This is a genomic window from Trichocoleus sp. DQ-U1 (assembly GCF_039961925.1).
Classification (GTDB): Bacteria; Cyanobacteriota; Cyanobacteriia; order Cyanobacteriales; family FACHB-T130; genus FACHB-T130.
Genome location: NZ_JAMPKB010000025.1, coordinates 1 through 57,671 on the forward strand (window position 1 = coordinate 1; position 57,671 = coordinate 57,671).

Annotated in this window: 41 protein-coding genes, 1 tRNA gene and 1 pseudogene (1 of these 43 running past the window's edge); 16 read left to right on the plus strand and 27 right to left on the minus strand. The window is 46.8% G+C overall.

The annotated features are described in order from the left end of the window. The 4 genes and pseudogenes from NDI34_RS12555 to NDI34_RS12570 all read right to left on the minus strand — a co-directional run. A pseudogene (locus NDI34_RS12555) lies at positions 1-177 on the minus strand (SAM-dependent methyltransferase); the annotation flags it as partial. 189 nt (positions 178-366) lie between these two features. Beyond that, positions 367-2,097 (minus strand): M48 family metalloprotease, encoded by a 1,731-nt coding sequence (locus NDI34_RS12560; protein WP_348232813.1) that lies wholly within the window; start codon positions 2,095-2,097, stop codon positions 367-369. A gap of 283 nt (positions 2,098-2,380) precedes the next feature. Further along, positions 2,381-3,229: an AAR2 pre-mRNA splicing protein gene (locus tag NDI34_RS12565; protein ID WP_348232814.1), complete on the minus strand. Its 849-nt coding sequence runs from the start codon at positions 3,227-3,229 to the stop codon at positions 2,381-2,383. Next, positions 3,229-5,847 (minus strand): DUF4157 domain-containing protein, encoded by a 2,619-nt coding sequence (locus NDI34_RS12570; RefSeq protein ID WP_348232815.1) that lies wholly within the window; start codon positions 5,845-5,847, stop codon positions 3,229-3,231. The genes NDI34_RS12565 and NDI34_RS12570 overlap by 1 nt, the downstream gene beginning before the upstream one ends. 680 nt (positions 5,848-6,527) lie before the next feature. Here NDI34_RS12570 and NDI34_RS12575 point away from each other — a divergent pair. Beyond that, the gene (locus NDI34_RS12575; protein ID WP_348232816.1) at positions 6,528-8,534 is read left to right on the plus strand and encodes an AAA family ATPase; all 2,007 of its coding nucleotides are present in this window, start codon (positions 6,528-6,530) and stop codon (positions 8,532-8,534) included. Between the two features lie 102 nt (positions 8,535-8,636). On the opposite strand, the gene ruvA is transcribed toward NDI34_RS12575, so the two are convergent. The 3 genes from ruvA to NDI34_RS12590 form a co-directional block, all read right to left on the minus strand. Beyond that, complete coding sequence (ruvA, locus tag NDI34_RS12580; RefSeq protein WP_190434499.1) at positions 8,637-9,260, minus strand: Holliday junction branch migration protein RuvA; 624 nt, start codon at positions 9,258-9,260, stop codon at positions 8,637-8,639. Between the two features lie 28 nt (positions 9,261-9,288). After that, positions 9,289-10,038, minus strand: a complete 750-nt coding sequence (locus NDI34_RS12585; protein WP_190415900.1) for a sucrose-phosphate phosphatase — start codon at positions 10,036-10,038, stop codon at positions 9,289-9,291. Positions 10,039-10,228: 190 nt separating this feature from the next. Beyond that, positions 10,229-10,408 (minus strand): chlorophyll a/b-binding protein, encoded by a 180-nt coding sequence (locus NDI34_RS12590; protein WP_190415851.1) that lies wholly within the window; start codon positions 10,406-10,408, stop codon positions 10,229-10,231. A gap of 300 nt (positions 10,409-10,708) precedes the next feature. Between NDI34_RS12590 and NDI34_RS12595 the strand changes: the two genes are divergently transcribed. Next, positions 10,709-11,977 carry an MFS transporter gene (locus NDI34_RS12595; RefSeq protein WP_348232817.1) on the plus strand — a complete coding sequence of 423 codons (1,269 nt, stop codon included), beginning with the start codon at positions 10,709-10,711 and terminating at the stop codon, positions 11,975-11,977. A gap of 37 nt (positions 11,978-12,014) precedes the next feature. On the opposite strand, the gene hisIE is transcribed toward NDI34_RS12595, so the two are convergent. Continuing rightward, entirely contained in the window at positions 12,015-12,665 is a 651-nt protein-coding gene (hisIE, locus tag NDI34_RS12600; protein WP_190415845.1) for a bifunctional phosphoribosyl-AMP cyclohydrolase/phosphoribosyl-ATP diphosphatase HisIE, read from the minus strand. A gap of 486 nt (positions 12,666-13,151) precedes the next feature. Between hisIE and hemL the strand changes: the two genes are divergently transcribed. Then, positions 13,152-14,450, plus strand: coding sequence for a glutamate-1-semialdehyde 2,1-aminomutase (gene hemL / locus NDI34_RS12605; RefSeq protein ID WP_348232843.1), 1,299 nt, complete (start codon positions 13,152-13,154; stop codon positions 14,448-14,450). Positions 14,451-14,764: 314 nt separating this feature from the next. Here hemL and NDI34_RS12610 read toward each other — a convergent pair whose 3' ends face one another. The 10 genes from NDI34_RS12610 to NDI34_RS12655 all read right to left on the minus strand — a co-directional run bounded on the left by NDI34_RS12610 (position 14,765) and on the right by NDI34_RS12655 (position 27,126). Beyond that, the gene (locus NDI34_RS12610) at positions 14,765-15,214 is read right to left on the minus strand and encodes a chemotaxis protein CheW (protein ID WP_348232818.1); all 450 of its coding nucleotides are present in this window, start codon (positions 15,212-15,214) and stop codon (positions 14,765-14,767) included. A 7-nt stretch (positions 15,215-15,221) separates the two neighbouring features. Continuing rightward, positions 15,222-18,290: a hybrid sensor histidine kinase/response regulator gene (locus NDI34_RS12615; protein ID WP_348232819.1), complete on the minus strand. Its 3,069-nt coding sequence runs from the start codon at positions 18,288-18,290 to the stop codon at positions 15,222-15,224. A 287-nt stretch (positions 18,291-18,577) separates the two neighbouring features. Then, positions 18,578-22,897, minus strand: coding sequence for a PAS domain S-box protein (locus tag NDI34_RS12620; RefSeq protein ID WP_348232820.1), 4,320 nt, complete (start codon positions 22,895-22,897; stop codon positions 18,578-18,580). Positions 22,898-22,921: 24 nt separating this feature from the next. After that, a complete protein-coding gene (locus tag NDI34_RS12625) occupies positions 22,922-23,380 on the minus strand; it encodes a chemotaxis protein CheW (RefSeq protein ID WP_190415837.1) in 459 nt (152 codons plus the stop codon). 68 nt (positions 23,381-23,448) lie between these two features. Further along, positions 23,449-23,808: a response regulator gene (locus NDI34_RS12630; RefSeq protein WP_190415835.1), complete on the minus strand. Its 360-nt coding sequence runs from the start codon at positions 23,806-23,808 to the stop codon at positions 23,449-23,451. 579 nt (positions 23,809-24,387) lie between these two features. Further along, positions 24,388-24,876 (minus strand): DUF202 domain-containing protein, encoded by a 489-nt coding sequence (locus NDI34_RS12635; RefSeq protein WP_190678850.1) that lies wholly within the window; start codon positions 24,874-24,876, stop codon positions 24,388-24,390. 96 nt (positions 24,877-24,972) lie between these two features. Continuing rightward, complete coding sequence (locus NDI34_RS12640) at positions 24,973-25,452, minus strand: paraslipin (protein ID WP_190434478.1); 480 nt, start codon at positions 25,450-25,452, stop codon at positions 24,973-24,975. 173 nt (positions 25,453-25,625) lie between these two features. After that, positions 25,626-26,117 (minus strand): YajQ family cyclic di-GMP-binding protein, encoded by a 492-nt coding sequence (locus NDI34_RS12645; protein ID WP_190415832.1) that lies wholly within the window; start codon positions 26,115-26,117, stop codon positions 25,626-25,628. A 43-nt stretch (positions 26,118-26,160) separates the two neighbouring features. Next, a complete protein-coding gene (locus NDI34_RS12650; protein ID WP_348232821.1) occupies positions 26,161-26,571 on the minus strand; it encodes an MAPEG family protein in 411 nt (136 codons plus the stop codon). Positions 26,572-26,622: 51 nt separating this feature from the next. After that, complete coding sequence (locus NDI34_RS12655; RefSeq protein ID WP_190415828.1) at positions 26,623-27,126, minus strand: DNA recombination-mediator protein A; 504 nt, start codon at positions 27,124-27,126, stop codon at positions 26,623-26,625. 159 nt (positions 27,127-27,285) lie between these two features. Between NDI34_RS12655 and NDI34_RS12660 the strand changes: the two genes are divergently transcribed. After that, positions 27,286-27,359, plus strand: a tRNA-Val gene (locus NDI34_RS12660). A 211-nt stretch (positions 27,360-27,570) separates the two neighbouring features. Here NDI34_RS12660 and NDI34_RS12665 read toward each other — a convergent pair. Next, positions 27,571-29,286: an NAD(P)H-quinone oxidoreductase subunit 4 gene (locus tag NDI34_RS12665; protein WP_190678619.1), complete on the minus strand. Its 1,716-nt coding sequence runs from the start codon at positions 29,284-29,286 to the stop codon at positions 27,571-27,573. Positions 29,287-29,569: 283 nt separating this feature from the next. Between NDI34_RS12665 and NDI34_RS12670 the strand changes: the two genes are divergently transcribed. Beyond that, a complete protein-coding gene (locus NDI34_RS12670; protein WP_348232822.1) occupies positions 29,570-30,388 on the plus strand; it encodes a DUF1963 domain-containing protein in 819 nt (272 codons plus the stop codon). A gap of 430 nt (positions 30,389-30,818) precedes the next feature. Here NDI34_RS12670 and NDI34_RS12675 read toward each other — a convergent pair whose 3' ends face one another. Next, positions 30,819-31,331, minus strand: coding sequence for a DUF393 domain-containing protein (locus tag NDI34_RS12675; RefSeq protein WP_190434414.1), 513 nt, complete (start codon positions 31,329-31,331; stop codon positions 30,819-30,821). Positions 31,332-31,406: 75 nt separating this feature from the next. Here NDI34_RS12675 and NDI34_RS12680 point away from each other — a divergent pair, with 75 nt between their 5' ends. Continuing rightward, positions 31,407-32,285: a DUF72 domain-containing protein gene (locus NDI34_RS12680; protein WP_348232823.1), complete on the plus strand. Its 879-nt coding sequence runs from the start codon at positions 31,407-31,409 to the stop codon at positions 32,283-32,285. A gap of 11 nt (positions 32,286-32,296) precedes the next feature. Here the strand turns inward: NDI34_RS12680 and NDI34_RS12685 are convergent, their stop codons facing one another. From NDI34_RS12685 to NDI34_RS12695, 3 genes are read right to left on the minus strand one after another with little or no spacing between them, the layout of a single operon-like run. Then, a complete protein-coding gene (locus NDI34_RS12685; protein ID WP_348232824.1) occupies positions 32,297-32,689 on the minus strand; it encodes a hypothetical protein in 393 nt (130 codons plus the stop codon). Between the two features lie 11 nt (positions 32,690-32,700). Next, complete coding sequence (locus NDI34_RS12690) at positions 32,701-32,988, minus strand: Ycf66 family protein (protein WP_190528656.1); 288 nt, start codon at positions 32,986-32,988, stop codon at positions 32,701-32,703. 46 nt (positions 32,989-33,034) lie between these two features. Next, the gene (locus NDI34_RS12695; protein ID WP_348232844.1) at positions 33,035-35,980 is read right to left on the minus strand and encodes a glycerol-3-phosphate acyltransferase; all 2,946 of its coding nucleotides are present in this window, start codon (positions 35,978-35,980) and stop codon (positions 33,035-33,037) included. A 150-nt stretch (positions 35,981-36,130) separates the two neighbouring features. Here NDI34_RS12695 and cofG point away from each other — a divergent pair, with 150 nt between their 5' ends. From cofG to NDI34_RS12715, 4 genes are all read left to right on the plus strand, one after another. Beyond that, positions 36,131-37,108: a 7,8-didemethyl-8-hydroxy-5-deazariboflavin synthase subunit CofG gene (cofG, locus tag NDI34_RS12700; RefSeq protein ID WP_348232825.1), complete on the plus strand. Its 978-nt coding sequence runs from the start codon at positions 36,131-36,133 to the stop codon at positions 37,106-37,108. 836 nt (positions 37,109-37,944) lie between these two features. Further along, entirely contained in the window at positions 37,945-38,367 is a 423-nt protein-coding gene (locus NDI34_RS12705; RefSeq protein ID WP_190535814.1) for a tetratricopeptide repeat protein, read from the plus strand. Between the two features lie 125 nt (positions 38,368-38,492). After that, positions 38,493-40,181: a GTPase HflX gene (hflX, locus tag NDI34_RS12710; RefSeq protein ID WP_190415895.1), complete on the plus strand. Its 1,689-nt coding sequence runs from the start codon at positions 38,493-38,495 to the stop codon at positions 40,179-40,181. 254 nt (positions 40,182-40,435) lie between these two features. After that, complete coding sequence (locus NDI34_RS12715; RefSeq protein WP_190528669.1) at positions 40,436-41,341, plus strand: cistern family PEP-CTERM protein; 906 nt, start codon at positions 40,436-40,438, stop codon at positions 41,339-41,341. Between the two features lie 163 nt (positions 41,342-41,504). Here NDI34_RS12715 and surE read toward each other — a convergent pair whose 3' ends face one another. After that, complete coding sequence (gene surE, locus NDI34_RS12720) at positions 41,505-42,305, minus strand: 5'/3'-nucleotidase SurE (protein ID WP_190415809.1); 801 nt, start codon at positions 42,303-42,305, stop codon at positions 41,505-41,507. 152 nt (positions 42,306-42,457) lie between these two features. Here surE and pheS point away from each other — a divergent pair, with 152 nt between their 5' ends. The 4 genes from pheS to NDI34_RS12740 all read left to right on the plus strand — a co-directional run bounded on the left by pheS (position 42,458) and on the right by NDI34_RS12740 (position 47,033). Continuing rightward, a complete protein-coding gene (gene pheS / locus NDI34_RS12725) occupies positions 42,458-43,453 on the plus strand; it encodes a phenylalanine--tRNA ligase subunit alpha (RefSeq protein ID WP_190415893.1) in 996 nt (331 codons plus the stop codon). Positions 43,454-43,832: 379 nt separating this feature from the next. Beyond that, positions 43,833-44,882 (plus strand): molybdopterin-dependent oxidoreductase, encoded by a 1,050-nt coding sequence (locus NDI34_RS12730; protein ID WP_348232826.1) that lies wholly within the window; start codon positions 43,833-43,835, stop codon positions 44,880-44,882. A 67-nt stretch (positions 44,883-44,949) separates the two neighbouring features. Then, complete coding sequence (locus NDI34_RS12735) at positions 44,950-45,432, plus strand: hypothetical protein (protein ID WP_190415806.1); 483 nt, start codon at positions 44,950-44,952, stop codon at positions 45,430-45,432. Positions 45,433-45,578: 146 nt separating this feature from the next. Continuing rightward, complete coding sequence (locus NDI34_RS12740; protein WP_348232827.1) at positions 45,579-47,033, plus strand: adenylate/guanylate cyclase domain-containing protein; 1,455 nt, start codon at positions 45,579-45,581, stop codon at positions 47,031-47,033. A gap of 108 nt (positions 47,034-47,141) precedes the next feature. Here NDI34_RS12740 and NDI34_RS12745 read toward each other — a convergent pair whose 3' ends face one another. Both NDI34_RS12745 and NDI34_RS12750 read right to left on the minus strand, forming a co-directional pair. Continuing rightward, a complete protein-coding gene (locus NDI34_RS12745; RefSeq protein ID WP_348232828.1) occupies positions 47,142-49,907 on the minus strand; it encodes a protein kinase in 2,766 nt (921 codons plus the stop codon). A gap of 261 nt (positions 49,908-50,168) precedes the next feature. Next, positions 50,169-52,247 (minus strand): NACHT domain-containing protein, encoded by a 2,079-nt coding sequence (locus NDI34_RS12750; RefSeq protein ID WP_348232829.1) that lies wholly within the window; start codon positions 52,245-52,247, stop codon positions 50,169-50,171. Between the two features lie 223 nt (positions 52,248-52,470). On the opposite strand from NDI34_RS12750, the gene smc reads away from it, so the two are divergent. Beyond that, entirely contained in the window at positions 52,471-56,157 is a 3,687-nt protein-coding gene (gene smc, locus NDI34_RS12755) for a chromosome segregation protein SMC (RefSeq protein WP_348232830.1), read from the plus strand. A gap of 52 nt (positions 56,158-56,209) precedes the next feature. Continuing rightward, on the plus strand, positions 56,210-57,199 hold the full coding sequence (locus NDI34_RS12760; protein WP_348232831.1) for a PRC-barrel domain-containing protein: 990 nt from the start codon (positions 56,210-56,212) through the stop codon (positions 57,197-57,199). Positions 57,200-57,454: 255 nt separating this feature from the next. Here the strand turns inward: NDI34_RS12760 and NDI34_RS12765 are convergent, their stop codons facing one another. Beyond that, positions 57,455-57,671 carry the 3' end of a hypothetical protein gene (locus NDI34_RS12765; RefSeq protein WP_348232832.1) on the minus strand. It continues 467 nt past the right edge of the window, so only the last 217 of its 684 coding nucleotides appear in the window; its start codon lies off the right edge, out of view; the stop codon is at positions 57,455-57,457.

The window sequence follows — 57,671 nt, forward strand, 5'->3', positions numbered from 1 at the left end:
AATTAAAATAGGAATTCGAGCGGTTCCGGTTCCGGCATCTAGAACAGTTGCATTTGTTGCTCCTATCTCAATTGCCCGTTGAGCAAATGCCCCATTTATTTCTGTAAAGTCCATCGAGTCATATTCAACAGCTTCTTCCAAACTGTCCATGACTTCGGGTTCTAATACTCTTTGCATGGCTTAATGGCTAAGTAGATGGATCTCGTATTTGTCGGATAGATCGAGCAGATGCGGAGGCGCGTTCATGCCATAAGGCTTCAGCCTTCTAGGGATAGTACTCCATCAAAGCGTTGTCAATGTTGGGTTTCGTTCCTGAATCTAAGCTACATCAGATGTTTAGGTTGATCGTGTCCACTCGCTGAATTGCTAATTGCGATCGCGCTTTCGTTTGCGTTCTTTTTCCTTCTTCTTTGCCTCGTCGAGAATTTTCTTCACTTTTGCCTTAATTTCGTTGTGTCGCGCTACTCCTTCATAGGCATAGCGGTTGTAGCCGTTAGTCTGAATTAAACTTTCTAAATACCGAGTCCGCTCATCGGTGATCGGGTGCGTGGAAAGCCAACTGAAGATCGGGCGATCGCGATCTTGCTTGCTTAGCGTCACCATCAGATTCCGCATCCCATCCGCCGCATAGCCGGTAGCACTGAGAATGCGAGTTCCGAGAATATCCGCCTGTCGTTCCATGTCACGGCTGTAGTCAAAAACAATCAGATTGGTGACGGTATTCCCAGCATAAGGAATAAATCCGGTCACGCTAGCCGTCAGATTTCCTTGCGTGACTAATTGAAACCCATGAGAGAGGACGGCATGAGATAATTCATGGGCTAATAAACCGGCTAATTCTGCCTCAGAATGAGTGCGAGCGATCGCACCCGCATTGACAAAAACCTTGCCTCCTGGTAGCGCAAAAGCATTGAGATCGTCATCTAGAACCACAAAAAATTCATACTCAAAATCCTGGCGTCCCGCTACCGTTGCTAATTTATTTCCTATCTCCCGAACGTAATTCAACACCTCTTCATTTTCAACCAGTGGCAGTTCGCGTTTGGCTTGTTTTGCCACCGATCGACCAATCGCAGATTCTCCCCGCAGCATCAGTGCGGCGCTTTCAACGGCAGTCAGAGGGCCAAACAAACTGCCAGTGACAGCATAGGTTAAAGCACCCGTGATCGCATTAGCGATCGCATTCCCTCTCAACTCCGCGCGTAAATGCGATTGATAACGTTTTAGATTCTCTTCCGCTAGCGTTGCAAACTCCGTCGCCTCTGGATGATTCGGGTTAAGCAACGCAAATTGACGTGCTGACAGCGAAGCTTCCAACCATTTTTTATTTTGACCGTATGCTGCAATTTTTGCTTTGAGCAACATCGGTTCGGCGGGATAAAGAGTGCTTGCCCGTTCCAAAACTTGTAAAGATTTTTCTACCTGATTGTAATCCCGCAGCGCTTTTGCATACTCTACCTGACCGGGAATAAATTCAGGATACTGCTCTACTAAAAATTGCAGGGGAACAAAAATTTTGCTTTCCAGTTTTTGTTGTATACCCGCTTGAGCCTCGCGCCAATAAACTCTCCCCACTGGTGCTAACTTATCCGCGTCAGTAATGGCTTCTTTTCGCTCAGTTTTCTCGGTTGCATTAGCAAAAGGAGCTTTCGCTTCGCGGTAAAGCTTATCAGCAGCGGCAAATTGTCCCCCCAGATACAGCTTGTCCGCTTCAATTAATTTCTCTTGTTGAGCAATTTCTTCTGGAGTTAGTTTCTCCTCCTCAGCTTTTTCGTCTGTATCGGATTCTGGTTTTGTTTCCGGCTTTTCGCTTGCTTCCGGACTGGGTTCTGGTTTTGTTTCCTCAGCAGAGGGTTTGACTTCGGGGGTGCTGGTTTCTTCCGTCTTTGGCGTTGTCGGAACTGGAGTAACGATTACCGCCGGAGGTGAATCCTTTTGCGTGTTGGTATCCTCTGGTTGAGGCGTTAGGGTTTCAGTTTTCTTGGGAACTGGAGTCACAATCACCGTAGGAGGCGATGTCGGTTCCGCTAGCACTGCTGTGGGGGAAGCGGACAATAGCACAAGCGCAAAAGCCAGGGAATTCCAGACAGGTTTCATGGCAGAAGAAAATGGAAACTCTAGTTTTCTATATTATGTTTAGAGTTTACCCGACCTATCTCGCTGGGACTACACGAACGCAGAGGCGAGATTGTGCCAATTTACGCAAACTTATTTTAGAGACGCGATCGCATTTCCTGTATTTGTGTTTTCGTTAGCGCGATCGCATCCTAAAACAGTTCTGAGGAAATTTCGGTCATTGAGGCATAAAGTTCGTTTATCTAATTAATCTGCCGAGTTTGCGATCGCCTTGGTGCTGGCTATCTCTTGATAGAATGCCATGCTACCCATTCGTCCTCCGTTTTTCCAAATAAGCCGCAAATTCTCGACCTTTCGCCCCCAATTCCTCGATATCCGTATCCAGCATATCTTCAACCAGATAACTAGCATCGTGGTTAACAAAGCTATTTGGTTCAAACATACTATCGGGCAAGCATTCAAACTGTGCTATCAGGGTATCGATTACAGCCACAAAACAATTAGAATTTTGAGAGATTATTCTTTCACCTGCATTATACATGGATAGAAGTAAGTGCTGCCAGCGGTTAAAAGCTTCTGCATCTTCATTATTTTCGGAATTAACCAGCCAGCGCACAAAAGAAAACTGAAGTTCCCCCAAAAACGCTTCTCGATCGCCTTTATGGGTATCAAATAGAGCTAGTTCAAAGCGAGATTTGTGATGGTGTTCCATCCAATCAGATAATTCTGGTATTGGCAGATTGACTGGTGGTTCGCTAACTATCTCTTGATAAAGTTGCGGAGGAAAATCGCTGGGATTAATATATTGGGTCAATTTCCACCACTTTTCCCACTGTTCTTGCGGATAAGGAAAGAGTGCTGTTCCCATAGAACCGCTGATGGCTAATTGTTGATAGGTAGTAACAGATTCGGAATTGTCATCCACAAACTGTTGTAAAGTATAGTCAAAAACTTTAACAACTACCTCATCTGGATGCAGATAGCACCAAAATCCTGGATGTGTTTCCTCAGCCTGAACGCTTACATAATGAACTCCAGGCGGAACCAAAGAAAACCCCCGAAAACCTCCTTTAAGCGGATATTTAAATAAGTCAATCTGAGCAGATAACTTCGGCACATCGCGCAAGACAATTGCAGTGAAAAGAATAGCCATTACATCCCCCACATCTGACGAGCTAGTTCGACCAAACCAGCAAATTTGTCTTCTGCTTGTTCAATATTTTGTTGCATTTCCACCCCTACAAGATTACTGCTATCTACTTTTGGTCGTTGAGTTTTATCAAGATTAGGTTGTTCCTCGACTTTATTCTTCTCGGCTGCTTTTTTCGCTTCCTGGTGATTTTGATAGGTTTTTTCAACATCTACCCCAAACTGAAGGATCAGATTGCGGAAACCGGATACGCTATCTGCCATTACTCCAGCAACCGGATTGAGCCTACTCTGTTGCGTTTCACTATTTGCGCCTTCATCCTTGAGTGCGATCGCGATGCTACCTACCTCTGACAAATCATTAAACCGTGCCACTTGAGACGAACCTACTAAAGGAGCAGCAGATTTGAGCATACGGTCTATATATTTACCAGCTTTATATGCAGCTTTCCAAATTTCTGCTTCACTGTACTCGTGCAATACCTTAAGCGTGTCTCCTACTTGTTCTCGGAAGGAATGGAGATATTCTTCGTCAGATAATTGAAGTTCGACCTTATCAAATCCTTTATCTTTTTTAATGCTGTTGCCAATCTGCTGACCAATTACGGAGAAGTGAACTGCACCCTGAGTAAAATAGGCTTCATTGGCATAAACAATCGAGTGTGAGAGTGCTGTTTTAAGACGCACGGAGTATTGATCAATTTCTTTCTGAAGAGCTATAGTATTTTTGCTTTTGCTAGAATCTTTAAGGTCTTGCAAATACAGACGAATTGCTGCAACTTCATCCAGTTGTTCCTGGTAAATTAGGTTAGCTGCTGCCATCTTCTTCGTATCAGCAGCTTGATGCTTGGAGAGATACTGTTTACCAGCTTCGAGATTCTTCCGCAGGGTGACATAAACCTCATCAGTGCTGGTGTTGATTTGGAGAATCTTCTCCTGAAGTAAACACTGATACTCGTTGTAGTAACCTTCAGCTTCTGCAAAGCGTATACGGAGTTTTTGTTGCTTATGGTATGTTTCTACGTCCATCCCTTCTTGGTACTGAGCGCCTTCGTCGTATGGCTTTAAGCTATCTCCTACAATAGAGGTTTGATATTGTTCCCATTCTTCTTGTGTCATGTGGATTCGCATCTTTAAGATCGACCACATATCTTGATCGGCAGCAAACTTAGTAAAGACATCACCTTTTAGCTCGACTTCCTGTTGCGGAATAATTTTTGCGGTATTCTCGTTTTCGTTCTTATCAAGCGTGAATGGCTTCTTTTCCATGAAGTCTTGAGCATAGACGTTGACATCAAAGACTGTGCCAGGTTCGTTAGGCCATTTGAGTTCTGTCTTGAACAGTTGATTGAACAGCGTGACGGCTGTGATTGAGCCTGCACCTTTGAGATTGACATCAATGTCAGAAGTTAGTGTCTCGCTACCCGCACTCGACCACTTCAGGCGATCTTCCGGTTCTAAGTTCTCGAATTCACCAGTTGCGAGTTCATTATCTCGTATATGTGTTAGAAGCTTGTCAGTCTCCGTCTGACGCAGTTTGATGAAACTCTCTCGCATTAGCTTTTTGAACCAAGGCTGCTTTCTCTCAATCTCTGCTTGCTCCTTGCCTTTCCATTTACCCTCTACCAAGTAATCTCTCACAAGAAACCAGTTTGAGTAGAAATCATTCTTTAATATTTGTTTGGCTTTTTCCTGACTAATAGTGTCAACGTCCTGCTCGCTATTCACCGCGTTCCAAAGGTCATCCGGCGTGCGCTGAATTAACCTACCTTGCACTGCTCCGGATAGCGTACTGCCACTCTGCTGTACCACATGAGTTAACTCGTGGGCAATTAACTCTTGTCCCTCCCGATTTCCAGGTTCGTAAGCTCCCTGACGAAAGAAGATATCTTGTCCTGTGGTAAAAGCTTTCGCCTGAATTGATTGGTTGAGCTGGTCAGATTGAGAATCGGTGTGGACTTTAACGCTACTAAAATCAGCCCCAAACGCCCCTTCCATCGGTACACGGATGCTATCTGCCAGTGGCTGTCCGCTACCCCGCGCCCCTTGAATTGAGGCTTCCACATCTTGCGTAACCGTTCCTCCGCTGGCTTGCAGACGCTGCACCATTGGCTTCATCTGAAGTTCGTCTTCCTCAGGAGGCATCTCTTGCCGCTGGACTGGGTTACTCTGACCTGACGACTGAGGAGAGGGCGCATTTATCTGCTGCACTATCTGCGCTGCCATCTGGTCAGCTTCCTGCTCGTATTTATCTCCTGGCTGCCCTATCGTAAGCTTCGTCTGAACCGACAGTTTTTCCTCGCCTTCGTCTTCCAACTCTTGCTGGCGCTGGATAGCCTCCGCCCCGTCTGACATCTGGATATTGTCTTCAACAGTGGACTCAGACTCAGATTGTAGTGCTTCTGCTCGCTCCTGCATTGGCTCAGCCGAATTCAAACTTCTCATCAAAGGATGAACGTAGTCTGCTGGCAAGGGGGTGTAGCTGGGCATTTGCGACTCTGACTGATGCTCGTCAACAGGTTGTTTTGCCTGCACGGTCATTGGAGGTGGGGCAAAGCGAGAGGCTTTCGCCTGGGTTTGCGGAGTCCAAGAGGAAGATTTTTGCACTCTTTGGTAGGTCATATTGAGCCTCTCGTGCCAGCGTGGGAAATTTTTAAGCCTTTAGATCATATCTTTGCTTAAATCGTCAATGACGCATGGGAATAAATTTTAATAAAATAGATACTCCTCTAGATAGATAAAATCTGTAAATTAGACGATTTCGGGTAAAGGTGGAAAAATCAATGGATATAGCAGCCACTTCTAACTGGCACAAAGCCAACCCTCACTATCTGATGACCGCAGTGGCAGGAATACATAGAGCATTAGAGACCTAATAGTTACAGTTTCTTTCCATCTTTCCCGGAGAATTACTGAGAAGTATGAAAAAATAAAAATCGTAAATTTGCTGTTGTGCTTTGATAGCCAAGCTGGTTCTAAAAGCCTTTTTCCTTTATCCCGAAACTTTAGCCAAACGACTAAAGTCGCGACTATACAAACAAAGCCTGCCTACGCAGGCTGCTATGAAAAGGAGCGGAACCACACAAACAAAGCTTGCCTACGCGGGCTGTCATGAAAAGGGGCTTAGAATAACCGAATTTGCTACAAAATAAATTAATTAATGATTTTTTAAGCTTAAATACTTAACTTTACGATTTGAATTTGCCACTAAATATATTCATCAATCCAGAGAAATTTGAAGGTGTTTAGTTCTAGAGGATAAATCCGTAATTTCCTCATGGCGGTTTGAAGTCAGAAAACTAATGAATATCACAACCACCGACCGCTGGTATAAAAGCAATTCCCACTATCTGATGACCGCAGTAGCGGGAGTGCATCGGAAATTAGAGCAGTACATCGATCGCCAGCAGAATCGAGCCCTTGAAGCAGTTGCGGACGAGCAATTGAATTTAGATGCGATCGCTGCCTCTATGTCAACCCCCCCAGCATTAGAGCAACTCTGCACTACCTTCAACCTGTCTCCCTTCGAGCGCAATATTCTGCTGTTGTGCGTCGGTATGGCAATTTTTCCTAATTTCTCAGCCCTGTGCGCTAACGCTCAAGGAAATCGGGAAATGGCTTATCCGACCTTTGGTTTAGCTTTGGAAGTGTTTCCCCAAAGTCATTGGAGTGCTTTTACCCCCCAAGCACCTCTGCGTCACTGGCAATTACTGCAAGTCGGTACAGGTCAAGTTATTACCTTCTGTTCTTTGCAGATTGATGAGAGCGTGCTGCACTATCTCTTTGGCGAACCGTATCAGGACGATCGCCTGATGAGTCTAATTCAGCCCTTGCCTGTAGAAGCGTATTGCCATACACCCCTACAACCGTCCCACCAGCAGTTAGCAGACAGGCTAGCAGCTATCTTGTCTGAAGCGGGAAATTCTTCTACTTTCTCTATCCCGCAACTGTGTGGTTTAGACGTAGGCGACAAATGGGCAATCGCTGTCGCTGCCTGCGCCCTCATGGGGCATCCCTTAAAACTCATATCCGCCCATCGCTTACCAACCGATCCCGACGACCTGATTCATCTGTTCCGACGCTGGGAACGCGAAGTCGCTTTGACAGGTAGTGTTCTGTTGCTGGATTGCGATCGCTTCAATGCGGGTGATTCAGTCCGAGCAACCTCAATTTTGCAGCTCATTCAAGGCACCACGACCCCACTAATTATTACTACAGAAGAACGGCTGCATTCACCACAACGCCCCCTCATTGCCTTCGACGTTCCCAAACTTACCCGCAGCGAACAACTTGCTATCTGGAAAACTAATCTAGGCTCAGTCGCTGCTGAACTAAACGGACACGTAGAGGAGCTAGTCTCTCAATTCAATCTCAGCAGTCCCGCCATTCAATCTGCCTGCGAACAATTAAAAATTAAAAGTGAAAAATTAGAAATTGAAGTAGATTCTCCAATTCAAAATCAGTTATGGGATTTCTGTCGCGTCCAAGCACGTCCACGCTTAGATGATTTAGCTCAACGCATTGATTCAACTTCTACTTGGGACGACTTGGTGCTGCCAGAAGCACAACGCCAGATTCTGCGCGATATTTCCGCTCATCTTCGGCAACGCGCTAAAGTTTACGAAGTTTGGGGATTTGCTGGTAAGAGCAATCGGGGTTTAGGGATCAGCGCCTTATTTGCAGGGGCTTCCGGTACAGGTAAAACAATGGCAGCAGATGTACTGGCGAAGGAATTGCGGTTAGACCTATATCGCATCGACTTGAGTGCAGTCGTTAGCAAATATATTGGAGAAACCGAAAAGAACTTGCGGCGGATATTTGATACTGCTGAAGCAGGCGGTGCTATTTTGCTATTCGATGAAGCTGACGCTTTATTTGGGAAACGCACTGAGGTGAAAGATAGCCACGACCGCCACGCTAATGTCGAAGTTAGCTATTTGCTACAGCGCATGGAAGCTTATCAGGGTTTGGCGATTTTGACGACTAACTTGAAAGGTTCATTAGACCAAGCTTTCCTACGCCGCATCCGATTTATTGTGCAGTTTCCCTTCCCCGATGCCAGCCAACGGGCGGAAATTTGGCAGCGTATCTTCCCCAAAAAGACCCCGACTGAAGGGCTAGATATGAGCAAGCTAGCAAAGCTGAATGTAGCGGGAGGAAATATCCGCAATATTTCCTTGAATGCCGCTTTTCTAGCAGCCAATGCCGGAGAGCCGGTGATGATGAAACATATTCTACAAGCGACCAAAAGTGAATATGTCAAGTTAGAGCGATCGCTCACTGATGTAGAAATTAAAGGTTGGCTCTGATCTGTTTAAGTTGAAGTGCCGATTCCTTACAGGTAGGAATGTCGATTATGAATTTAGAAACCTGAGTTAAATCGGGACTCCAACGAGAGTGCTGGGAGAAGGTCAATGACTCAACCAAGCGATTGCACCTCGAATCCAATCTTCTGCATTCGTGCTTTTCGCTAACAGGGCATCTTGTCTGACGACAGCGATCGCCTGGGCAACTTCACTATTGCTATATCCCAAAGCCAGTAGTGTCATCTCCACATCTTCTAAAATCGCGGCAGAAGGACCAGTCGCGGTGCTAGTTACCCCTGCTGAGTGTCGCCATTCTGCCAGTTTAGTTTTCAGTTCCAGCGCCAGACGTTCGGCGGTTTTGCTGCCGATGCCTGGAGTTTTCGCTAAGGTGCGGGTGTTGCCTGTAACGATTGCTTGAACTAAATCTGATAGCCCTAAGGTGTCTAAGAGGGCGATCGCACCTCTAGCACCAATCCCGCTGACGCTGACGAGGGCGCGAAATAAATCCCGCTCAGCGGCGGAGCCAAAGCCATACAGGAGGACTTGATCTTCCCGAACTTGTTGGTGTGTAAAAACTTGCACCATTTCTCCCGCCGCCGGTAGCTCAGCCTCCAGGCGCGGCGGGATATGCAGTTCGTACCCAATCTGATTAACTTCCAGAATCAGGATGACGCGATTGGCGGTGCTTTTCTGGATGCCAGCTACCGTCCCTTTGAGATAGCCGATCATGCAAAGATGTTGAGGATGTAGGATAAGTTCATTCTAAAAAGCCGAAATGCTTCAGACCTTCTAGAATACCTCCAGCGCAATCCGCTTTTGCTAAATAGCGATTAATCGAAGGATTGGCGTAATGCCACTTTAGGAGTTCTGGCTGGGCATTCCCGACAATGATTCCCCGTTCCTCACCGGACTGAAAGAAAGCTACATCGTTGCCAGAATCACCACAAACAACGGTTTGTTCGGGAGGCATCTGAAATTGCTGTCGCAGAAACGTGGTTGCAGTTCCTTTATTGCCACCGCGAGGTAGGATGTCCAAGTCTTTGCCACTGCTATAGACCAACTTGACATCTAGCTTGCGTTCTTCCAACAAATCTTCTAGCTGAGGGAGAACTTCAACGGCGGCTTCTTCGGCGAGGAAGTAGCTAACTTTAAAAGGGCGTTGTTCGGATGGCGGTTGGGGAACGAGGTCAGAAAAATGAGCGGTTGTGGCGACGATCAAATCGCGATCCCAGTTGTGAGAAAGTTGCTCTACCCAAGCTGGATCTGGTGTATCGCTGCCATCTCGGTAAATTTCCGTCCCGACAGAAAGAACGAGGACATCGGGTTCTAATAGCTCCTGTTCGGTCTTCAGTTCTTGGTAGAGGACGGGGGAACGACCTGTTACATAAACAATCTTTGTCCCGTATTGTTGCCGATGCTGGCTCAGGTGGCGCTTGAGTTCTTCTAGAGCCTCGTCATCGCCTACTAAGGTATTGTCTAAATCGGTCAAGAAGAGAAATGGCTTCACGTTGCTCATTGCTTGGGATTTGGCTACTGGATTATTTTCCTATATGGGAGTTCATTAGGGGGATAGAGAGCGATCGCTTCCCATCACTCCTTAGCGACAATTGAAGATAAAAAAAACCTGGGAGCGTTTTGATAACTCCCAGGCGGATTACTTGAGGTGACATGATGACGAGAATGGGAGGGAATTAATTCTAGATCAGACCCCAGAAGTGCAGGAAGCCTTGACCTGAGAAGATTTCAATCAGCGCAGCGGCTAAAAAGCCAATCATCGCTAGACGCCCGTTCCAAATTTCTGCTTGAGGAGTGAAGCCGTATCTCCAAGCGTTACGATCGTCCATGACGGGAGTGGTTACTTTCTGTGTCTCTTGCATGGTGGGAACTCCGGGTTTATCGCTACGTTTGTTAAGCAATGTTTAGCTTATGTAACTAAATGTAACGATAAGAAGCTAGGGTGGTCTCTATCTGAGGTTAGAGCTATGAGCGCTCGCACCGAAAGCTTGAACCGAAAGCTTGAGAGGAATCGCGCGATCGCATCTTTCGCTTTCACTATCTTTATCACCTGAGAAAAACCGATTCTGCTCAATTCAAGCAATTCTGTATTGAAGTGGATACGCGACAAGTCCGTTCACCCGCAGAATTGCCTTCAGAAATCCCTCTAATTCCTCTCCCCCATGACATTTTTCCGCAAAGCCACGTCCTGGTTGCCTCAGCTAAATTCCCAAGTTTGGATTCTTGCCGCTGGTCGATTCTTATCCGGGATTGGCACTGGGTTTACTTTGTTTTACGCCCCGATTTTTTTTGTCAATCAAGTGGGACTCTCCGCCACGCAAGTCGGGATTGGCTTAGGCAGCGCCTCCATTTCTGGCGTAGTTGGGCGTATTTTGGGCGGTTCGTTTGCAGATTCGCAGTTTTGGGGACGCAGACGCACCCTGTTACTCTCAGCAGCGGTTTCGGCAGTTGCTTCCCTAGTCTTGGCGATTAGCAACAATTTTCACATTTTCGTGGTTGGTAACTTGCTGATGGGCATGGGCATCGGTTTATATTGGCCTGCCACAGAAGCCGTAGTAGCAGATTTGACACAGGGAGAGCAGCGCAATGAAGCTTATGCCCTAACGCGACTGGCAGACAATTTGGGGATGGGCATCGGAATTGTATTGGGAGGTGTATTAATTGGCACCACGGGGGCTTATCGAGAGCTATTTGTGCTTGATGCGATTTCATTTGTGGTGTTCTTTGGGGTCGTCTATGCAGCGATCGCAGAAACTTACAAACCAGGAGAACGCCAACAACAAGCATTTAGCAGTTGGGCAACGGCACTGCGCGATCGCAGTCTGTTGATTTTTTGCTTAGTGAACATCATCTTCACCACCTATATCTCGCAAACCCAAAGTACAATGCCCCTGTACTTCAGCAATTTCTTGCGTGTAGAAGAATCCGGGAAAGGATTTTCCCCCACAACCATTAGTGCTTTATTTACCTGGCACCTTGTCTTAGCCATTCTCTTACAGCTGCCAGTTGTCAGAATGTTTAAACGCTTGAGCCATCCCTACGCCTTGTGCATTTCCGCCCTCTTTTGGGGATTAGGATTTAGCTTAATTTGGTTTACAGGAGTAGCAGCATCAAGTCAGTTATTGTGGGCAATTTTAGCAATGGGAGTTTTTGCGATCGCCCTTGTCTCCTACACTCCCTCAGCATCTTCTCTGATTACAGTCTTAGCCCCCGAATCTCAACGTGGCGTATATTTTTCAATCAATTCTCTTTGTTGGGCAATCGGCTATTTCATTGGCCCTACAGTGGGTGGCTGGGCATTAGATCAACCGCCCGTTGTGGCGCATGGTCTGTGGCTGGGCTTCGCATTCAGCGTAGCCATAACTATTGCCATTTTGCAATACCTCAACCAGATTTTAAACGCAAAGAACGCAGAGGGTAACGTAAAGTAACGCCAAGACTCTGGGTACCGAGAGCGTTTAAAATGCTTTATCGCCGTCTTTCTTGCAACTTGCGATAAACATCTCTAACATCAACATGATGGTGAGCTAAAGCAACCAGGGTGTGATAGAACAAATCAGCAACCTCACCCGCGATCGCGTCCTTGTCGTCATCCTTGCAAGCCATCACCACTTCAGCAGATTCTTCGCCAACTTTTTTCAAAATCTTGTTATCTCCACCGGCAAATAGCTTGCTGGTGTAAGAACTTTCGCTAGGATTATCTCGGCGATCGCAAATCGTCGCAAACAAATCCGACAAGGTATCTGCGGGAGGCGGCGCTTTTTCCCCATCTACTTGATGAAAACAGCTGCGTTCTCCGGTGTGACAGGCAATTTCTCCCACCTGTTCCACAGTAACCAGCAGCGCATCGCTATCGCAGTCATAACGGAGACTTCGCACATTTTGTAAATGCCCCGAAGTCGCCCCTTTATGCCACAACTCCCCACGAGAACGGCTCCAATACCAAGCTTGTCCCGTTTCCAGCGTTTTCTGTAACGACTCCCGATTCATCCAAGCCATCATCAAGACCGTACCATCCAGATAATCTTGCGCGATCGCTGGCACCAGTCCCTGCTCGTTGTAGCGGATTCGATCGACAGGGATGGATTGGCTTAAAGCAGAGGGTTCAGCAGCTGGCATTTTCAGTACAAATGACTCACTTGTACAAGATATCACTCCTCACCACCAACTGCTCAGCACCCGTTCTAGATGCCTCAGATATTCTTCCGGGTTGTTCGCTAAAGTGAATAAGAGGTTGCAAGAAGCAGTTCCAGGCATTTGCCAAAGATGCTATTTAAGCTGGCTAACCAGGCTGGCTGATTGACTTCTGACAGCGTAAATGAGAACCTTGTGAGCCTTGAAGTCCTCTGTCTACCATCGAAGCTACCATTGAACCGTCGAACTGAATCGCTGAATCGAACTACCAAGTTGAATGCTACCCGATCGGAACTCCTAGGCTGCCTTCCAGAAACAAGAGCAAACACTCACAGGTAAATTCTGATTCGTTTGGTAGGACATGATTGGCATTACCCTCAGTAGGATAATTGAACAGCGTAATCTCTGCGATCGCAGCTTTCGCCTATCTTGAGGCAGAGATTTTATCATCAAAACGAGGAGATAACATTGATTACTTCTACAAATTTGAAAACCACCAAGTCAGAAGAAATATTCGCCGCTGCTCAAAATTTGATGCCAGGAGGTGTCAGTTCACCAGTCCGGGCGTTTAAATCGGTGGGAGGACAACCCATCGTCTTTGACCACGTCAAAGGTGCCTATATCTGGGATGTCGATGGCAACCAATATATCGACTACGTTGGCACCTGGGGACCCGCGATTTGCGGTCATGCCCATCCAGAAGTGATTAGTGCCTTGCACGAAGCCCTGGAAAAAGGCACCAGCTTTGGTGCCCCCTCCGTGTTGGAAAATGTGCTGGCAGAGATGGTGATTGACGCCGTACCCAGCATTGAAATGGTGCGCTTTGTCAACTCCGGAACCGAGGCGTGCATGGCAGTTCTGCGCCTGATGCGAGCTTTCACCGGACGCGACAAGTTAATTAAATTTGAAGGCTGCTATCACGGTCACGCCGATATGTTCCTGGTGAAAGCTGGCTCCGGCGTCGCTACCCTCGGCTTGCCGGATTCTCCAGGCGTTCCCAAGACGACAACCAGCAACACGCTCACCGCCCCCTACAATGACCTGGAAGCCGTCAAAGCTTTATTTGACGCAAACCCCGACCAGATTGCTGGGGTGATTCTAGAGCCAGTGGTGGGCAATGCTGGCTTTATTACGCCGGACGCGGGTTTCCTGGAAGGTTTGCGAATGATTACGCAAGAAAATGGCGCGTTACTCGTATTTGACGAAGTCATGACCGGCTTCCGGATTGCCTACGGTGGGGCACAGGAGAGATTTGGGATTACCCCTGACTTGACAACGCTGGGTAAAGTAATCGGCGGTGGCTTGCCGGTGGGTGCTTACGGTGGACGCCGCGATATTATGTCGATGATTGCTCCAGCCGGGCCAGTGTATCAAGCCGGGACGCTTTCGGGGAATCCTCTGGCGATGACTGCCGGAATCAAAACGCTGGAATTGCTGCGAAAACCAGGCAGCTACGAGCAGTTAGACAAGATGACCAAGAAGCTTAGTGATGGCTTGCTGCAAATTGCTAAGGAAACAGGTCATGCGGCTTGCGGCGGTAGCATCAGCGCGATGTTTGGCTTGTTCTTCACTCAAGGGCCAGTCCATAACTACGAAGATGCTAAAAAGTCTGACTCGAACAAGTTTAGCCGCTTCCATCGCGGAATGTTAGAGCGGGGTGTGTATCTGGCACCTTCTCAGTTTGAGGCTGGATTTACTTCTCTGGCGCACACAGATGAAGATATTGACCGCACTTTGGCAGCAGCGAGAGAAGTAATGTCTGGGCTGTAAGTTAGTCTCGCTACGCTTTCATCCCGCCAGGAACTTAAGTTCCTGGCTAATCGCTCAAGCCCGTTTTAACGGACTGGGAAAATTAAATTTGAGTTGGATAAACCTGAATTTTGCGATTAGCCAGGAACTTGATTTTCATCAGCCATGCACGTTAGCGCTATATAGAGAGCGAGGGAAAAGTAAGTGCAGAGATCCAAGACTTAATAAATGAATTAGGATTGCTATCTAGACAGTAAGTTGGAACGCGAGAAAACCTAATGTCTGCATAGTTTACGCTATCGCTTATCCATCTAAAAATACTTAATTCTGCCTACTTATAGGCGATCTAAATTGAGATAGAATACGAGACCACCCTCAGGTGCGTGGATAATTTGTTCAATAGCGACGGGTAAATCTTCGGGTTGATAAAAAGCTGGAATTTTCTCAAATTTTTCTTCTGATACTTCTAATATTTTAGGCATTTCAGAGACGGGAATGCCTAATTTTTCTTTTTGCTTGATGGTGCAAACAATTAGATAGTGGTAGTCTGTTTCGTGGGATTTTAGAAATAGCGCCGATAGATCGATAAGCGCGATCGCTTCCTGTTCGTATTCCATTAACCGGCGACCGTTGATTAGGGCAGCGTGGGGTGTAAATGCTTTGAGAACGCGCTGAACTCGGTCAATTGCGATCGCGTACTGTTCGTTTCCCATCTGAAACGAAACCAGTTTCCGCTTGGCAATCCGAGTTGAGACGAGGGCTTTAGTCCGGAATCGGCGATTCATAAGTTCTTTAATGTTTAATTAATTTAGCGATCGCTTCTAATAACTGAACCTCGTTGTAGGGTTTAGTAAAGTATTGAATCGCTCCTAACTCTAATGCCATCTGGCGATGTTTGAACCCACTCCGGGAAGTCAACATGGCAACGGGAATCGAGGCAAATTGAGGTTGAGATTTCAGATTTCGCAACAGTTCAAATCCGTCCATCCGAGGCATTTCAATATCGGCAATGATTAAATCGCAGTTTAAGCCTTCCTCTAATTTAGATAAAGCGTCTTGACCATCTTTGGCTTGCGCGACTCGGTAACGGGCGCGAATTAGCGTTAGCGAGAGTAACTGCCGAATCGTGTAAGAGTCATCGACGACCAAAATTTGGGGTTGAGAACTTCCTGTCGGGGCAAGGAGTGGCGTACTATGTCGTGTCCCTAAATCTGATTTATTATCAACTGAAATTGTGGTGCCGCTTTGAGTATAAAATTGCCCGATGAGATCGTCCACATCTAAAATCGTCACGACCTGACCATCTCCCATAATTGTGCAACCAACAATCCCGCGAGGCTTAGAGAGGGGAAGCGGAAGGGCTTTTACCACGACTTCTTGTTGACCGATGAGACGTTCCACGACTACAGCGAGAACACCTTCGCTGGAAGCTAAAACCATTACCGGGATATAGTCTTGGGCAATGGGGTCGGGAGAGGGGCCGTCGGGATGGGGGACACTATAGTGGAGTAATTCTTGCAAACGCACTAGGCGGATAAATTCTTCTCGCCACCACAACATGGTCTGCGTCCCAGCCATTTGAATCTGATGCCCTTGAATGTGGAGAATCTCCTCTACGGCGTCTAAAGGGATTGCGACGGTATTGCGATCTGCCTTGACCATTAAGGCGTCGCTGATCGACAGCATGAGTGGGAGCTTCAGGATAAAGCTAGTACCTTTGCCCGGTCGTGAATCTACTTTGACAGTTCCCCGTACCTGCCGCAGATTGGTGCGAACCACATCCAGCCCCACCCCCCGACCAGAGAGTTCCGTGACCTCTTTAGTGGTGCTGAAACCAGGCCAGAAGAGGAATTCGTAGAGGTCGGCAATTGATAGTTCGTCTGCTTGTTCGGCTGCCACAAAGCCGCCTGCTACGACTTTGGCGCGGATAGCTTCCGGGTCAATTCCCCGTCCATCATCGGTAATGGTGATGATGGTTTGTCCGCCTTGGTGAAAGGCTTCAATTTCGATTTGACCGCTGGGGGGTTTCCCTAGGGCGAGGCGGGCTTGGGGCGTTTCGATGCCGTGATCGAAGGCATTTCGCACCAGATGCACTAGGGGGTCGCGCAGGGCATCTAGCAGGCTTTCATCAATGGTGGTATCTCGTCCCAGGAGGAGGAGATTAACTTCTTTGTTGTGGAGGCGACACAGATCCCGCAAAGCGCGAGGGAGGTGATCGACCGCCCGACTGAAGGGGACGACTCGCAGTTGCATGACGCGCGATCGCAACTGGTCGGTGATCCGCCGGAGTTGATCGGTGCTGCGTTCAAATTTCACCGCGATTTCGTCAATCTTCGTTCCCGATAGCGCGATCGCTTCAGTCGTTTCAATCACAGATTGAGCGGTAGAGTGAAATTCTGTATATTGATCTAATTCCAATAAGTCGAAAGTCGAGGGCAAAGATTTAATAGAAGCAAGATTTGTGGTTTTTGGGCGATCGCTTTTGCTATTTTCAGTGCTAAGACGGTCATATTCTTCTCGGAGCTGCGTTCCAAATTGGTTTAAAGCTACAATACTCTTCCGAATGCGCTTCGCTTCAGTGCGTAGTTGAGTTTCTTGTAGTTCCAAATTTGTCCGGTTAATCACTAATTCGCCCACCAAATTCACTAATTCGCTTAAGCGTTCTAGATCTACGCGAATCGTCGGGCGTTGCCAACCTGTCGGGGAAGAAACAGGTGAGGATTGAGGGCTGAGTGAGGGCTGAGGAGAGAGGACTGAGGACTGAGGAGTTAGGACTGAGGAGTTAGGACTGAGGACTGAGTGAGGAGTTAGGACTGAGGACTGAGGACTGAGTGAGGACTGAGGACTGAGGAGAGAGGCTGGAGTTGAGGAATCCTCAACTGGTAATTCTGGAGTGGAGATGGCTGGTTCCTCAGTCCTGAGTCCTGTCACCTCAGTCCTATTACTGAAGGGTGTTGAGGAATCATCAACTGGTGATTCTGGAGTGGAGAGTATTGCTTCCTCTCTCCTCAGTCCCAACTCATCAGTCCTCAGTCCTTTTGGCTCAGTCCCATTCAAAGGCTGTATAGTAATGGCTTCTCCCTGCAATAGCTGAGTGCGGGCAGATTGCAAGTTTTGGGCAATTTCCCATCCCTGTTTTTGGAGGAGTTCTACACTCAGATGAGGGGTGTCAATCAAAGTTCTCAAATACTCAACAATTTGCCCAAATTCTGCCAGTTGCAGCATCCCAGCTACCCCTGAAAGTTGGTAATAAACTTGGTTAAGCGTTGCTATTGTTTGCTCTAAAGTTTCTGATTTAACTTGAGAAAGTTCCGTCTCCAAATGGTTAAAAACCGGAAGTAGATCTTGTTCAAAAATCCTTTTAATAGTTTGCAGGTTTGCCCGATTGTTAAGGCTAGAGCCATTACTGGAAGCAGCGGGCTTAGTATACTGATTTTCTAGCTGGGCTAGAATTTGGGCGATCGCTTCCACTTCAGCTACAGAGGTTGCCTGCATTGTTACTCCATTATCCTTACCTTCCGGCTGACAGACTTGGTTGGCAATGGTTCTCAGGAGATCGACCCCTTGGAGCAAAGCGGTAATCGTCGTTGGATTGATTTGGGATAAATCAGCGCGATCGCGCAGAATTGCAAAGCTATCTTCCAGGCAATGAGCCGCTGTCGATAAGGTTTCAAAACCAAACATCAAAGCCGAACCTTTTATCGAGTGGGCAGCTCGAAATAGGTGTTGAACCGCTTGCGATCGCGCTTCAACTTCACTGCTGCTTTCTATCAATAACAGATTGGCTTCTAGAGATTGCAGGAATTCTTGAGTTTCAGTTACAAAGATACCGATTAGCTCATTGAAATCATCCGAATTCATACTTTTTCCTTTAAATAAGTCAGCCTTTAGACGTGACTTTGGATTTTATTTAATTCATCCCCATCTTTGTGACAATGCTACCTATCAAATATACTAATTATTGCTTAATTGTTAGTTAAAAAACTTGCCTATTGTAAACATAAATTGGAATGGTATTAAATAAAAAAATGAATTTGTTAATTTTAATTACTCCATTTGATTGGTCTGGCATTTTTCTGTTTCCCTCCGGCACCCCTCGCCAAAAAGCGATAAGGGGTGCTGGAGGGAGGTTCTGAATCCTTGACTGCTTATTGCGAGCGGAAGTTTGTCACTGAACTTTGGAGTTTATTCACGACAACAGCTAACCCACCAAGTGAATTCGTTACGTCTTCAGCTTTTTGGGCAGTGTTGGTAGAAATAGCGTTCACCTGCTTCACGCTGCCTGCAATTTCTTCTGCCGAAATTGTCTGTTTTTGAGCAGCACGAGTAATGTTTTGTACCAAAGCATTAATTTCGCGGCTGACTTCAATAATCGCAATCAGATTCGTCTTGGCAGCTGCGGCAATGTGCGTTCCTTCAACAACTTGTTGAGTACCGGATTCCATTGCCCTCATCACCCGACTAATTTCATCTTGAATTGTCTTCACAATCTCCGATATTTCTTCGGTTGCTGAGGCAGAACGTTCTGCGAGCTTGCGAACTTCTTCTGCTACGACTGCGAAGCCTTGCCCTTGTTCTCCGGCGCGTGCTGCCTCAATTGTGGCATTTAATGCCAGCAAGTTTGTTTGAGAAGCAATTTGAGAGATAGATGTTACAATTTTGCCAATTTGTTGCGACCCTTCGCCTAGACGTTTCATCATTTTTGAAGTTTCGGCAATCGTTTGGCGGAGTTCATTAATTCCATCAACCGTGCGGTCTACAGCTTGTCCTCCCATTTCTGCTGTGGTAGCAGCTTGCTGTGCCACTTGTTCGGCTCGTTTTGCAGCATCTGAGACATCTTTAATCGAGTTGAGCATCCGCTCAATTTGTTTTAAGGTGGACTCAATTTGCAAGGCTTGGGTACGCGCTTGCTGTGCGAGTTCGTTAGTGTTACCAATCGATGCCGTTGTAGCTTGATTAGCTTGTGCCGCTGCATCTTGGATATTAATGACCACTTTCCGTAAAGAGGTGACAAGGTAGTTGAAAGAGTCTGCTAATGCTCCTAAGATGTCATTGGTGACTTGAGCTTTAACCGTTAAATCTCCCTTGGCTGCACCTTTAATTTCACCCAAAAGCTTGACGACTTGTTGAGTTAGAGAATCTGCCTCAATTTTTCGCTCTTCTGCTAATTTGATAAGTCTATCAGCCGCTTCTTTTTGCTGGGTAATGTCGAAGCGAATCCCGATATATTTGATGATATTGCCATTAGTGTCAAAGATTGGGGACACTGTAGTGTCAACCCAATACAAAGAACCATCTTTGCGCTTATTTTTGATTTCTCCTTTCCATACACCGCCCCGATAAACCGTAGCCCAGAAGTCTTGGAAAAAGGATTTCGGGTGGTAGCCAGAGTTAACGATGCGATGGTTTTGCCCCATTAGTTCTTCCTGGGTGTATCCAGAGATTTGGCAGAACCGCTCGTTAGCATAGGTAATGGTTCCTTTTAAGTCGGTTTCGCTGACAATCGCCGATTCATCAAGGGCATTTTGCCGGTTTTTCAGTTCTTGCAGCAGGCGTTCCTGCTCCTTGGCGAGTTGTTGTAAACGTTCTTGGGCTTGCTTGTCGCTGGTGATGTTGCGACAAACAATCGCCCCGCCTTTGAGGACACCGTTGTCGTCCTTCAGCGGTCTGCCGTTAATTTTTGCCCACAAACCTTCTGGTATACCAGGATGACGAGTAAACATCTCTACGTCGTCAACGGCTTCGCCTCGGATCGCTTTTGTCATCGGTAAATCTGCGGTTGGGTAAACGGTCACGGTATCGGGCAAAAACAAGCCATACTGCGTTGACCATCGATCGGGGGGGGCATCTCCTGAACCCAATCCGAACATTTTCTCCGCAGCGGGGTTGAACAGTAAAAACTTTCCGGTTTCATCGGCGACGATGACTGCCTCACCCATACTGTTGAGTACTAATTGCAAGATACTGGTTTGCTGCCGAAGTTCAGCCGAGGAACGAGCCAAATCTGCTGCTGTTCGCTGTAAATCTGCTTCCGCTTGTTTGCGATCGCTAATGTCGGTGCAGACGCCAACCCACTCGCGGATACTACCATCTTCTGCTAAGACGGGAATCCCGCGAACCCAGAAGTATCCATAGCTGCCATCTGCGGCTCGGATACGATACTCAACCTGATAGAGACTCTTCGTTTCAAGGGCTTTATTCCAAATACGAGCAGTGGGATCGCGATCTTCTGGATGCACGGCATCTAACCATCCCCAGCCTTTCACTTGTTCCTTGCTTTGACCTGTAAGCGCTCTCCAAGCTGGCATATCAACCACTTGTCCTTGGGCATCTGTCGCCCAGACTATCTGCGAGGTGGCGGCGATCAATGAGCGATACCTTTCCTCGTTCTGACGGATGGTTTCCTCAGCAGCTTTGCGCTCAGTAATGTCATTGTTGATTTCTAGGATCGCTTTAGGCTGACCGGATTCCTCCCGTTGCAATGTCCAGCGACTCGCGACAACGATCTGTGTCCCATCGCGCTTGGTGTGGATGAGTTCACCTTCCCAGCGTCCATCCCGCAGGCACGCGGCTTTAATTTCCTCGACGGGTTGGGGAAAGATGGTTTTTAAAAATGCGTGGATGTATTGCCCTACGGTTTCTTCCTTTGTCCAGCCGTATAGTCTTTCTGCGCCTTGATTCCAATAAGCGATGCGATCGTCGAGATCCCGAAGCATTATGGTGTCATTGGCTAAATCCAGCATCTGCACCTGTTGCTGCAATGCTTCTTCTGTCCGCTTGCGATCGCTGATGTCGGTGGAAATCCCACAGAGGGCGTAAGTAGTTCCTGTCGAATTTCTTAAGAGAAACTTCGTGGAAAGGTAGGTGTGGAGTCCGTCATCTTGAGGTGCAACCTCTTCCATTTCTAAAGAAGTTCCGGTTTCAAGTACCTGGCGATCGTTGGCACCATAAGCATCAGCGATTTCTTTCGAGAAGAAATCGTAGTCAGTCTTGCCAATAACCTGCTCTTTGGTCGTGTGGAAGAGGCGTTCGTACTGGCGATTAACCAGAATGTAACGACCTTCCAAGTCTTTGAGATAGATGACGGCTGTGTAATTGTCGATGATTGCCTCTAGGCGTTCTTGACTTTCCCGAAGCGCTGCTTCTGCTTGCTTGCTTGAGGTGATGTCACGGGCAATGCAGTACATCACTTGATTTTCAGCAGCCGCGTTCGCAGTCCACGCTAACCATCGGTAGGAGCCATCTTTACACCTGTAGCGATTTTCAAAATACAGTACTTGCGAACCAATAGTGAGTTTTTCGGCTTCGGCTAAGCTCTTGTCTCGGTCATCTGGATGGATAAACTCAATAAACGGTTGAGCCAAAAGTTCCTCGACCGCGAAGCCCAGGATTCTTGTCCATGAAGGATTGAGGCGCTTAAAGGTGCCGTCAAATCCGATAATACACAGCAGGTCAAGAGAGAGAGTAAAGAAGCGATCGCGTTCTTGATTCGCTTCCGTTAATTCTGCCGTGCGCTCATCAATGCGTTGTTCGAGTTCTTGATTCAGGGTGCGAAGTTCCGTTTCTGCGCGCTGGCGTTTGATATCAATGCCATTCAGGTTTCGAGAATTCCACCAAATCAGAACGGCAAAAACAATAATATTCAAGCTACCTAAAACCGAGATGGCGATCTCGGTTTCCAAAGACTTCGCCCGGTACCCGGCTAAGATTATCCAACCTAAAAGTGGCGGAATTCCAAGTACAGCCGGTGACATCCGCCTCGCCATCATACCCCCTGCATTCTGGCTGGTGACAACTGCCATCACTCCTCGATCTGGACGAGCAAACAGAATGCCGGTGCTAAGAAGCGCAAATCCCACTGCTGCGTGCAAGGCCATTTGGGTGTAAGAGCTAATCCCATAGAGGGATTTCACGCCATAAAGGTAGCCCAGTACCCCCAGCAAGGCGACTGAGAATGCCGCTAAGCTAAGAATTTGAGCGGCTTGATAATTAATATAGGGGCCGAGAAACAGCAGTAGAGCCACCCCCAACATCAAAAAATTAAGGGCAGTATTGGGAGCCATCCGACCAGGGGAGGAAGTGCCAAAGGTGTCTGACGACGCCTTGAACAGAAGTTGGTCAATGCCGAAATCCCACCCCAGAACATACTGCATCAGCGTGAGCAAACCGACGACCATAACGATCCCGGCAAACCATTGTCCCCAGCGGCGCTTCGACTCGTCAGCGGGATAACGGTGCCACAACCACAACGATGTACCGCTGAGGATAAAACACACCGCTGCGTTTGCTTTCATCGTCACCAGACCTGGCAAGATGCTTTTCAGGATGGGAATGTTAAACATCCAACCTAGTAGTACCGCACAACCGATTGCAATGACTGCTATAGTGGCTTTTTTAGAAAAGGATTGAAGTGTCCCGATGAGGTCGGAAGACTGAGGCACCTCTATCGGCTGATATGAACTTTCCATCTTATGGCTCCGGCAATCTATGATTTACCAGCGATCCGAATGCGCGATCGCTTCTACATCCACAATCATGAGTAAGCGTCCCTGACAGTCATATAAGCCTCGCAAAAAAGGAGCCAGTTCCTCACTCACCTCTGCTGCCGAGACAATTTGATCGGGATCGAGAGATAGCACACCCTCGACATGAGAAACTGCTAATCCCATCCGCATCGACGGAAGATTGATATCGCGCGGGTCGGGCGCTTCTACGACTAAAATCCGACTCCGAGCTTCGTGACTTTCCACAGGGTCGGCACCCATGAACCGACCAAAATCTGCTACTGCCAGAATTTCCCCTCGCAGATTGGTTAAACCCAATAAAAAAGGAAGCGTATTCGGAACAGCGGTAATGGTTTGATCGCCCAAAACCAGCACTTCTCTGACTGCCGTTAGTTCGACTGCAAACAGGCTCTTGTCTTGACCAAAGAGAACGAATTGGCGAGGCATAAACAATTAAAAATGTAAAATTAAAAATTATAATTATTGATTAATTTTTAATTTTTAATTTTTAATTCTTAGAGAAGGCGTCGTACCAGATTAATAAACTGTTTCGCCTCAAGTGGCTTACTTACATAAGCATCGGCTCCCAGCTCGATTCCCCAAGCTTTATCAATCTCTGTATTTTTTTGCGTACAAAACACGACAGGTAAGTGTTTGGTTTCCTCGTTCTCTCGTAACTCCCGCACCACTTCAAATCCGTTCATTCGTGGCATGACCACATCCAATATCACGAGGTCGGGTGGCTTCTCCTGGATGCGAGCGATCGCTTCCTCTCCATCACTCGCTCTCACCACTTCCATCCCCGCTTCTTGTAAAATTCGGCAAATCATCTCTAGTTCAGTCGGCACATCATCGACGACTAATACTCTCGACATCGCAACCCTCACAAGTATTTATGGTTAACTCGATTCTATCTGAGTCTATTCCCGCTCAAAAAGCCTCAGTATTTTCACCGAAACATCTTTTAATATTGTTCTCATTTACTGAAAAATAAACCTTGCCAAAGTTCGTTTCCGTCCCAAGAAATTTAGCTGTATTGTTAAATATTTGTTGCTTCAATTTACATCTTGCACCAGAGCCGGTTCAAATAGAATTCGCAGCGATGCAAACTAAGCTTTTCTGCACCAAATCACGTTAAATCAAGAGTTTAAAACCCGCATCTCATCTGGTTCTTGTATGCCTAGATGTGATTTGAATCACCGACTTAAAAATAATCCAAACTCGTAGTTAAATATCCCATCACATCTATTGAATGCTGAAAACTTAATTAAGTTATCAGCTTGATACCCTTAAAATTATAAAACACATAAATAAAATTGCAGGATTTCGCCAACCCTGATTTTCAAACTCCTTAATTCAAAGTAAAGTTTTTTAGACTTTCAAAAACAAACTTTACGATTTTCAAATAATTTTGATTCACTTTTTTGATGCAAATAAAAAGAAAGGCACTTTTTCTAAAAATTTTGATGCTTTACAGTTTGTGCAAAAGAGGTAGCAGGCTGCTGAAGCTGGCGATAAACTTTACCACTTTTGCTAGAAGAGGGAGTATGAGGAACGGGTAGCTGTCGCCAGAGGAGGACAGGGATACTGAGGACACCTAAAATCATCACCACTCCAGCCGTTATCCAGACAAACAGACGATTTGCCTGATAATCGCTACGCTCAATTTGCCAAAAAACCTGGTTGTAGCGCCATGCAGCAAAGGCAATTAGGACAATGCCAGCAACCACCAGACTGATGCCAAGGCTCTGGGAACTGATGAACGAGTGAGAAGTGCTATCCTGACCTGTGACGGCGGTTTGCAGTTGCTGTAGAAATAAACCAAAGCGAGCTAAAGCAAACCCAAATCCAATCAATGCAATCGAGGTACGCAACCAAGCGAGAAATGTCCGCTCATTGGCTTGATGCTCTCGCTGGCGGTCGATTTTTGGTTGTTTATCCATTTCTCCTCTGGCTCAGACATTAGCAGGTTCTAGTCTTAATTTCAGCAGCTTTCCCAATTTCAGAGGCTCCAGTATTTTTCTAAAAAAAGCAATATCCTATTGGACACGGGTAATCTTGATCCCCCAATTCGCAACCGCCTCATTTAATTGCTGCAATAAAGTTTGAGCGATTTCGCTTCTAGAATGAACCGCTTGCTCTAGCTTAATTCGACCAATTTCAGAGCGCAGGATAGAGATAACCAAGTTTTTTAACGCTATCTCAATATTTTCAACAGTGTAATAAGTGCGTTCTAAATTTAGGATGCGCCAATACACAATTGCATCGACTTCTAGGGACACATTATCTTTTGCGATCGCTGGCTGGCGCTCAATTTCCAAAACCTGTTCGCGGGTCGTATTCTGATAGACAATCGTATCGAGCCAAGGCAAGATAAAGTGGATACCTGGTTTCAGCGTTCGATGGTATCGACCCAAGCGCTCTACTAAGGCTTCATTACTTTGACGGATAATTTTGACAGAGTATCCCAGCACGTAACCAATGATGACTGCACCAAGAGCAGCAAGGAATAACTTCATCTGTATTGTCTTGCTGGGATATTTTCACAAAGCAATTGGGCTTTTATTTTCAGAATGATGTTAACTCAAGGGCACTGTTCACCTTAAGTTTTAACCACTCCAAAAATGCAGAGAATAACCAAAATTTTGCGTGTTTTTGCAAAACCTCCGCGTTCTTTGCGTTTAAAAACCGTTTAGCGATAGTTATTAAATTGCAAAGCAACCGGATAATCTTCCTGCTTCAAGCGTTGAATTACCAGTTGCAAGTCATCTTTGGATTTAGCAGAAACTCGCACGGCATCACCTTGAATTGAGGGTTGCACTTTTTTAATTTCGTCCCGAATTAGTTTGGTGATTTGTTTAGCGATTTCCTGGCTGAGTCCTTTACGCAGTTTGATTTCCTGCCGAATGCGACTACCACCCGCTGATTCAGGTTTGCCATAATCAAAGATTTTCAAGCTAAGGTTGCGCTTGGCAGATTTAATTTGCAGGATGGTATGAACAGCATCCAAGGTAAATTCGCTATCGGTGCTAATTGTAATAACGTCGTCGCCTAATTCGAGGGTAGTTTTAGTGTCTTTGAGGTCGAAGCGGCTTTTTATTTCCCGCTCAGTTTGGTCTACGGCATTGACCAATTCTTGCCGGTCAAAATCGCTGACAATATCAAAAGAGTATGTAGAAGCCATAAAGAATCGTTAGTGGTTAGCTAAATTGATATTAGAAAAATCGCTAAATGCTATTAGCAGAAAGTAGGCTGAGGGCAAATAAGGTGCCGCTGCTCAGGGTACCGATGCCGAACATTAGCGATCGCGCGATTGGGACATTGAGAATATAAAAAACGGAGTATAATGACCGGGCAACAACGAAGGCGATCGCTGCGATCGCTGCCAAGGGCGAATTTACACCTGTCACATAAGCCATCAGGGCTGCCGCCGCAAATATCATAAATGCTTCAAACGAGTTTTGGTGCGCCCAAGTAGCTCGTTGTCCGTAGGGAGGCAGCTTATCAAACATGGCTCGCGGAGCCGCCGTGTCATACCCCACAGTCACACGGGCGTAACCCACCACCAAAAAGGGGATATAAATCAGAACAGCGGCTGCGGCAATGCAGTCGAGCAGAATAGCAGATACTGGGATCATAGCTTTATTGTAGAGACGCCAGCGGTAGCGCTCTTAATGCATCGCGTCTTTTTAATCAAAGTAGAACAGAGTCACCACTTTGCGTTGTTCTTCCGCATCCTGACAAGTTTTGAGCAGGGTGTGGCTGTCGTGAAACGCAAAACAGATTAGCTGCTGACACCGAGAAACTATCTCTTGATTGCATAGAGCGCTGGCTTCAGCCAGCGATAAATTGTCGTTTTCGGGATTTTCTACCAAATGCATTACCTGTTCCAACTGCTCCCGCGATTCCCGTGGCTGACGCTCTAAGCTTTGGGGCAAAATTACAGTCAGCAGGCTAGAATCGGCTCGCATCGCCCCTCGGATGGCGGCAAAATTGGTTCCGGTAGCACCAGAGGTGATGAGTCGATTCCCGGTTAAAACCAAGGCATAGCTCATCATCTCAATGAGATTTTGATGGGTGATCGGAACGTGACGCGACCCCAGCAGGGCAATCCGTTTGGAACCTGTTTGCTGGATAGTCGCCAGTTCTTGCGCTAAGGCATCAAGCTTAGGAATGTCAATGGATTGGCTCAATGACGATTTCTGTCTGAACAACCTCGCTATTTTATCAGACCCGGATGACAACAGCGATGGAGTTTCTGCATCTTAGTTGCCGAGTTCTAAGTTCCATTGGTTAGCGAGAATTATTTGCACTTTTATAAAAAGCTATGCTACATTTATAAATCGTCGGACGGACGCATAGCTCAGTTGGTTAGAGCACCACGTTGACATCGTGGGGGTCACTGGTTCGAATCCAGTTGTGTCCATTATTTTTTTCGGTGCCGCTATAGGTCTGTCGATTGCCACATTATTTGACACTAATAACAAATTAGTGTCACTTTTAACGAACTACAGAGGTAAAGGCGATCGCATTTGAGCCGACAAGCGCAGCCAAAAAAACACCTTGGTAGCTGATAACCCTCTCGGTTAGGCAAAACGCCCCTACAATCAGCTACCAAAGGATTATTCACGCGGCTCTTACCTTGGATAACGCTCCACAATTCCCAAAACGGGAGTTACTTCCGACTCTGCAACCTTCGGAACTAAAAAGCCCCCTGCATAAATCTGGGGATTCATTGCTGCGATTTGGGTATAAGATTGGCGAACCTGAGCATTCACTGCAACAGTTTTGACATCATACATTTGCATACCCATATTCGGGTATACGCCAAGACCGATAATCAACACTAGAAAGCAAGCAGCAATAAACACTTCACGCGGTCTGGCATCGATAAATGCTGCATCGATAGGCAAGCTACAGTTTGTACCAAAGCAAACCGGCTCCTGATTTCCCTGGTTCTGCAAATCTGCATCCATAATGTCGCAGGTAGGTGCAATGTCGCAGGTAGGTACTTCACCAGAATTGTAAAACACCTGTCGCAGCATCGATAGCAGATAAATCGGCGTCAGGATGACACCCACAGCGGCTAGAAAGACGGTCACGGTGCGGAAAGTTGAGCTGTAGATATCGCTCGTTGTCACACCGACGAAAACCGACAGTTCGCTAGCAAAGCCGCTCATTCCCGGTAGAGCCACTGATGCCATCACACCCATTGTAAACAGGGCAAACACAGTGGGCATTGCCTGAGCAATCCCGCCCATTTCTTTCATCGACATCGTGTGAGTGCGATCGTAAGTTACTCCAGCTAAAAAGAATAGTAATGATGCAATTAAACCGTGAGAAATCATTTGCAGCATTGCGCCGTTGATTCCCAAGTCGGTAAAGGATGCAATCCCCAACAGGACAAATCCCATGTGAGAAACCGACGAATACGCTAGGCGACGCTTCATGTTCGTCTGGGCAAAGGAGTTAAAGGCACCGTAGATAATATTGACAACGCCCAGAATCGCTAAAACAGGTGCAAAGTAAACGTGTGCATCAGGCAGAAGTCCTAAATTGAGGCGAATCAACCCGTATCCGCCCATCTTTAGCAATACACCTGCGAGTACCATTGATACGGGAGAAGATGCCTCGCCATGTGCATCCGGTAGCCAGGTGTGCAGGGGGAAAACAGCTAATTTGACACCAAAGGCAACAAGCAATCCTGCATAAAGCAGCAGTTCTAAAGCAAGCGGGTAATCTTTTAAGCCGAGTTCGACCATATCGAAGGTCAGATTGTCGCCGTAGAATGCCATTGCCAAACCAGCAACCAGAATAAAGATGGAAGCGGCGGCGGTATATAGTAAGAACTTCATCGCGGCGTACTGACGCTTCTGCCCACCCCAAATCGAGACGAGTAGGTAGACGGGAATTAGTTCGACTTCCCACATAATGAACAGCAGCAGCACATCTTGGGCGACGAATACCCCTACCTGTGCGGAATACAGCACCAGCATCAGGAAATAGAAGAGGTGGGGTTTGAGATTGACTTGCCACGCCGCAAACATGGAGAGTGTTGTCACTAATCCTGCCAGAAGCACCAGCGGGGCTGAAACTCCATCGATGGAAACTGCCCAGTTCAAGCCTAAATGAGGCACCCAGGAATATTTCTCTACAAGCTGAAAAGTCGCGCTGCTTGGATCGTAATGCTTCCAAAAGACGTAGCACATCAATATAAAGTCTGCGATCCCCACGCCGAGTGCATACCAGCGCACTCGCGTGCCGTCTTTATCCGGCAGAAAAGGGATCAGCAGTGCAGCAACGAGTGGGAACAGGACAATCGCGCTAAGCCAAGGAAATTGATCCTCAATCATGGCAGTAGGAAAAAATACTTATTTCTGTATGTGATTATCTTATTAAACTTTGTAAACACTTAGTCATAAATCTTTCTTGCAGATCACTATAGACGGATCTCTAGGTACAGGCTGAGCGACTTGTGCGTATGGTATAGGGTGGCAGCAGATTCAACGCGATCGCTCTTTTCTCGTCGGGTCTAACTCGGAAGATGCGATCGCCTGCACTTCATCTTCGGCACACAAAATTCTATTTTTGTCAAGCGTATCTAAGAAGAATGGGAAGTATGAAAAGAAATTCTAGATGGCGGAGAATTTGAAGAGTTTGAAGCAAATTTTAGGACGTTGTATGAAAGCACAAGAAATTCTAGATCGGTTGGCTCCCTGGCGGGATGCTCACAAGCATTCGGCATGGAAACCAATTGTAGAAGAGGGAGATGGGAGAGTCGATGATTCTAAGTTTTCTGGGATACCTTGGCTAGCTGAAAATGAACCCTACCCTAGCTGCGGGACTTGTCAGGCATTAATGCCGCTATTTTTGCAACTCGATCTCAATAAACTGCCAGAAGAACTATCAGGTCGATTTGGTAGCGGACTGCTGCAAATGTTTTACTGTACCGACTGCGACAGCTATATGCCGTTAGAAAATACCAAGCTAGTTCGCCTTGTACAGCCAACGGTTCACCCTCAATCCTTGCAATGTGAAAACTATCCTTCGTTTCCGGCTAAGACGATTGTAGGATGGACGCAACTGGATGACTACCCTAGCCCTGAAGAGCATGACGAACTGGGACTAATTTTCAATTACGACTTTTCAGCTAATACAGTACGAATTGAGTGTCCGTTAGCGGGGTTAGTTACTGAAGATTTATCAATGGATTCTGCCCCTGAAGCTGAAGAGGTAACGACTGCCCTGCCTGGTGATAAACTGGCTGGCTATCCAGACTGGATTCAAGGTATAGAGTATCCTGAGTGTCCTCAATGTAACCGCAGAATGGAGCTTGTTTTCCAGATTGATTCTGAAGACAATCTACCCTATATGTTTGGCGATGTAGGCTGTGGACACATTACCCAATGCCCAGAACACAAAGAGGTATTAACCTTTGGGTGGGCTTGTTCGTGATTACTGAATATTCAGTCAATGAAGTTAGAATTATTTTTTGATAACTGTTGAGCAACGTGCCAAATGCGATCGCTTGGCTTAGCCGCTAGACAAAAAGTCTATTGATGTTAGGATTTAACGCAAATTTTCAAAAAAGGTTTTTTAGAATAAATGGTCTTGCTACTTGATAGAGCAGAGCCAGGATAAACGGGATAACGATTGGGAGAGCCACGATTAGTCCCCATTTGCCAAATCGAAGCTCTTGATTCTCGGATTTTAGGAGTGCAATCACTGCTGCGACTCCCATGAGTATCCAAATACAACCAAAGATAATGAAGAGAGTATATGCTGAGTCTTGCATTTTTTTCCCTACTAGCGAAAGTCGTCTAGTTTTAGGTTAGCTTGACCTATTTGTGCCGTTAACTTCCTTTAGTTGGGTTATTCTGATTGACTAAAGTTGGTTATCGTCATTTAGCCGACAGCGCCCCTGCATCTCGCATTCAATGCGCTTCTGGCGCTTGCTAACAATCGTTGCTAAATTGGGTCGTCCAGTGAGTGCAAGACGCCAATCAGCCCAAATTTCATACAGCATATCCGCAATAGAACCGATAATCGGCAATTTAGTCACCGCATAGATCCACCCCATCCCCAAGATTTCATAGACGCGGCGGAAGACTTCCACATTCTTGACGACTGTGCCATCAGGAAGCACGGCATGAATTCGCCCCATCGCCGTTTCAAAGTCAACACCGCCATGCGCTTCTGGGGTATAGCGATCGCCTGCGATGTCCACAAACGCCACCAAACCTCGACCCGCATCCCGTCTCCTCAAAAAATTGACTTCTCGCACGCACAAGGGACATTCACCGTCATACAGCAACTCTATTTGCCATGATGGGGAAGAAGACTGAGGTGAAGTAGAGGCTTCAAGCGATTCGGGGAACGGAGTCTTAGAAGAGGACATAGGTGGTTCTCAATTAACGGATTCCTCACATGAGGAGAACAAGCACACCTTAATATTGTAAAGAAACTTAAAGATATGAGCTTTCTTCTGGGATGTGCAGTTTGGGGTTATAAAGGCTGGATAGGCGACCTTTTTCCGCCTGGAAGCCGTTCTAAAGATTTTCTGCGCTTATACAGTCAGCGTTTCACTGCCGTTGAAGGCAATACGACTTTCTATGCTGTACCCGACGCCGATACTGTAGCGCGTTGGGCACAAGAAACACCAGCAGGTTTTAAATTCTGCCTAAAGTTGCCTCGGACTGTGACGCACAATGGCTTGCTACAACCGTCGATTCCAGGGGCATTAAAGTTTTTAGAACAGATGCAAGGTTTAGGCGTTGGTGCAGCATCTCCTGAGGAGAGTCGCCTTGGCCCCATTTTTGCCCAATTACCGCCTAACTATCCCCCGGCATATTTGGATGACTTAACCGCTTTTTTGGAAGCATGGCCTCGCAATGAAGCGCCTTTAGCGCTGGAAGTTCGTCATTCCGACTGGTTCAAAGAACCTCACAGTAGCCATCTGACGGCGCTTTTGCAGCAGTTGGGTGTGGGACGGGTACTGCTGGATACTCGCCCTGTTTACACGGCATCGGCAAAGCCTCAAGAGTATCCAGAATCGCGAAAACCCAACGTGCCTGTGCAACCAATTGTCAACGCTTCCTTTAGCGTAATCCGGTTTATCAGCCATCCAGAGCAGTCGGTGAATCAGCCTTTTCTGGAAGAGTGGGTGAGTTTGCTAGATGGGTGGTTGCGTCAGGGGACAAAGATTTACTTCTTTGTTCATTGTCCTCTAGAAGAGCGATCGCCCGGAAATGCCCGTCACTTTCAGCAGTTGCTGGAACAACATAACGCACCCGTTCCACCCCTTCCCTGGAATGCGATTGAGTTGCCACCTACCCAGCTAAGTCTGTTTTGAAAGAATTATATCTACCGATTCCTCGGTCTAACGATTGGAACTTGTTTAGGAGGAACAATGGTTACATCTGTCGAACGAACCCTAGAAGCAGTGACCTTCTGGTAAAATAACCCTGCTGATTGCGGAGTCGGAAATGGGCCAACTTGGATGCCATCGACTCGATTATTCGTGTCTCTCCAGTAACAAGAGCGAACTTGGATACTTGGGTATTCTCTAGTTATCCGTTGCAGAACAGTTCGATTAGAATTTTTAACTCGAACTAACCATTTTCCTGCAAAAGAAGGACAGTTTGTTGCATTTGCTTGAGCGCTAGCAAAGCGGTGTTGGTCTAAGCACAGTGTTTGGATGCCAGAAACCGAAAAACCCAGGACGATGGCTAGAGTGAATTTGGCGCGATTGTTCATAAAAGATGAATTTACCCTCTAGAAGTTAAAGAACGGCGGAATATATCTTTGGCAATCAAATACATACTGGAAACGGTTAGTAGAATTTGACCAAACTGTAAAATTGGATCGAGTCGCCATCCCTGAAAAAACAGAATCAACCCGCACAGTAAATAAACTGAAGCCAGAACACTATCTTGAATTAGATTTTCAACTCGAAAAGGTCTGCGAAGCAATAACCCTAAAGATATAAGTAATAGGCCAAACAGTATTAGTACAATCCCAAGAATGCTGGCTGAGTTGATACCGAAGTTAACCATACTGAATTTTTCAACAATAAATTTTCACGACTATTGTTCTTATAACTCACAAAATTTCCACCGTTCCCTGCTGACCATCAATTCGTACTCGCTGACCATCTTGTAATAACTGAGTGGCATTGTGGATGTCCATCACCGCTGGGATGCCATACTCGCGGGCAACAATCGCACCGTGAGAAAGACGCCCTCCCACTTCTGCAATTAACCCACCCACGCGAGACAGCAGCGCCGCCCAACCAGAATCCGTGTAAGGCACGACTAAAATCGTGTCGCGGTCAATATCTGGAATTGCTTGTAAACTGCGGAGAACTTTGACTTTCCCTTCTACTTGCCCTGGACTGGCACCAATGCCTTGCAATTGCTTTTGACTGATTTGCCGGTTGGCGGTGTTGAAATATGTAGAAGGTGGCGCATTACCGTAGACTAAAGGCGACGCACTCGCCATCTGACTATCTTGTTCCAGTTGAGATCGCCTTTGTTTCACTAACTGCGGTACTCGGTCAATTAATTGTTGGTCAGATTGTTGAATGAGTTGCCTAATTTCATGAAATTCTAAGAAGAAAATATCTCCTGTCTGAGATAGCAAACCTGACTTCAACCAGAGATTTTCTAACGCTACAAAATTCCAACGCACTTCTGCCAATAAGCGACTATAGATATCTGTAACCTTGCCCTTCAAATTGAGCCGTCGCTGCACCAACTTAACCTTCCATCCCTGATTTTCTTTATCTTCTCTGCGCTTGGAGTGTTCAATTTCCCCGAAAAACTGTGTCAGTAATTCCCGAACTGCATGAGGATCTTCCTTCCAAGTGGGAACTGCGATATCTGTTGCCACATCGCTCAAGTATCCATAGCGGTCAAGCCATCGATCGAACTGTTCTAGAATACTTTGCCCATCTGGCATTTCAGCCAGCAGAGTAAAGAAAGAGGATGAATTTTCAGGTAATGATAGCGAATGAGGAAGTAAATTACGAGCATCCAGTGCGATATCTTCGAGCGATCGCAAGGAAGCAACTTCCGGAGTTTGGCTGTTATCTAATTGTGAATCCTTGGCTTTCAACAGCGCTTGCCGCAACGCAAAGCTCAAGGGAGCGAGAATACTGTAATATGTCGCCCGTTTCAGCACTTCTAGCAAAGTATCTATCCGTTCCAGCAGCGCCGCAGGTTGACTTGTCGAGGCAAGGGCGATCGCGTCTGACTTTTGACTTGCAGAATCCAATCCCGCGTCTAAAAAAGCAGATCGCCGTTCCAGAATTGGGGTAAATAAACGCCGTTCATCTCGCGCAAAATCTTTTTCTAAGCTCAACTCGCGCCCCAATAATCGCAGTAATCCCGGCACATTTCGCAGCGTAGAAGCCAGAGGGGGTTTTGAGAACTTAGCACCTCTGGTTAAAAACTCTAAACTTTCCGGCGGTAAACCCATACGACGGAAAGTTTGTCCCAACAAGGTTGCATTAAAGTAGGCGCGAGAGGCGTGCAACGTCGCCGTTTCATTAAAATCTAACCCAGCGGCTTCTTTGCCCAAAACTAAAGTAAAAATCTCTCCCCAAACACCGCAAGTCAGAGGACGATTAATCGACCACGTCAGCGGACGAATTAACCCCGGAATCACCTCAGCGGCAATCTTGCGCGTCCAGATAGGTTGCAGAGTAGTGATTGTCCGCGATTGCAACAACCACAGGGTTTGCCCATCGTAGCTCCATTCAACATCTTGGGGAATGCCGTGATACTGACTTTCCAACTGCCGCGCTAAGTAAGCGACTTGCTGAATCAACGCCGGAGGGACATCGCCGCTGCCTTCCACGGGTAAAGATGCGACATCCTGCGCCTGGAGATCGTCCACAAACACCCGATATTGCTCTGGTGTCACTTGCCCAGATACAATCCGCACCGCGTCTCCCGGCAATGCCTCAATCACGACTGCATTACCTTGTTGGGCAATCGGATCTCGGCTAAAAGCAACACCCGAAAAGACGCCTCGGACTTGTGTTTGAATCAACACTGACATCGAAGCTTCTGGCAGGTTGCGATCGCGCCGATAAGTCTTTGCCGCCGGGTTATCGTAAGAAGCAAGAACGCGAGTAATCGCCTCCTCCAACGCTTCTGCACTTGTAACATTCAAAATCGTTGCGTATTGTCCCGCCGCCGAAGACTGTTCCGAATCTTCCCCCACAGCAGAAGAACGCACCGCGAGGGGTTGTTGTTCGGAAGCTTGGAGAAACTCAATCATCACCCCTGGATCGTCTCCAGGCGTCAGCACCCAGCCCATCGGCACCGGATAACCCCAGCGTTTCAGCTGAGATAACGTTGCGGCTTTTTGCCCCACCTTGCTGGCTTCTAGCGCTTGATCGAGAGAAACAATCGCTTTATCACCTCGGAAAAAACGAAACACAGCTTTATTCCCAGTTTGAGCTTGTTCGGATGGAAGGTCTAAATCATCGGGGATTTTCTGATAAATCCAGGCGACGATCCCACTAAGAGCGATCGCGGCGACAACTTGCGCTGTTGAGTGATGGGGCAATAGCGCCATGAATACGGGCAACAAAATTAAAACCAAAATGCGCCCTTGCTTCCTCTCCCGCACCAGTGTAAAACTAACTCCCCCAATTACAAATACTAAGACTGCCACCAACGGAGCATGAACGGCAATGCCCCACACCACATTGGTTGTGCCAGCACCCCGCCCCATCCAATAACGCCCCAGCACCAGCGCAATCAGCGCGATTATCTCCCATTCGGGGTTCGTCGGAAAGAAACTACGCGCTAATAAAACGGCAGCAATCCCCTTAGAAGCTTCCGACAGCACCGCCAAAATACCTGCAAGGCGTCCCCCGTGGTAAAAAGCAGCAGAGACGGAGACATTGCCCGTGCCGAGTCTTGCCAGTCGCCGCCCAGTCAGGGCGCGAACAATCCAAGCAATAAGAGGCAATCCGCCCAAGAGAGGACAGACAATAAAAATGAGGAGAGCGCCCCAAACTTGAGTCAGAGTCATGGCTGGGAGTAGCAGTACCAACACATGAATTGTAGTAATCTTTCTCAACGCAAAGAGCAACAGAAGTTCCCAAAGTTGTCGAAATGCCCATTTATGGCGTCTCTTCTTTGCGCTTACCTTCGCGTACCTTTGCGTTAAAAATCTGAATTTATGTCATCTTCCCGCATTGTCACCTACAGCCCCGCTTACACAGTCGTCCCCACCTACGAGTGTTTTAATCGCTGTAGTTACTGTAACTTTCGCACCGACCCTGGTAAAAGTCCTTGGCTCACCCTATCAGAGGCTGAGAGAATCTTGCGATCGCTGACTTCTCAAAATGTCTGCGAAATCCTCATCCTCAGCGGCGAAGTGCATCCCCATTCCTCACGCCGTCAGGCATGGTTTCAGCACATTTATGACCTTTGCGAACTAGCTCTATCAATGGGATTTCTCCCCCACACCAATGCAGGACCATTGAGTTTTGAGGAAATGCAAAAGCTGAAGGAGGTTAATGTTTCGATGGGGCTGATGTTAGAACAGCTAACGCCGCAGCTCTTACAAACCGTCCACAAACACGCTCCGAGTAAAATCCCAGAATTACGTTTGCAACAGTTAGAGTGGGCAGGAGAATTGCGGATTCCCTTTACAACCGGATTGCTTTTGGGAATTGGAGAAACCGAGCAAGATTGGTGGGAAACACTGGAAGCGATCGCGCTTCTCCACCAACGCTACAATCACATTCAAGAAGTCATTCTCCAACCTCACAGTCCCGGCATTCAACAAACCTTCGATGCCCCACCTTTTGACCCCCATCAGTTACCAGAAGTCATTGCCAAATCCCGTCAAATTCTCCTTCCAGATATTACTATCCAAATCCCCCCCAATTTAGTTCCTGATTCCAGTTGGTTACTCGCCTGTGTAGAAGCTGGTGCTAGAGATTTAGGCGGAATTGGCCCAAAAGATGAAGTGAATCCTGATTATCCCCATCCTCACTATCATCAATTAAAAGAAATTTTAGAACCTGCGGGTTGGGAATTAGTAGCGCGATTGCCAGTTTATCCTCAGTACGATGACTGGTTATCAGATAGGTTGCAAAGTGCCGTCAAGCAGTGGTGCAATGATACGTTACTAGAAGAGAGCATTAAATAGAAGTGATCGCGTCCTCACTTACCCTAAAGCGCGATCGCGCACTCTATCCATGCATGGATAACATCCAAAATTTATCTTTAGATAATTATTTTACATCGTTAAACAATGGTAATTCTAAAAAATATATAATCTAATGCAGTATTTAGTCGGCTTACTAGTTTTTTCAAGCATCGCTTACTTTTTAATCGTAGATACAACTATTTTTTATAATGATCTAAAAATAAATAGTAACCGAAATCAATTACTAGTAGATTTTGGGAGGCTTTTGATTTTAGCAGCAATGGCAGGAATTGGATATAAGGTTGCTTCAGAAACTTTTCAACAACCGAATGATTCGATAATCTTTCTAACCAGAGGCATAATCATAGCTTTTTTAATACGTTTAGTTCGTTCAATCAGCTAGCTTTTTGGCTCCATCAGTAGATTGAATAACAAAATTAATGGTTGAATTAGCCAGTATATATAGCACTTATCGCTTGAGTCAAGTACACTCAAACATAACCCCCAACCGACTTCCCAGAATCGGGAAGAAGGCTAAATTTCAAAGCCTCTCTCCTACAAGGAGAGAGGTTTGGAGAGAAGTCATGCAGCGTAGCTCAGTTGCTTAGAAAGCATATAAAGTGCCATCAAAAGTTTTGATTTTCTAAGTTAGGCTGATGGCAACCGAGTCACTGGTGAAAGGTAGATAAGTGTAATGTGCGACGCAAAACGCTATGTGTCGCATCCCTACTCGCCGCAAAGCGCGATCGCTCCCATTCATCCCCTCGACGACTAACCGCATTTTTGTACAATAGATTCACTCATTCAGAAGCTAAGTTTCTAGAGTAAAAATACCTATGCGTAGATTAGGGCGCTACGAGCAAGCGATCGCGAGTATCGATCAAGCACTGGGAGTTGACTCCGACGACCACAAAATCTGGTACAACCGAGGCGAAGCGCTAGCGAACTTAGGTCGCTATCAAGAAGCACTGGTCTGCTTCGAGCGAACTGTAGAACTTGCACCATCAGACCACGCTGCTTGGGTATTTCGAGGCGTTGTGCTAATTCACTTAAACCGCTATGAAGAAGCTCTCTCTAGCTGCGACAAGGCGCTAGAAATTGCACCAGAAGATAAAGAAGCTTGGACATTCCGAGGTGCAGCGCTGCATGGATTGGGACGGTATAAAGAAACTTACGCTAGCTACGACAAAGCTTTGGGAAACCCAAAGACACCACGATGGCGAAAACTTATTCAGAAATGGGTAATGGGTAATCGGTAATGGGTCATTGTCCATTCGTAATTGCCGCTTTCCAGAGTCCCTTTGCCCGCTCCTTTTCATCAGGGATGAAGTCGGTAAAATAGAGTTATCGAATTCAGGAGCCAGTTTACTGGCATAAAACCCCTATCGAGACTATCTACGGCAATCTTCAAGGTCTTAAGTCCAGCCATCTGAAGCAGCTACAGCGACTGTATCATCAACGGCTACCGGGCGATTGTCTGACTACGCCAGAATTTGCCCAGAGGCTGGCAGCAATCAGCACCGAAATTAACCAGCCAATGTGCGCTTACATCAATCGCCGGGGACAGGTGATTCGGGTAGGAGTGGGAACCCCCAGGCAAACGCAGATTCCCCCTCTAGAATTGCCTCGCTACGGTGCAGAACGACTTAGCGGCATTCGCTGCATCGCCACCCAGTTGAAACCAGAAGCACCCAATGAAGCTGCCTTAACTGCAATGGCAATGCAACGTCTGGATGCGCTAGTGGTGATATCCCTCACTGGGACAGGTTTTGAGCGTCGTGGCGGCGGAGCTACAGGTTATATTAAAGAAACTTATATTGCTCACCTAGTTCCTCACCCCGAAACTCCCTGGAGTTTGTCGCCGCCGATGAGCCTAGATGTGCTGGCGAACCAGGATTTTCTGGAACTGGTCGATGGACTAGAAGCCGAGTTCCAACGGGAATTTGTTGCTCGGCAAGTAGACATCGACCACGACCGGGTGCTGCTGGTTGGGTTGATGACGGGTGACAGGACACCCCAGCAATTCCAAGATGGGTTGCAAGAATTAGCGCGGTTAGTGGATACGGCTGGGGGACAAGTATTGGAGACAATGCAGCAGAAGCGCCCCCGTCCCCATCCTCAGACAGTCGTGGGTGAAGGAAAAGTACAAGAAATTGCCCTCACCGCCCAGACTCTCGGAGTGAACCTAATCGTATTTGACCGCGACCTTTCACCTGCTCAGGTTCGCAACTTGGAAGTCCAAACAGGCATTCGAGTGGTAGACCGCACTGAGGTGATTTTGGATATCTTTGCCCAACGCGCCCAATCCGGTGCTGGTAAGTTGCAGGTAGAACTGGCTCAGTTGGAATATATGCTGCCCCGCCTGACAGGTCGAGGTCAAGCGATGTCCCGACTAGGCGGCGGTATCGGCACTAGAGGCCCAGGGGAAACAAAATTGGAAACCGAACGCCGTGCGATCGCGCGCCGCATTGCCCGACTGCAACAGGAAGTGAACCAGCTGCAAGCACACCGCTCGCGGCTGCGACTTTCGCGGCAACATCAGGAAGTTCCTTCTCTAGCTTTAGTTGGGTATACGAATGCTGGGAAGTCAACCCTATTGAATGTACTGACGAATGCCGAAGTTTACACGGCTGACCAACTATTTGCGACTCTCGACCCCACCACGCGACGCTTAACGATTCCTGACGCTGTGACGGCTGAACCTCAGCAGATTGTGCTGACAGATACGGTGGGATTTATTCACGAGTTGCCGCCTTCTTTGGTAGATGCCTTTCGCGCCACTTTAGAAGAAGTGACGGAAGCTGACGCGCTGCTTCATGTCGTGGATTTATCTCATCCGGCGTGGCAAAGTCAGATTCGTTCGGTGATGAGTATCTTGTCGGAAATGCCTATAACACCCGGCCCAGTGCTGGTTGTGTTTAATAAAATCGACGAAGTTGATGGCGATACGTTGGTTCTGGCACAGGAAGAATTTCCGCAAGCGGTGTTTATTTCAGCGAGTCAGCGCCTTGGCTTAGAAACCTTGCGTCAGCGCATGAGTCAACTGGTTCAGTATGCAGTTGCACAGGAGTAAATCACTTAAAAATAACTTCTCCGAAAAGTGAAAACTTACGTAATTCTCCGTTAGCTCTGTTTTCTAGCGGAGAATTACATATTTTCTTTTTGAAGTTTTGATAAAGCAAGCCCCTATATTCTTAAAGAGTCAGTAAAAACCACTACCGTACTCTAGACACTATCTACCGAAATCACTTACACATATATTTACACACCATAAAAATGTCTACGGCTAGTTAGATAAATCAGGCAAAAATACAGGAAGTCAATATAATGGCAAAAATCCTCTCAAAACTAAATATCGGATTACCTGTTTTATCTGCTGTTGGTAGCCGTTCTGTTTCGATTTTCGCTTCGGTTGTAGTTGCCGCAGGAATTGCCACCGCATCTTCTACCTTCTCTCCTGCCAGCGCCTTCACAATCACTACAAAGACAGGAGCCGATAGTACAGCGGGAAATCCAGCCGGTCAACAACTGTACGATGTTGGTATTACTAAAAATGACATTGGTAATTCCTTTTTAGTTGACTGGTTCCTTGCCAGCGGTACTAAAAACACGGATGGTAAAAGCACTCCAGTAGATTTAAGCGCTACAGGTATCTTTAAGGTGCTTGACTTCACGCAAAATCTGCTATCTTTGGAAGTCAAAATCACTAATACAACCTCTGCTAATTTCCAGGCAGCGATACTCAGTACTGGGTTTAGCGTAACTCCTGATGCAACTTCTGTGTCATTGATTAAACCAGGAAGCATTTTTGACAATGCTGAGGTTCAAAAGGCTGAGGTTCAAACTGTTAAGGCCAATAAATCTGGTAAGTCTGGTAAGCCGCCTGATAATTCTAGTAATCAGCAGTTTCCTGGGGGCTTTAAAGACATTGATGTTTGCATCTACGCAGCAAATGGTTGCAATGGTGGCGATGTTAAAGATGGTCTGCAATCAGGCGGTAAGTCTGATACGATTAAGGTCAACATTACCGGAAATTTCGGCGTAAATTACGCTGCTACTTTAGATTCTTTTCCCATCAAGTTTCAAACTCAGAATGGAAGTTACGAGCTAGCTGGCAAGCCCAAGCCTAAGCCACCAAAGCCTGTGCCTGAGCCTGGTACAGCAGTAGCTTTAGGATTGGTTGCTGCTGGTGCTGCTAGAGCGTTAAAGCGGAAAAATGTAGTGCAGCCATAATTCGCTTTTTGTTGAAGATTGAGGATTCCTTAATCTTCATATATACACTCGGAACCTCACCCCAACCCCTCTCCGTGAACGGAGAGGGGAGAATATTGAACCTAGTGGTGTTTACGGGAGGGCAGGGATAGGGTTAAACCGTACTCTATTCAATAGAGAATGGCTATAAATGGAAATTTAATCCCCACTCCTGCAAGCTATTAATCCCCGCGGCATAGGTCAGGTTGTATTGCAAAGGTGTCACGGTGATGTAATTTTTGCGAATCGCCTGAACATCCGTTTCTATATGACTGGGTAACAGGGGATTTTCTGGTTGTTCTACCTCCTCCAAAGCCTCACCTGCTAACCAATAATAAGTTTTGCCACGAGGATCTACTCGCTTTTGAAAGATATCAAAATAGCGACGAATTCCTTGACGAGTGAGGGCAACACCAGCAATCTCTTCCCACTTCACAGGCGGTACATTGACGTTGAGCAACATTGCCTCTGGTAGCGGCTGCTTCGATAACTGAGAAAGCAGAATTGTGGCAAACCGGGCAGCGGGTTGAAATTCTCTTAAAGTGTAACTGGTCAGGCTAAAAGCAATGCTGGGAATTCCTTCAATCACGCCTTCCATCGCCGCCGAAACTGTGCCGGAGTAGAGAATATCGGTGCCGAGATTAGAACCGTGGTTAATGCCAGAAAGGACAAAATCCGGAGGGGCATCGAGCAAAGCACCTAGCGCCAGTTTCACGCAGTCGGAGGGGGTTCCCGAACAAGACCAAGCTTTAACTGTGGGATGAAAAATCGAGTCAACGACTTCGGCGCGAATGGGGTCGTGGAGGGTAAGACCGTGACCAGTGGCTGACCGTTCTCGGTCGGGACAAACTACGGTGACATCGTGACCGGCTTCTGCGAGAGCATTGGCGAGGGTGCGAATGCCCAGAGCGAAGATGCCATCATCGTTGCTGATTAGCAATTTCATCAATTCAATCAAGGGGTGCTATCGAGGAGTTCACTCTATTGTGGATGAATTTGCATCGCAGTCTGTAGCAGCTTGTGGCAGATGGATGAGTCAAAATCGCGCTAAACTCAAGCTTACTGCCACTAAAAATGACCCTCTCTAAAATGACCACGATGCTCAACGAGCTTGAGGCTCAATTAGCCGCGCTCAAACAGGAAGCAACTCAAGCGATCGCTGCCGCCGATACCCTGGAACGCCTAGAGGAACTCAGAGTCGGCTATCTGGGCAAGAAAGGGCAGCTCTCGAAGGTACTAGGGGGTTTAGGCAAGTTAGACGCAAGCGATCGCCCCCGCATTGGCGCTTTAGCAAACGAAGTTAAAGAAGCGCTACAACAAGACTTGGATCGCAAGCGGACAAACTTACAGGAAGCACAGATCCAAGCAAAGCTGGAGTCAGAAACCCTGGATGTCACGATGCCGGGAGTTTATCGTCCCCTCGGTCGCAAGCACCCCCTCAACAGCACGATCGACCGGGTTGTAGATATCTTTGTCGGACTCGGCTACACGGTCGCCAACGGCCCGGAAATGGAGACAGACTACTACAACTTCGAGGCGCTGAACACTCCCGCCGACCACCCCGCCCGCGATATGCAGGATACTTTCTACCTGCCGGATGGTAATCTGCTGCGGACTCATACTTCTTCGGTGCAGATTCGCTACATGGAAGAAAATGAGCCGCCGATTCGGATTGTTGCACCCGGACGCTGTTACCGTCGGGATACCGTCGATGCGACCCATTCGGCAGTCTTCCATCAGATCGAAATTTTGGCAGTAGATGAAGGACTGACTTTCACTGACCTCAAGGGCACGATTAAAGTGTTTTTGGAGGAGATGTTCGGCGCAGAGTTGCCAATTCGCTTCCGAACGAGTTATTTCCCCTTCACTGAGCCTTCTGCGGAAGTGGATGTGCAGTGGCAAGGGAGATGGCTAGAAGTGATGGGCTGCGGGATGGTCGATCCCAATGTTCTCAAGAAAGTAGGTTACGACCCAGAAGTTTATACTGGCTTTGCTGCTGGCTTTGGTGCTGAGCGCTTTGCGATGGTACTGCATCAAATTGATGATGTGCGCCGGATGTACAGCAGCGATTTGCGCTTTTTGCGGCAGTTTTAAGTAGAGGGAACCTCACTCTCAACCCTTCTCCGCAGGCGGAGAGGGGGCTATTTCCTTGGGTGATATGGGGTGCTATTTTTTCGCCTCCCTAAAGAGCAGGGAGGGGTTGGAGGTGATGCTTCCGGTCATACCGCATCCTAAGGTTCAATACTCCCTCCCATCAATATTCTCTCCTCTCCGTGGAGGTCGAGGGTCTGGAAGTGAGATTCCGAGTGTATATATTTCACTAAGAGTGAGAACCCCCGGATAAGTTTTAGAGATTTTCCCGACCTAATATTTTCCCGGATGAAGGGATCTAACTGTGTTAAAAAGAATTAAGTCGCTGCACCTGTAAGAGCGATCGCTAATCAGCCAAGTATCGAAAGAAGTATTCTTTTAAATGCGGTTGAATCCAAACCTAGGGAAAAATTTGGCTTTAGTGCCGCTAGCGATCGCGAGTATCTTTTGTGGAGCTTGTACAGATCAGCTAACAGACAAGCAACTGGAAACATGGCGAACGGAAGCGATCGCTCTCAATGCCCAGAAGGTAAAAGCCAATTCCCAAGAGCCACAGGAAACTGAATGGAATCTAGAGATTGGGGGGCAAATTGCTCAGAGGGAATCTGTGCAATTGAATTGGCAACAGCTACAAGCATTGGCAACCGAGCGTGTAAAAACCACAGATCCGAATTTTGTACTCAACCCAAAAGAGATTTTTGACTTTCACGGCATTCGTGTCTCTAGCCTCTTAAAACAGTTAGCGATCGCCTCCGATGTCAGGGATGTTACCTTTGTCTGCTTTGATGGCTACCAAGTGACAATTGCCGTCAAGGATTTGCTTGCCTACCCGATTACATTAGCGATCGCCAGAAATGGCAAACCAATTCCTCGCGCTCAAGGCGGCCCAATTTATTTTATATTTCCGTATAGACGATACCCAGAATTGAAACAGAAGTATAACGAATTATCTTGGGCATTTTACGTTAGCCACATGATAATTGGTACTGAACCCGTAAGATTACGTGTAGGAAAGCGCGAACTAGATTTAGCGACTCTTGACAAACTGCCCCAAGTCACAATTTCGGACAATGTTGGGTATAGAATGGGCTGGCCTACTGGCAAAGTCAAACTTCACGGAGTGCGCGTGCGCGATGTTTTAGCCTTCGCGGGTGTTCAGTTGCCCGTTAATGGCGAAATTGTGGTTCAAGGGAAGGCACCCATTTCCCGTGACCCCTCTAATCCAGTCCGCTTGGCAGCCGCCGACCTGCGCGACTGCGACATTTTGCTGGCAACTAGATGGGGCGATAACCAAGAATCTATCCCCGCAAAAATGGGTGGCCCATTGACACTCGCTTTTGGTTCTAAGTGTCAAGATAGGGAAGAGAAATCTTTCTCTTTGAGCAAACAGAGATGGGTGACATTCGTAGTTGAAATTTTGTCCAATTTTTGATAGAAATTAATACACAACTATCACAACCAAATTTACAGAAGATATCAACTGTTTTTAAGGATTTTATATGAGCAAACCATTAGATGAAACTCTTTCAACAGAACTGTCTAAACGCATTAAAAGCAAAGCGAAAACTCCTTTTGATAATGCCTATAAAGCAGCCTTGTTAACTGAAGGGTGTATGTATGTTCAAGGTTTTTTAGTTTGGGATGACCAGCCATACAAACCAATTGAGCATGGTTGGCTGGAGCTGGATAATTGTATTGTCGATCCAACTCTGCCACATTTCAATAAAAATCCTCAAGAACTCTACTACTTTCCGGCACAACGTTTAACCATAAAAAAACTGATTGCAGCGGTAGAAGAAGCTCAGGAAGATTATCCAGAAGATGACGCACTACCTGTTTATGATGCTTTACCGCATGAGTATTACGGCAATGTGATGATGGGTGGGAAAAACTATTCGGAGGCATATAACGAGGCTCAAGCTAAGTGCAAAGAGTTGAATAAACCCAAAAAGAAGACTAACTTAGAGAGCGAACCTACTTGAGTCTAGAAAGAATAACTTATTAACAGTCATCAGACACCAAGAATATCAGTGTCTCAAACCGACCTACCAATTTTAAAACTTAAACCGGATGCTAGATGACGCTAGTGGGATGTAATAAAAATGAGAATCACGAGCGCTAAAGCACCATGAAAGTGTTTGCTTTCCACTCAATCCGCACCCAGATTATGACTGCGACAACGCTGTTGATAGTCACGCTAGTTGGCTCAATCGTTTGGGTTTGGGCAGAGACCGAGAGTAACCTCTACCGCCAGCAGCAGAAGAGTCAAGCAAAGTCCTTAGTCAAGCTATCAGCTTATGCCTTAGCGAACGAACTTTCTGAAGATAACTGGAGTCAAATCCGCGTGGATCTGGATTTGCTGATGAAAGAAAATCAGGATTTCCTATACATTCTCGTCTCTGATGTTCGGAAAAAAAATCAGATCCTCGCGTCGTCTCCTAGCGATTTCCAAAACCAGTACATTCCAGATATTGTGCCAGTAAAAGTGACGAATGCCGCCCTAGATTTATCGCAAAAGTCTTCTGCTGTAGAAACATTTGCTTTGCGGGATATCAAGTTTTTGGAGAGCATACGCGCGAAGCGTGGCGAACGAATTATAGAGGTAAGTTCGGATGTCCAAATGGTATCTGGTGAAAAAATCGGCACGTTGCGGATTGGGATGTCGCTACGACAAATTAACCGCGCTGTTGTCTATGCGGTAAATCAGGCGTTGCTGGTGGGTACGGTGGGACTTTTCGTTGGTTTAGTGTATGCGTATATTTTGGCAAAGCGGTTGAGCGATCCAGTGCAGCGTTTGCAGGTAAGTGCTGCCAGAATTGCTGCTGGGGATTTGCATCATCGTGCGGAAATTAACTTGTCTGATGAAATTGGTGCTTTAGCAAAGTCTTTTAACGAGATGTCAGTCGCATTGCAGACATCGTTTAGTAAGTTACAGAAAACTTTGAAATCGTTTGAACATTTCGTACCGGACAAATTTCTTGCAGTTATTGCACCAGAGGGAATTGAAAACATTCAGGTGGGTGTATCAGCGACGCGAACAATGACGATTTTGTTTTGCGATATCCGAGGTTACAGCTCAATGGCTGAACAAATGACGCCACAGCAAACATTTTCGTTTTTGAATGATTTTTTGGAATGTATGGGATTGCCGATTGAAGAGAGTGGTGGCTTTATTGACAAATATATTGGCGATGCAATCATGGCATTGTTCGATGACGAAGGAACTGATTCCGCGGTGCGTGCGGCAATTTTGATGCAACAGACGCTTTCCCTGTTCAATGAGGCGCGGATGCAAAAAGGTTTACCAGCGATCGCTGTCGGTATTGGTATCCATCGCGGTGAGGTGGTGATGGGTACCGTGGGATTTACTTCCCGTATTGACTCTACAGTGGTTGGCGATTCAGTGAATCTAGCTTCTCGCCTGGAGGGTTTAACGAAGCAATATAACTGTAATATTTTGGTAACAGAGTCAGTGGTAAATAGTTTGTACCATCCCGAATCGTTCTCCTTGGGATTGGTAGATAAATCGGTGAAGGTGAAGGGGAAAGACGAAGCGATCGCTATTTACGAAGTCAAGATATAAATGATTTAAAATTAATCCTTTTATAATTAAGCTTTTAACAACGAAAAACAACGCCAGCAGTTCAGATCCCGGACTTCTTAAAGAAGTCCGGGATCTCGGTTGTACAAGTTATTTAAGAGTGTTAGATTTATGAGCAAAATGCTCTAACAACAATCGGTGAACAAAAATATAACCGCCGCCCACTTTTTGTAATAAAATGCGCTCAGTCGCCCAATCTAGGAAACGAGCATAATTCCAAGGTATGTAACCGTTAGAGTAAAGAATAACTCGTAAAGTAAAGTGTTTCACGCAAGCTTCACCCGCTGCAAACATTCCGAAAAATAACCCAATAATTAGTCCCCAAAAGAGGGGAATACCCATTACTCCAGCAATGATTTCTAACCCCAAGATTCCTACAATTGCAAAGAATGTTGCATTTCTTGCTGACTGCCAAATCCCTTGATTCGGAACTGTACTGGTTTCGATTCCTGGCCCCATCAACCCACGCATCAATATAAAAATTAGCCACGCACCCAAACCGCCCCGTAGCCCGGAAATCAAACTATCAGTTAACCCTGACTGGAGATTAAACACTAATCCCGAACCTAGCCCACTACTTAATCCCGAAACCAGCCCACTACTTAACCCCAAAATTAGCCCAGCAATCAGCCCAACAACTAGCCCGGATTTCAGGTTATCTTTTGCTTTTGCACTTGACCATTTCAGCGTTTCGACTGGGTTGATTTGATTACTAATCACTCCAAAAATTAACCCTGCACCCAGAAAACCACATAGTCCACTAATGAGTCCAACAATTAATCCAATTTGCAGCCCCGCCGCGTGCCCAGAAATTATACCAGCCCCCAATGCTGCACTCAGTCCAATCAACAAACCCAGAGTAACAGCATACATTCTTCTTTGCCCGTTTGTTGGCAACCAACTAGGCTGAATCCGTTCAATTAAAAATACCGTTTGTGACTTTTCAACTAACCTTTGTGCCAGCCAACTGAGCCAGTGAATTGCTTGTTCTTTTGAATACTGAGTATTCCCACTTCTGCGCTCAAACATTCTTTGAATATATTTATCAAATAAATGTTGGCGGCGTTCTTCTAAATTTAGACCGGGTAAGTCAGTAATTGACATTCCTTGGTAAGCGAGGGTCATAATACTGAGTATTAGCGGGGATTTTGCTAATTCTTGCAGTGTCGTATCTGCTTGCAGTGCGGTGTTGAGTGCTGCTAGTTCTGTTCCCGTACTTTTTAGATATTGATAAATTTGTTCTAAAGTGAGCGGTTGGATAAAAACTGCGCCTTGAAATCGGAGACGGTTCGATAACAATTCATAATCTTTGAGGCGGCTACAAACAACAATTTCAGTTTGCCCGTATTCCTGACTAAATTGATTAATTGCTTCAACACAATGCTCCCGGCGTTCGGCACTGACTTCATCTAAGCCATCTAGTAACAGCAGTAGTTGTTGCTCTTTAATCCAATTCTTGCCAATTTCTTTAGAAACTTGATATTTAGTATTGAGTTCCCGAATCAGCCAGTCAGCGATTTTTTCTTTGGCATTCGTCCAGGCAGAAAGATTAAATACTACGGAAATTGGCTGATTGACATCTTTTTCGGCAAAATCAATGAGATCGCGGGCAAGTTCTAGAAGCGTTGTGGTTTTTCCCGCACCCGGTTCGCCTAAAATTAGCAAAGTTCGCCCTTCTCCCATCTGATTAAAAAGGTCGATGACTCTAGTATTTTTAGATAAAGTTTGTCTGGGTTGGTCGGCAGTTTCCCAGACAATCCCCCAAGGTCTATCGATTGCATCCAAGCGTTTTTCTAAGCCGAGTTCTATTAGCGCTTTGCCATGTAAGGAAGTTTCAAGAACGCCTTTTATCCAGTAATTTTTGACCTTATTGATCAATATCTGGCGATGGCGATACTCCTGACGGCTGTGGGGAATTCTAGGTTCTGATTTCTCTTGTCTAACAGATGGAAGGGGTGAGGTTGGTATCTCTGCAAAGTTAATCGTATTTACATCAGATATGGAAAGCTTTTGGGCGTGCGGCAAGGCTTGGTCGTGAGGTTGCAAAGCTGATAGCATGGTTTTGGCATCTGGATAGCGATCGCTCGAATGGCATCGCACTGCCTTATCCAAAACCTCTACTAAATTCGGGCTAAATCCTAGGGCGTCTGCATCCCACATCATCTCGCCCGTCTGAGGATTGATATGAAAGTCTTGAGGACGTTTACCTGTCAGCAGATAAATCGCAGTCAATCCTAGACTATAAATATCGCTTGCGTAGACAGGTTTACCCGCTGCTTGTTCTGGGGGCATATAACCCAGCGTCCCGACAGCAATTGATTGACTGATATCGCTTTGGGCGTCTACCGTCCTGTCAATGATTTCCTTAGCGATGCCAAAATCGATTAAAACAGGCTTGTCATCCTGTTGTCGCAGAATAATATTGCTCGGTTTGATATCTCGGTGGATAACTCCTTTGGTGTGGATATAATCCAAAACTGGCAAGAGACTTGCTAGCATTTCCTTGACTAAATCTTCGCCCAGAAGTCCCTGCTGTTGCAATTTTTGACTCAGGGTGAAACCTTCAATCCATTCCTGAACTAAGTAAAACTGCCCTTTTTCTTCAAAATAAGCGTGCAACCGAGGAATTTGTTCGTTCCCTTCACCCAGTTGCTCTAAGATAGCTGCTTCTCGCTGAAATCGCTCTTGAACGAGTTGATAAACTTGGGGGTTATTGGATACAGGTTTCAGTTGCTTGATGACACAAATACGACGGGAAGGCATATAGGTGTCTTCCGCCAAAAAGGTTTCGCCAAACCCACCTGTTCCCAACGCCCGAATGATGCGATAGCGGTTATTTAAGAGCGTCGGTGTCATCTCAGTTTACGCTGTTACTGGTTGCTGGTGATTCTATACAAGCATCATAGCTGGGAGCGATCGCGCTCAGTTGAAGAGGATATGAAGATGTGTAGGATGCAGTTTGAGGCGAAGCTGCGCTCTCACTTCTTGCAACTACTGTTACTCTGAGGCAGATAGTAATCCTCAATAATTCGTGAAGGCAAGATACCCGACTTCTTCAAGAAGTCAGGTATCTGAACCGCTGGCATATCAATATTCAAAGAGGATTGCTATATACAGTTACATTTTGGCAAAGTGTTCTCTTAACAAGTCGTGAATGAAGCGATAGCGTCCACCGACTTGTTTAATCAACCTACGCTCATTTGCGTAGCTGAGAAAACGCGCATAGTTCCAGGGAATCGCCCCACTCTTCCACAATATTAAGCGCAAGGCGAAGTGTTGAATGACAGGTAAACCAGCATAGATGATACCATATAGTATTGCCCATCCAAGTCCAGGAATCACTGTACTTATGGGTTCAACAAACTGCTCTCTAGCTACGAATGGGGCTGCGTAAAGTATCATCCCCATAGGCAAGAGAATCCAAGTAATAATTACAGTATTTTTTGCTGAATTTATAATCCCTTGATTGGGTCGATTTCTGTTTCTTATTTCTTCTGCAATCAGCCCATTAGTCAGTCCAGTAATCAGCCCAATACTCAGCCCAAAAATCAACCCACCAATCAACCCACCAATCAACCCAATAACCAGCCCACCAGTCAGCCCCTTAATTAGACCTTTCCGAGTTTTTTTCCAAGTAATACTCAAATCGTCAGCTAGCTCTATTTTCCTAAAAGTCAGCCCAAAAATTAACCCAAAAATTAACCCAAAAAACAGTCTAAAAATCAATCCAAAAATTAGTCCACCAATTAGCCCAAAAATTAACCCGAAAATTAGCCCCGAAAGCAATTTCTGTTTAGGGGTATCTAAAAAAGTTGGCTGCATTTTTTCAATCAGAAATTCTGTCTGTTTCTGCTCTTTTAAGGTTTTAGCTAGCCAAATCAACCAGCGGTTACTCTCCTTCGGTTCATATCCTTGACAGTCGTGAGGCAGTTCTAAGCGGCGTTTGATATAAGCATCAAACAAGTCTTTGCGGCATTTCTCCTGGTATGCTTCGAGTTCAGCCGGAGAATTGAAGCGTTCAGCTTTGCTTTCTAAACCATTTGAATAAGCTACCGGAATGAGATGCAAGAATAGCGGCATTTTTGCTAACGCTAGTAATCCAGATGGATCGTTCTGGATACCTTGCCAGAGATGTCCGCAATTTAACCGTTGCAAATAGCCTTTTATCTGCTTCTCTTCCAGCGGTTTCAGACAAACTGCTCCCCGTAGCGTCAAAATTTCCTCACTCGTTTTGTACTCTTCCTCACGACAACAGACGACTATCTGAGATAGACGAGAAGTGGTTTGCAGAAACTCATTAATTCTGTCAATACATATTCCCTGACGAGTTTTCAATTCATCCAAACCATCTAGCAACGGCAATAATTTCCCTGTTTCCAACCACTCACGAGTAATTGCCTCTGGGATATTATTGCGGAACTTCAAGTCAGCTACCAGCCAGTCAGCTATCGCTTGCTTATCATCTTCCCAGCTAGAAAGTTCAAATATTACCGGGATTGGCTTTTCTGGCTGTTGTTGGGCAGCTAAAATCAAGTCTTGAGCCAGTTCTAGCAGCATCGTGGTTTTGCCCGATCCGGGCGCACCTAAAATTAGCAATCTGCCTGAAATATCATCTCGCTCAAAGACATCTATAATTTTTTTGCTAGGCTCAGACTCAGCGGTTGCTCGTATAAATTTCGGTAGTTTCTCCCACCAATTAGGAGACGGTTTAGCATTTACCGTTACTTCTGGAGGTCGTCCTACCTCTTCCCGTTGGTCTTCCATCAGCAGCGGAATCAACTCATCATCATGCAGAGAGTCTTCCATCCGCACTGTTACATCAGTTAGCATAATTGCCAGCAATTCCTGCCGCCATCGCTGTGAGATTGCCTCTGGTGTATTGCTGGAAGTTTCAGCGTTATTTCCTTGCCTACTTCTGAGCAAATACAGCGTCGTTGGCACCGCAAAGATGTAGCCAAAGCCCAAAGTCCAGCAAACCTTTTGAATCCAATCGGCGTTTTGCTCTGCCTGTGCCGTACCGATTAACCCGGCACCCAGGATGCCTATCACTCCAAACGACATTCCTAGCCCAAAAATGAAGCACTTGCCGCGAAAGGACTTTTGTTTGTCAAATGTGCTAGACAGAAGCCCCCCAATAACGGCAATCAATCCCAGCAGCAATAAAAGCAGTAGCCGAAGGAAGTCAGAAGTTGTCATATTTGAAAATAACCAGGATTAGATGCCAAGCGATCGCAACCTCAATCTGGGCATAATCGCACTATACTCACACAAATAAATTCGTCGCTATTCTATCCCTCTCCTCCTCTGTGCCTCTGCGATGCGATCATCTTTCATCCACCTGATTCCCCGTGCTAACCTGTTGAGAATCATTACGCTGATACACTTGTACCTACCCGAACAGCCTAATTGACCAGCACCTATGGTCTATGTCAAGCGAGTGGAACTCAGTAACTTCAAATCCTTCGGCGGCACTACCTCAATTCCGTTGCTGCCGGGGTTTACCGTGGTTTCTGGCCCTAATGGTTCGGGGAAGTCGAATATTCTCGATGCGCTGCTGTTTTGCCTCGGACTCGCCAGTTCTAAGGGAATGCGGGCGGAACGCTTGCCGGATTTGGTGAATCACAACCAAACCCATCGCGGCACGGTGGAGACTAGCGTGACGGTGACGTTTGATTTGTCTGATGTACCGCATGCTTTCGCAGATGAGGAGGAGGAAACGCACAATGGGCAAGGAGAAAATCCTGACGATCCCACCCTGCCACCCCTTAAAAAGGGGGGGAGAAATGATAACTCAGACTGGAGTGTGACGCGGAAACTGCGAGTCACTCAGCAAGGCACGTACACCTCGAATTACTACATCAACGGCGCATCCTGCAACCTCACCGAACTCCACGAACAAATGAACCGCCTGCGGATTTATCCAGAAGGCTACAACGTCGTGTTGCAAGGAGATGTCACCGGGATTATTTCGATGAACCCGCGAGAACGGCGGGAAATAATTGATGAATTGGCTGGAGTGGCGACCTTTGACCGGAAAATTGTGCAGGCGAAGAACACGCTAGATTCCGTTAAAGAGCGGGAAGATAGCTGTCGCATCGTTGAGGCGGAACTGGTTGCCCAACGCGATCGCTTATCTCAAGATCGCATCAAAGCTGAAAAATACCAAAAACTTCGCGCCGAACTTCAGCAGAAAGAACAGTGGGAAGTCGTTCTAAAATGGCGAAGCCTTCAACAACAAGAGCAACGCCTCAAAGAGCAAATTGCCGCAGGCGATCGCACTTGTGTTGAGTTAACCACCCAACTAACTGCCCTCAATGGTCAAATCCAGCAAGCAACCGCAGAACTCGACCAACTCAACGCGCAAGTGAAAGCGCTGGGGGAAGAAGAACTTCTGGCTTTGCAATCGGTTCTCGCGACTCAGGAAGCGGAACGGCGTGCGACACAACGCCAGCAGCGCGAGTTAGAAACAGCGATTGGGAATACTACAGCGAATATAGAACACGAGGAGCGAAGTCTTCAACAACACCAGCAAAAGCTGCAACAGTTCGCTCAAGAACAACAAGTTATCGAAACCAACGATATCGCGTCTCTACGTGCCGCACGGGATGAAGCGCAGCAAGTTTTAGAGCAAAGACGGGAAGCCGCCAGTGCGATCGCTGCCGCCTCGGAAGCTTGGGTGCAGCAACAAACCGCCCTAAATCGCCAAATCGAAACTTTACTGCAAACGGTCGAACCGCAACGGACAGAGCAAGCGCAACTCAGAGAACGTTATGCCAACTGGGAGCGGCAAATCGAGGAGCAAAACCAGCTTTTAAAAACAATTGAGCCGGAATCTACTACAAAACAGTCTCGATTGGCTGATTTTGAAATACAACTCAATGATTATGCCCAAGAAATCCAATCCTTAGCGAAATCTCTGGCAGCCGCCGAACACGAGTTGCAAATCCAGCAAGAAACTCAGAAGCGACTGCTACAAGAACAAAGGGACAAACAACGCCAACTCGATAAACTCGAAGCTCAAGCCCAAGCCGAGCAAGAAGCGCAAGGCACCTTCGCCACCAAAGTGATTTTGCAATCTGGATTACCCGGTGTCTGCGGCTTAGTCGCCCAGATAGGGCGGGTTGAACCCCGCTATCAGCTGGCACTGGAAACCGCCGCTGGTGGGCGTCTGGGAAATCTGGTGGTAGAAGATGATGGCGTGGCAGCGGCGGGAATCGAACTGCTGAAACAAAAACGGGCAGGGCGGATCACCTTCTTACCCCTGAATAAAATTCAGCCACCGCGATTTTCTCAAACCGTCGCCCTGAGTTATGCGAATGGATTTATTGACTATGCGGTGAATTTGATTGATTGTGAGGCGCGATATCGGGATATCTTCGCCTACGTCTTCGGCAGCACCGTTGTCTTTGAAAACCTCAATGATGCGCGTCGTCACTTGGGGCAGCACCGGATTGTTACCATCGATGGGGAACTGTTGGAAAGCAGCGGGGCGATGACGGGTGGCAGTAGCAATCAACGTTCTGGGCTGCATTTTGGGACGGCTGACGCGGCAGAATCGGCAGAAGCAGCGGCGTTGAGAAATCGCTTGCAAGAGATTGAGCGAATTTTAGATCGCTGTGGTGAGATTATCAGTTCTTTGACCGCAAAAACCAAGCATCTGAGTCAAGAATTGACGGAGGCGAAGGCGAAGCGGCGGGAACAAGAACTGCAATGCCAACAGTTGCAAAAGGAAATTAAGAACTTAATTGCACAAACAGAACAAGCGCGATCGCTTCTTTCTAAAAATACCCAAGAATTCCATACAGCTGAGTCTCGCTTAGCCTCCCTTAATGCCGAATTACCCGCGCAGGAAGCGCAACTGCAACAATTGCGGCAAGCTTTAGCAGAATTAGAACAATCTCAAACTTCAAGCGAATGGCAACAAATTCAGGCGACGATTAAAACCGGCGAACAACAGCTGCAAGAACGGGAAAAAGCGCTTCGTACTGCTGAGCAAAGATTAAAAGATTTGGAAAATCAGCAACAGCGATCGCAAGAAAAAATCCAAGAATGTCAGCAGCGCTTGCAAGAATATCGCACGCAACAGATAGAACAACAAAATCAGCTAACAGCCCTCAACACTAAAGCCGAAGAACTTATCACTCAAATTGCCCAAACCCAAGCCGGATTAAAACAGCAAGAGGAGAAATTAGGGGAAATTAAACAACAACGCGATCGCGCCGAACAAGAATTGCGATCGCGTCATCTTTCCCAACAGCAGCTGGAATGGCAACAGCAAAAACTCCAAGAAACCCAACAACAGCACCGGGAAGCCTTAGCCACTGTGCAACCGCAGCTAGAAGCGCAACAGGCAGAATTACCCGATCCGCTGCCAGAAGTGCCCATGCTTGTCAATCCGGGTTCTACTGAGACGGAAGCGATCGCCTTTGACTCCTTAATCACTCAACTTGAACAATTGCAAAAAGAAATGCGAGCGATCGCCAAACGCCTGCAAGCAATGGAACCCGTCAATATGCTGGCGTTAGAAGAATACGAACGTACCACCACCCGATTAGAGGAACTCACTCAGAAATTAGCAACATTAGAAGCAGAACGCACCGAATTGTTATTGCGAATTGAAAATTTCACCACCCTCCGACGCCGCGCCTTCCAAGAAGCCTTCGATGCAGTCAATCAAAACTTTCAGTCAATATTTGCCGAACTTTCCGATGGCGATGGTTATTTACAACTCGACGATTCTGAAGATCCTTTCGTTGGAGGTTTAAACCTCGTTGCACACCCCAAAGGCAAACCCGTACAGCGGCTTGCTTCCATGTCCGGCGGCGAAAAATCCCTCACCGCCCTGAGTTTCATCTTTGCCCTGCAACGCTACCGTCCCTCGCCATTCTATGCTTTTGATGAAGTCGATATGTTTTTGGATGGGGCAAACGTAGAGCGATTAGCTAGAATGATTAAACAACAAGCGATGCAGGCGCAGTTTATTGTTGTGAGTCTCCGACGCCCTATGATTGAGTCATCTGAACGCACGATCGGCGTCACTCAGGCGCGAGGAGCTTACACCCAAGTTTTGGGACTAAAATTGCAGTCTCAAAAAGAGTCTGTATGATTTGAATTAGTATTAGTAACTAATAGGATTCGAGATCGGGATTCGGCCTCCAATGACATCTGAACAAATCCGTCAACGCTCCGACATTTTAAATACCCAAGTCATCACCCGCGACACTGGTAAGCGCGTGGGTGTTGTCAAGGAGCTATTGGTAGACATCGATCAGCGCAAGGTTGTGGCGCTCGGTTTGCGAGACAATCTGCTCTCGATTGCGGGAATGCCCCGGTATATGCTCCTTGATAGCATCCGTCAGATGGGCGATGTGATCTTGGTTGAAGATGACGACGTTATTGAAGATATCGACGTTGATGCCTACAGCACCCTGATCAACAGCGAAGTGATTACGGAAACGGGCGAACTTCTAGGCAGAGTCCGGAGTTTCAAGTTCGATCCTGACAGTGGCAAAGTTTACTCATTGATCGTGGCATCTTTGGGGCTGCCGCAAATTCCCGACCAAGTGATTAGCACCTATGAGCTGCCGATTGAGGAAATTGTCAGCAGTGGCCCGAATCGATTAATTGTATTTGAAGGCTCCGAAGAGCGTCTTGTTCAGCTAACGGTGGGCGTTTTAGAGCGTCTGGGCATTGGCAGAGCGCCTTGGGAACGAGAAGACGAGGAAGCTTACTTCCAGCCGACGGTTGCATCAGACAAGCAGCTGGGAACTGGTATCCCCATTCGCACCCCGACTGTCACGCCACTCCGCACTTCCACCCCAGTCGTTGACAACCGCTGGGATGAGGACGAGTGGGACGAACCAGAACCAGAGCCAGTTCGGAAGCGCCAAGCCGAATCCATTTATTACGAAGAAGACGACGAAGAGGATAACTGGAGCGAGGCGACAACCGAAACGCGGGGCGTTCGCTATGAAGAGCGACCCTACGTGGAATCTGAGCCATACGATGACGAAGAGGACTACGAAGAAGACGCATACGAGGAGAAAGATGTTTGGGAAGATGCTGAGGAACCAGAGCCTTACAAAGCACCCCGCCTAAACATTCCTGAAAAAACCAAAGCGCCGGAGTACGAAGACGGCACCTATTAAGGTGAACCCCACCCCAGTCCCTCCTCGTGAATGTTGAACCCCACCCCAGCCCCTCCCCGTTTACGGGGAGGGGTTCAATATTCTCCCCTCTCCGTTCACGGAGAGGGGTTGGGGGTGAGGTTCCGAGCGTATGCACTAAGCGTGAGAACCGCCATCCAGAACACAAGTCCCACCGGATGCTTCTAAAGCAAGTTAGAAGCAGCGGGTGGGATTTTCATTCAAGAAAATTGCACGGCGCAATGTCTCCCAGCATCTTTACTTTCTTCGCCGCCAGACAAGCCAAGCGATTCCCAGTCCGAGAATGACGAAGAAAGCGATCGCGCTAGCGGATACGAAGTTGTTCGCGCTAGCGGAAGCCAAGCTATCCCCAGGAACTGGCTCCTGACTAGATGGCTGGCTAGACTGACTAACTTTTGGCACCGCCGTCCCTGCTGCCACGGTGACGGGAAATTTTAGCTCAAACGCCTGAAAA

Coding starts and splice junctions, on each gene's coding strand:
- NDI34_RS12565 (WP_348232814.1), bottom strand. CDS start 3,229: ATGGCTATTCTTTTCACTGCAATTGTCTTGCGCGATGTGCCGAAGTTA.
- NDI34_RS12745 (WP_348232828.1), bottom strand. CDS start 49,907: ATGACACCGACGCTCTTAAATAACCGCTATCGCATCATTCGGGCGTTG.
- NDI34_RS12570 (WP_348232815.1), bottom strand. CDS start 5,847: ATGACCTACCAAAGAGTGCAAAAATCTTCCTCTTGGACTCCGCAAACC.
- NDI34_RS12590 (WP_190415851.1), bottom strand. CDS start 10,408: ATGCAAGAGACACAGAAAGTAACCACTCCCGTCATGGACGATCGTAAC.
- NDI34_RS12695 (WP_348232844.1), bottom strand. CDS start 35,980: ATGACTCTGACTCAAGTTTGGGGCGCTCTCCTCATTTTTATTGTCTGT.
- NDI34_RS12730 (WP_348232826.1), top strand. CDS start 43,833: ATGCGGTTGAATCCAAACCTAGGGAAAAATTTGGCTTTAGTGCCGCTA.
- NDI34_RS12670 (WP_348232822.1), top strand. CDS start 29,570: ATGGCGGAGAATTTGAAGAGTTTGAAGCAAATTTTAGGACGTTGTATG.
- ruvA (WP_190434499.1), bottom strand. CDS start 9,260: ATGATCGGCTATCTCAAAGGGACGGTAGCTGGCATCCAGAAAAGCACC.
- NDI34_RS12560 (WP_348232813.1), bottom strand. CDS start 2,097: ATGAAACCTGTCTGGAATTCCCTGGCTTTTGCGCTTGTGCTATTGTCC.
- NDI34_RS12685 (WP_348232824.1), bottom strand. CDS start 32,689: ATGAACAATCGCGCCAAATTCACTCTAGCCATCGTCCTGGGTTTTTCG.
- NDI34_RS12650 (WP_348232821.1), bottom strand. CDS start 26,571: ATGATCCCAGTATCTGCTATTCTGCTCGACTGCATTGCCGCAGCCGCT.
- pheS (WP_190415893.1), top strand. CDS start 42,458: ATGCTCAACGAGCTTGAGGCTCAATTAGCCGCGCTCAAACAGGAAGCA.
- NDI34_RS12625 (WP_190415837.1), bottom strand. CDS start 23,380: ATGCCTCGCCAATTCGTTCTCTTTGGTCAAGACAAGAGCCTGTTTGCA.
- smc (WP_348232830.1), top strand. CDS start 52,471: ATGGTCTATGTCAAGCGAGTGGAACTCAGTAACTTCAAATCCTTCGGC.
- NDI34_RS12610 (WP_348232818.1), bottom strand. CDS start 15,214: ATGAATCGCCGATTCCGGACTAAAGCCCTCGTCTCAACTCGGATTGCC.
- NDI34_RS12740 (WP_348232827.1), top strand. CDS start 45,579: ATGAAAGTGTTTGCTTTCCACTCAATCCGCACCCAGATTATGACTGCG.
- NDI34_RS12715 (WP_190528669.1), top strand. CDS start 40,436: ATGGCAAAAATCCTCTCAAAACTAAATATCGGATTACCTGTTTTATCT.
- NDI34_RS12630 (WP_190415835.1), bottom strand. CDS start 23,808: ATGTCGAGAGTATTAGTCGTCGATGATGTGCCGACTGAACTAGAGATG.
- NDI34_RS12615 (WP_348232819.1), bottom strand. CDS start 18,290: ATGAATTCGGATGATTTCAATGAGCTAATCGGTATCTTTGTAACTGAA.
- NDI34_RS12640 (WP_190434478.1), bottom strand. CDS start 25,452: ATGAAGTTATTCCTTGCTGCTCTTGGTGCAGTCATCATTGGTTACGTG.
- NDI34_RS12680 (WP_348232823.1), top strand. CDS start 31,407: ATGAGCTTTCTTCTGGGATGTGCAGTTTGGGGTTATAAAGGCTGGATA.
- NDI34_RS12735 (WP_190415806.1), top strand. CDS start 44,950: ATGAGCAAACCATTAGATGAAACTCTTTCAACAGAACTGTCTAAACGC.
- NDI34_RS12575 (WP_348232816.1), top strand. CDS start 6,528: ATGAATATCACAACCACCGACCGCTGGTATAAAAGCAATTCCCACTAT.
- NDI34_RS12645 (WP_190415832.1), bottom strand. CDS start 26,117: ATGGCTTCTACATACTCTTTTGATATTGTCAGCGATTTTGACCGGCAA.
- NDI34_RS12635 (WP_190678850.1), bottom strand. CDS start 24,876: ATGGATAAACAACCAAAAATCGACCGCCAGCGAGAGCATCAAGCCAAT.
- hisIE (WP_190415845.1), bottom strand. CDS start 12,665: ATGCCAGCTGCTGAACCCTCTGCTTTAAGCCAATCCATCCCTGTCGAT.
- NDI34_RS12690 (WP_190528656.1), bottom strand. CDS start 32,988: ATGGTTAACTTCGGTATCAACTCAGCCAGCATTCTTGGGATTGTACTA.
- NDI34_RS12665 (WP_190678619.1), bottom strand. CDS start 29,286: ATGATTGAGGATCAATTTCCTTGGCTTAGCGCGATTGTCCTGTTCCCA.
- NDI34_RS12595 (WP_348232817.1), top strand. CDS start 10,709: ATGACATTTTTCCGCAAAGCCACGTCCTGGTTGCCTCAGCTAAATTCC.
- NDI34_RS12750 (WP_348232829.1), bottom strand. CDS start 52,247: ATGACAACTTCTGACTTCCTTCGGCTACTGCTTTTATTGCTGCTGGGA.
- NDI34_RS12760 (WP_348232831.1), top strand. CDS start 56,210: ATGACATCTGAACAAATCCGTCAACGCTCCGACATTTTAAATACCCAA.
- NDI34_RS12675 (WP_190434414.1), bottom strand. CDS start 31,331: ATGTCCTCTTCTAAGACTCCGTTCCCCGAATCGCTTGAAGCCTCTACT.
- cofG (WP_348232825.1), top strand. CDS start 36,131: ATGTCATCTTCCCGCATTGTCACCTACAGCCCCGCTTACACAGTCGTC.
- NDI34_RS12705 (WP_190535814.1), top strand. CDS start 37,945: ATGCGTAGATTAGGGCGCTACGAGCAAGCGATCGCGAGTATCGATCAA.
- surE (WP_190415809.1), bottom strand. CDS start 42,305: ATGAAATTGCTAATCAGCAACGATGATGGCATCTTCGCTCTGGGCATT.
- NDI34_RS12620 (WP_348232820.1), bottom strand. CDS start 22,897: ATGGAAAGTTCATATCAGCCGATAGAGGTGCCTCAGTCTTCCGACCTC.